This window comes from Clostridium sp. UBA6640 (genome assembly GCF_002455975.1).
In the GTDB taxonomy this organism is placed as follows: Bacteria; Bacillota; Clostridia; order Clostridiales; family Clostridiaceae; genus Clostridium_J.
The window spans coordinates 49,236-106,906 of sequence record NZ_DKLM01000015.1 but is presented as its reverse complement, the minus strand read 5'-3'; the positions used below and the strand labels follow the sequence as shown (position 1 = coordinate 106,906).

Sequence of the window (57,671 nt, the reverse complement as noted above, 5' to 3'; positions counted from 1 at the left end):
GAAGAAGGTGTTATTGCAGCTAAAAGACATATGCATATAACACCAGAAGATGCAGCCAAGTTTGGGGTAAAAGATCAAGAGGAAGTTAAAATTAAAGTTGGCGGAGAAAGAGGATTAATCTTTGAAAATGTTGCTGTTAGAGTAAGTAGCAAATTCAGAACGGCTATACATCTTGACTATGACGAGGCAAATGCTTGTGGTTTCACAAAAGAACTTCGTGCAACAATAGTTAAGTAGAAAGGATTAATTTATGAAAGGCTTAAACGAAGCAGATAATCTAATTAAAGCCGTTGAAAAGACCATTAAAAAGCCAGCAAAGGTAAAAAAAGATGATGAACTTTATGTTGGTGTAGACTTAGGTACAGCTTACATTGTAATAGTTGTACTGGACAAAGAAAGAAATCCTGTTGCATGTGAAATGGAGTTTGCACAGGTAGTTAGAGACGGTCTTGTGGTTGACTTTATTGGAGCTACTAATATAGTTAGAAAATTAAAGAAAAAAATAGAAGATAAACTAGGAATTGAACTTACAAAAGCTGCTATAGCTGTTCCACCAGGAACCAGTGAAAGAGACATTAAAACTCATAGTTATGTAGTTGAAGGTGCTAGTATGGACGTTGTATCTGTAGAAGATGAACCTACAGCAGCAAATGCGGTATTACAAATAGAAAATGGAGTTGTAGTTGATGTTGGTGGTGGAACAACTGGACTTTCCATATTTGAAAATGGAAAAGTTATATACACTGCTGATGAACCTACAGGTGGAACTCAATTATCTTTAGTTATATCAGGAGCTTATAGAATTCCATTTGAGGAAGCTGAAAATAGAAAAAAGGATCCTGAAAATTATAGAGATATATTTCCTATGGTAACACCGGTGATTCAAAAGATAGCTTCTATTGTTAACTCTCATATAAGAGGATTTAATGTGGAGAAAATTTATTTAGTTGGTGGAACTTGCTGTTTAAAAGGAATTGAAGATGTTATTCAAAAGGAAACAGGTATAGAAACAGTGAAACCAATTAATCCTTTCTTAGTTACTCCTTTGGGTATTGCAATTAACTGCGTTAAATAAGGGAGGTGTGTTGATGTATAATGAGGAGTTAGTTGAACTTATAACAAAAGAAGTTATGAATAGACTAAAGATATTATTAGAAGAAAATAATAGATCAAAGAAGAAATTATTAATTCTTGAACATTCAAAAGACTTATGCCCTATATTAACTGGAGCTTTAAGTGACAATAATTTCATAATAGATTGTTTAGACAATATGGGTGATATTGAAAATTATGAGGGAATAATATTACAAAATATTTCTAATAGTGAATTAACTAATCTTTCTTTAACCATTCAAGGGTCAATGAAAGAAAAAGTGGCAATTGAAGCAGTTTTAAAAGGTTTAAACCTATATGCTATGGAAAAAGGGGTAGAATATAAAAAATATGCTGCCACTGCTAATAGAGTTTTATTCAATGCATTTAAAGATCATCAAGAAAAACTTAAAAGCTACGGGGTTAATTTTGTAGGACTAAAAGTACTTTTATCTACTTTAAAAGGTGAGAATGTCAATATTTCTCCAAAGAGTGAAAGAAAAGATAAATCAGAAGTTTCAGTTCAAATTAAAGATGAAGCAAATAAATCAATTAAGAAAAAATTAATATCTGAAACAGAGTTAAGAGATTTATATAAAGATGGAGTAAGAGAAGTAGTAATTCCTAAGAAATCTATAGTGACACCGCTAGCTAAAGATTTTGCTAGAATAAACAAATTACTAATAAAATTTGAGAGTTAAAGAAATTTATTAGGAGAGGAAGGGTACTTAATTATGATTATTGGAGAAGTAGTAGGAAATCTATGGGCTACGAGAAAAGATGAAAATCTTAATGGATTTAAATTCTTAGTTGTAAAAAAACTAGATTCTAAAGGTGAAAAAATAGATAACACAATTGTGGCAGTAGATAGCGTTGGTGCAGGAATAGGAGATCAAGTACTTATTGTTTATGGTAGTTCTGCAAGATATGTGGTCGGAGATAAGAAAGCACCAATAGACGCAACAATAGTAGGAATAGTAGATTCAGTAGAACTAGTATAAACTAATTCTACTAACATAAATACACATTACATGGAGTTGATTTTATGAATAGATCTTTAGGATTAATGGAGTTTAGTAGTATTGCAAGAGGAATAGAAGTAGCAGATATTATGTTTAAAGCGTCGAATGTTGAGGTTGTGACATTAAGACATATATGCCCAGGAAAATTTATGATTATACTTTGTGGTGATGTAGAAGAAGTAAAAGAAGCTATTGAAACCTCAAAGGAAATAGTAAGTAAAAATATCGTAGCAAGCTTTGTAATTACTAACGCTCACGAAGAATTAATAAATGGGCTCAAGAAAAGACCTCCTATTGATAATTTTGATGCTGTAGGCGTTATGGAAACTGCTAATGTTACTTCTTCATTAATTTCCTTAGACCTTGCATTAAAATCAGCTTCCATCAAATTAGTAAAATTAGTTATCGGTAATGGTATTGGTGGAAAGTCTTATTTTGTAGTTACAGGTTCTGTGAGTAGTGTAGAAGAAGCTATTAGGGTAGCTGAATCTATAATTGAACCTAAAAAAATAATTCATAAGACAATTATTCCGTCTCCTAGTAAAATTCTTTTAGAAAATCTATAAAAATATATAAGGAAAGAGGATGGCTATATGGATATAAATGAAATTATAATGTACATTATGGTAATATTCATGGTTGTAGGAGCTGTTGATAAAATCCTAGGAAATAAATTTGGATATGGAGAGCAGTTCGAAGAAGGACTTATGGCTATGGGGGCTTTAACTTTAGCAATGGTAGGAATTATATCCTTAGCTCCAGTTTTAGCAAACGTATTAAAGCCAGTAGTTGTTCCACTTTATAAAGCTGTTGGAGCAGATCCGTCAATGTTTGCTACAACATTACTTGCTTGTGATATGGGTGGATACCAATTAGCACAGCAATTAGCAGAAGCAAAAGAAGTTGCACCTTTTGCAGGATTAATATTAGGTTCTATGATGGGACCAACAATAGTATTTACTATACCTGTTGCATTAGGAATTATAAAAAAAGAAGATCATAAATTTTTAGCTAGAGGTGTGCTTGCAGGTATAATAACAATTCCAATAGGATCTTTTGTTGGAGGATTATTATCCGGATTATCTCCACTAGTAGTTCTTATGAACTTAACACCTATAATAATAGTTGCAGTTCTTATTGCTTTAGGATTAAAGTTAATACCAGAAAAAATGATAAAAGGTTTTACATACTTTGGAAAGTTTGTAACAGCTGTTATTACTGTAGGACTAGCTGCTATAATAATTGAAACAATCACTGGTATAGTTGTAATTCCAGGAATGGCTCCACTTTCAGAAGGAATAGGAGTAGTTGGAGATATTGCGATAGTTCTTGCAGGAGCGTATCCATTAGTACACTTTATAACTAAAGTATTTAAAAAGCCATTAATGAAATTAGGTTCATTATTAGGCATAGGAGAAGTAGCAGCTGCTGGTATGATAGCTTCATTAGCTAATAGTATTCCTATGTTTGGTATGATGAAAGATATGGATAATAGAGGGAAGATAATAAACGTTGCTTTTGCTGTAAGTGCTGCCTTTGTATTTGGGGATCATTTAGGCTTTGCAGCAGGTGTTAATAAAGATATGATTGCACCTATGATAGTTGCTAAATTAATAGGTGGTGCTTCAGCAGTAGCTTTAGCATGTTTTATGACACCAAAAAATGAAGTAAGTAAATAAGATATTTTAAAGGAGATGTTATATTATGGAGAACATAAATGAAAAAGCAATTGAGGAGATAATAAGAAGAATAATAACAGAGAAACTAGGTCAAATGACACCTGAATTTGAAAAGCATGTAGATCCAAGTGGCATAATGTCAATAAAAACTAGTACTGTAAAACCAGAAAAATTCGATACTGGTAAAGAAGGTGACAAGGTTTACTTAAAAGATGTAGTAACACTTGAAGAAAGTCCAAGATTAGGTTGTGGTGTTATGGAAATGGATCAAACTAGTTTTGCTTGGACATTAAAATATGATGAAGTAGATTATATAATTGATGGAACTTTAGAAATAGATATAGATGGAAGAAAAGTTGTAGGTAATAAAGGTGATTTAATTTTCATTCCTAGAAATTCTTCAATTAATTTCACAGTTCCAAATCATGCTAGATTTGTATATGTAACTTATCCAGCAAATTGGGCAGAGCTTGAGTAAAATAAAACTTATTTTAAATAATATAAAAATGCCTATAGACATAGTCTATAGGCATTTTTACATCTATAGGAAATTTTAAAAACTAGATATAAAAGCAATTTGTAACTTTTATCTTAACGCTTATTACTAATGAATATAATTTTGTTGTAGTTTTTTATTAGTTGTTCTCCTATGGTCATCTTAAGTTATCATCGTATCTTCTAATATTTCACTATGCTTACGAATAAGCTCGCTTTAAGCTTCTGCTACAATATTTTCTAATTCTTTATTTTTAGAGATATTTTTTTCAAGTTCCTCATTATATTGTTCACTTAAAATTTCTTCATTACAGCAACTTGCAAAGTTATTATTAGTTTTTATAGGATATTTTAAAATATGATTTTCATTATTAGAAGATTCATATTTTCTGATATCAGGTATCATTGTGTGTTCTTTTGCTTTCTTAAAAACATTACTTTCAACATTAATTTTTGAAGTATTATCAGGACTATTAACATCCATTTGTTCTTGAAGTTTATTATCACAACATTGAAGATCCTCTTCATCAAAAGATTTAATTATTATATCTTTACCATTATTAAATTTTTTATCAATGCAATCACAAAGCTTTTTATTATGCATTTCAGAAAGTTTATCTGAAACTACTTTTGCTACTGCTGCCACACCAATAACTGTAAGTGCGGTTTTCATAACCTTTTCAAATTTGTTATTCATTATTTTCACTCCTTTAAAAGTCATTACACTATGTTATTAGTAGTTTGTATACTTTTCTATTTTTTTATGTAATAAAATATTTTTATATACCTACTTTATTTATAATTATCCTATAGAATATTATTGTTAGCTTACTTTTTTTATATTTATCAATAGTATTACCCAAATATATAATTTTAATGTTGAATAATTAATTTTCTATTATGGAAATAAAATATATTAAATTTTTTCTTTCTGTATTATCTAAATACTCTAATGTGAGTTTTGTGTCTTTAAGAGTTTTTGATACCATAAGATGACAAAGAGCTATGCCACTATCAATTTTATTAATATAACCAAGAATTTTTGCTATTTTACTTCGTTTAACTCTGTACTATATTGTCCTTTTTAAAAAAAATCAAGGCTGACTATTAATAGTAGATGATGCTAGAAGTTTTAGCTTATATTTTCTAATAGAGCATCGTTTATAAATTGCATAGAGCAAATTATTATAAGTCACAGTACTACTCTCCTTCTATAAGCTTTAGTTTTTTCATAATATCTTCTAAATGAAGAATATAACTTTGAGTATTACTTATGTTATTGCTGTATTTAAAACTATTTTGAAGTATATCATTAAAGTATATAAGCTCTAGTTCATTTAGAGATTTTTTAAATCTAGCCTTACTTTCTTCATCTAAAGAATTATATCTAAGTACAATTTCATCATTAAATTCACTAATATTATTATTTAATCTTTCAGCTTTTTTTATATAGTTTTTCCTTCCGAACAAGAAGAATACTATACAAATCAAAATATAGAATATTGTTATATACATAAAAAGTTCCTTTCATTAGGTGTTTATAAGAAGAAAATGAAAATTAGCTATTACGTAGCTCCTAATATTCTCTACTTAAATATATTTTTTATCATAATTAATCATGTTGTATATTAATAAATATACAATACTTAGAATAAATTTTATCATAATCCTTAAGAAGTATAAAGCTATATTACTTACAAATATTACAAAGCAAATAAACGTTTATAGGAATTTTACAATGAATTTATAAAAATTGCCTTTATAAAAGAATAAATTAGATTAAAATTTATTATCACAAACAAATCATCTACTATTATATCTATAGGTAGAATTGAGCAAAGAATAGTAATAATTTTATAATAAAACTTTTTAGGTAAAGATTTTATGAATCTAGTGAAATAGGAACTAATAATTAATAATTTATTAACAATATATTTTAAAAAAGGATATTATACTCATATATAGAAATATTTATAATAAGAGAGTACTTGGAGGTGTTTATATGAGTAAACTATATTATTGTGTTGATTGTAAGAGATTAGTCGAAAATTCAGAAAAGTGTGATTATTGCAATAGCAGTTTTTTGAAAGCAATAACAAATGGAGCACCAGTAAATGTAATAGGAACTAAACAAAAAGGAAAAGTATTAAAAGTAGAAGATAGTACTGTAAAATTAATTGTTATAGATGAAGCTAAGAATAAACTTATAAAAGAGTATAAAGCAGAGCAATTAAGAAAGGTACTATAATAAGGCATTTTGCATATAATATAAAAAAAGAAGTATTTGTAGCTTGCATTTAACTTATGCATAGACTGTAACAGCTATGACAATTTGTTAAATTAAGAGCTATGAATACTTTTTTTATTATGTCTTGAGTCATAGAATGATATCTATAATTTAAAAATGAGAATTGCTATAAGATTTGATAAATTCTTACTAAAGTATTAGAATGATTTAGGGGCTAGTACAAAGGAGGGGTGATATGAAAAAAATTAATGGAATAATTTATGCCATGCTTTCTTCAGTAGGTTTTGGCCTTATGCCTATATTTACAAAGATAGCTTATAACAATGGCTTAAATCCTATAACAGTAGTTACTCTTAGATTTTTAGTAGCTAGTATTTTATTATTGGGGTATTTTATTATTTGTAAAGTGAATTTTAAGATTAGTAAAAAACAGCTTATAATACTTATGGCCATTGGCGTAACAGGGTATTCTACCACAGCCTTAACTTTATTTTTATCATATAATTATATTACAGTAGGTTTAGCTACTACTATGCATTTTATATATCCGGCTTTAGTCACTTTGTTATCTCTTATAATTTATAAAGAAAAGTTAAATAAGCATAAAATAATATCCTTGTTATTATCTTTAATGGGAATATATATTTTAGTAGGCGTGGATATAGGTGGGATAAGCCTTAAAGGAAGTTCCTTGGCATTATTTTCAGGATTAAGCTATGCAGCTTGTGTTGTTAGTATGGCAAGCAAAGCTTTAGAGGACCTGGATAATAAAGTTATAACCTTTTATCTTGCATTATTTTCAGCTATCGCAATGCTTTTATATGGAGGATTAAAGGGAGAACTTATAACAACTCTAAACATATATTCTACCTTAGCGGTATTAGGAGTGTCTGTAATCTCTACAATAGCGGCTATCATATTATTTCTTCATGGTGTTAAGATAATAGGAACTTCAAATGCAGCTATATTGAGTACTTTTGAACCTATTGTTGGAGTAATTATGGGAATCATAATATTTAAGGAAACTTTAACTATACAACTTTTTGTTGGAGGAATATTTATAATAGCATCAGTTATAATACTTTCGCGTTCGGTAAAGGATAACTCAATGGAAGGAAAAGAAGAAAGTTTAGAAGACGCCAGCATAACAAAATCATATATTGAGAATTAGTTAAATAACAACTAATTCTCAAGTTGAGAGCAAAATAGATGTTTATATTGGAGTATTATAAACATCTGTTTTATTTTGTCATGAAATTGTCATAGTTTTTGTTTACAGTAAAGTAAAGAGCATTTTTATTGCAACAGCTAAAGACATGGTTACAAATATAGGTTTTATTATTTTAGAGCCCTTATTAATGGCAAGCCTTGTACCTGCCTCAGCACCAAGTACCATAAATATTGCAACCACTAATCCAATTTTATAATCAATAGAATTATTTATAGCGAAGGTAATAAGTGCAGAAATATTACTTACAAAGTTTAAGCATTTACTATTAGCAGAGGCATGTAAAAAATCGAATTTATAAATTTTTATCATTCCAAATACTAAAAAAGAACCGGTGCCTGGACCAAAAAATCCATCATAAAAGCCAAGTGAAAATGCAAAGCACATACCGATTATTATATTTTTCTTTGTAAGTCCGGAAAAATTATCCTCACTGCCTATATCTTTTGAAAATAATGTATATATTCCTATACCTAAAACGAAAACTAATACTAAAGGATAAAGAAATTCTTGATCAATTAGTAATACTGTTCTAACACCTAATACAGAACCTACCAAAGTAAAAGGTACAAGGAATTTTAATAATTTAAAATTGACGAATCCAGATTTACTGAATTTATAAGCACTAGTAAAAGAACCGGTAGTAGCAGTAAATTTATTAGTTCCAAGGCTAAGATGAGGAGATACTCCTGCCATTAAGTATGCAGGAAGACTTATAAGTCCACCACCGCCTGCTATAGCATCAATAAATGCAGCGGCAAAACAAGCAATAGATAAGAAAATTAATTCAGCTAACATATTAACACCCCTAAAAATATATAGTCCATGTATATTATAAAGCTTATCTATAGTAAATAGAAGGGGAGTTATATATAATTGTCTTATTTCATAAAATTAAAAACAGTATCTTTTTCATTAATATCATATAAAAATTTAAGTTATAAGTGATAAAGTGTCACTAAGATTTATAAGGAGAGATAAAATGAGCAATAATAAAAACAAAATAGGTTTTAAGGAAATATTCATAACTGCAATAACAGATTTATTAGCCATGCTAGGAATTTCAGCTTTTGGTACTGTTATATTAGACTTTATACTAAGATTATTTGGGTATTTTATTGCAGAAAAAATTCAAACTATATTGGTATTATACTTAATTACATATATAATATATAATGTTGTAATGACATTAAAAAAGGATGGAATGACTTTTGGACAAAAAGTTTCAAAATTAAAATTAGTAAAATGTGAAGAAGAGAATAAAGATCTACAACCAGTTGTTGATATTGAAGACTAATTTTTAAATTGTCCACTAGAATTTCCTAATTTTTAAAGCCGTGTATTAAAGAATAGGAGAAGATATTAGAGAGAAAGAGAAAAGAATATGAATTTTTAATAGAAACTACAGAATTTCCAGGTAAAGGTGTTGCCTTCTATGAGGGAGAAAAAGTAGCTATAAAAAATACATTACCGGGACAAAAGGTAAGAGCAAAAGTTACTAAAAAAAATTCCAATGGAGTAGAAGCTAAATTAATGGAAGTTTTAGAGGATGTGGATTATAAAATAACTCCTCATTGTGAAATATCTAATCAATGTGGTGGATGTAGTCATGCGTTTTTATCTTATGAAAAACAGTTAGAACTTAAAAGTGAGCAGATATTAAAGCTTCTAGATAACGCAGGCATAACTGGATATGAATTTTTAGGGATTGAAGGAAGTCCAAAGGAACTAGAATATAGAAATAAGATGGAATTTACCTTTGGAGATATGGAAAAAGGCGGAGAACTTACTTTAGGAATGCATGTGAAAAATCAAAGTTTTAGCATAATAACAGTAGATAAATGCAAAATTGTTGATGAAGATTTTAGAGCTATATTATATACAACTCTAGAGCATTTTAGAAAAACAGATCTTCCATATTATAAAGTTTTAAAACACGAGGGATATCTAAGAAATCTAGTGATAAGAAAGGCAATAAATACAGAAGAAATTCTTGTAAACATAGTAACTACAACTCAGAGAGAATATGATTTTACACCTTACATAGAAGAATTAAATTCTTTAGAACTTAAAGGAAAGATCACAGGAATAATACATACATTAAACGATTCTCTATCTGATGTAGTTCAAGCAGATAAAGTAGAGATGCTTTATGGAAGGGCATATATAATAGAAAATTTATTAGGATTAAACTTTAAGATAAATCCATTTGCCTTTTTCCAAACTAATACAAAAGGTGCTGAAAAACTTTATAGCATAGTAAGAGATTTCTTAGGAGACTCAGATTCAAAAGTAGTATTTGACCTATACTGTGGAACTGGTACTATAGGGCAAATTGTAGCTCCAAATGCTAAAAAGGTAATAGGAATAGAACTTATAGAAGAGGCAGTGGAAGCAGCAAAAGAAAATGCTAAATTAAATAATTTAAACAACTGTGAATTTATAGCTGGAGACGTAGCAAAAGTAATACAAAATATAACTATAAAACCAGATATAATAATTCTAGACCCACCAAGAGCAGGAGTACATCCAGTAGCACTAGACTATGTAATAAAGTTCAATGCAAAGGAAATAATATATGTATCCTGTAATCCAAAAACTTTAGCAACAGACCTGCAAGTGCTAACAGCAAATGGCTATAAAGTGGAAAAGGTTAAACTAAAAGATATGTTCCCGCACACACCGCATTGTGAAGCAGTGGTGAAGTTAACAAAGTAATTGTAACTAAATAATAAATCTCTGTTTTTATAAAAAAGATTTAATTTTAAAGCTCACAGGCTGTGCCTGTGGGCTTTTTGCATATTCAAAAAAGAATAGAAAAATGTTGAGAAAAGGAAGAAGAAAAGAATCTGAAAAAAAGCAAAAGATCAGGGCGTGTCTGAAAACTAAGTAGTGTATGAGACCTAAATTTCAGCTATAATATAAAAAACTTCGAGGTTAAAACTATGAAACAAAAGCGTTATGAAATATCAGATGACAGTAGAATCAAATAAAGAATTTATTTCCTGTGGCAAGGACAGGAAGACCTCCAAAAGATAATAGGGCCATGTTTAATGTCACACTATGGATTGCAAGAAGTAGTGCAGCATGGCGTGGTTTGCCAGAACGTTTTAGCTTATGGAAAACAGTATACAGTCGTTTGTGGAAGTGGCGTGATGACGGCACTCTATTAGTAAGCTTTAAAGAGCTAATCTCAGATGCAGATTATGAAGATTTAAAGCTTGAGGGACGGTTCATATTTAAAGTGCGATTGATAATTACTATATAATCTTTTTTATATAGTAACAATTATGAACCGTCCCTTAATTAAGAAGGGGGATTATGGAAAGCGCCGCAGAATTGATTGAATAAAAAAAGAAATAATTCTATTGAGTTCATTAAAATGTTAAAACAAGAAATAAGTAAGGTATAAATTCCTAATTGCTATATAAATAGTGATTAGGGATTTTTAACAGACTAAATAATTTGGGTTAATTGTTCAGCCATATTTTACAATATATTATATTGAATGGATTTTTTTTTACTAATATTAATTTAAAATTTAATTTAATGAGTTAAAAATTTTAAATATTAAAAAAAATACTTTGCTTTTATTGGGGGTTGTGTTACAATTTACAAGAAAAAGAATTAATTTAGGTTATATTGTAGTTTTTACCTATTAATTAATATAATTTACATGTTTTTTATTGACTCAAGTATTAAATAGAAACAAATTAACTTTGATTATTAATTCTTTAATTAATATAAAATTTTTATTAACCGAACTAAGGGGGACATAATTATGAAATCTAAAAAATTAAAATTATCATTGTTATTGAGTGCTTATGCATTGTGTTCAATGTTATTAACAAAGCCTGTTAATGCAGAGGTTGGAGTTGTTCAGGGGGCTACACCTATTAATCAAGGTATGGCTATTCATGCAGACGACTTTACAATATACAATGATAAAATTGCTGCATCTTTTGCAGTAGGAACAAATAACTACTGGAACATGACAAATGGAAGTATCCTTGATGTTGCTATTATGAAAGATGGCAAATTTGGTGTTGATTTAGTAAATGATATTGAATTTCTAAACAATTACTGGACAGCTACAGGAGCATTTAACGGTGAAAATCTACAGAAAAGTCCAAAGGAAAATATTACATACAAAATAGAAGAGAATAAGGTTGTTGTTACTGCTAAAACAAGATATTGGACAGCAGGACATAAATTACCTTTAAATGTCACAATCGAGTATACATTAGAAGATGGTAAAAATTATATTGGTTTAAAAACAACTGTTGAAAATCCAGAAGGAAATGATGTTTATGAAAACATGTATGGTGGATATTCAATTAGTACTTTAGCTGCTAGCACTTTTGGACCTTTTGGATATTATCCGGACAAAAAAATAACTGGTATCGGAATTGGTGCTGATAAAGACGTTAATGAAAGATTTGGAAATTACGTTGTAACTTATGATAAAGATTATGCTGTTTCCGTTCAATTAGATGGGGCAAATACATATAAAGGGTCAAGTGGATATAAGGATGTCTATGCAAATAATACAATTGAACCAGGAAAGAGCTGTATTTATACAGGTGAAATTTTAGTCTCAGATAAAGGTGAAACAACGCCTATTATTGAACGTTTCATGGAAAAAGATAAAACAATTCAATCAGCGAATGTAAACGGTGTAGTTAAGGATTCAAAGGGGAATTCTGTAAAAGATGCATTTGTAGTAATTAGTAAAAAAGGTTCTTATAAGGAAACTGAAAAATCTCATGGTAAAGAACAACTTAAAAAAGATATTATGCAGCCATTTGCTTGGAAAATAACAGATGAAAATGGTCACTTTGAATTTGATTTACCAAAAGATGAATATGAGATTCATATTGAAGCTAAGGGATATACACCGTCAGATATTCAGAAGTTAAACCTAACAAAAGATTCAACCTTAGATTTTATGGTTAAAGATGGAGCTCAAGCTTCTCTTAAAGCTGTTGATGAAAATGGAAATCCAGTTGATTTCAAGGTAACTGTATCAGGAATTACATCAACATTTAAAACACTTGGGGGAAATGTATTCTTTACAGATCCAAAAACACATGAAGCTAAATTTGCGGTATCGGCTCCTGAAAACCCTGTAACGTTTACAATTACACGTGCCAGTGATTATGAATCACTTCCAGTTACAATAACAAAAACAATAAAGCCGGGTGAAACGCTTAATGAAGAAGTTGTACTTCCTACATTAATAAAAACAAATTCAAGAAATTGGTATAGTATGGACAACCATCAACATGCAGACTTTGGTGATGGTGCAACACCAGTTGAAGAACTATTTAAAGCTCAAATTGCAGCAGGTTTAAATTATAACCTTGTTTCTGATCATGATGCAGTAGTAAATGATCCTCTTATGGCTAAATTAGCTAAAAAAGGTAAGAGACCATTTATTCCAAGTATTGAAGTTTCTCCAGGTTGGGGTCATTGGGGTATTTTAGGTGTTGATTATAAAAAGGATCCGATTTCTCCAGACCTAACTCCAGCAGAGATAATTAAAGCTGCACATGATATGGGTGCTCTTGTAGTTGTTAATCATCCATATACAGAATATGGTTTCTTCTATAATAGAGATAGCGTTAAAGGTGGATATGATGAGGGTTCTGAAGATTTCGATTTACTTGAATTACAATCTACAATTGATTTAACTGATAGTACTAACATAGATAAAAGAGCATTAGATTCTGCAATGGAATATTGGAATAAAGGTATTAAAAAATATTTAAGCGCAGGTTCAGACCAACACGATGTAACTTCAGGATTGTACCCAGGAATTATCAGATTATATGCTTATATTGAGGGGGAAAATACAACTGAGAAGTATCTTCAAACAATAAAAGATGGTCATAGTTATGTAACAATGGGACCTATATTTACACCAGAAGCAAACACAATGTTTGGTACAACACAAAAAGTTAATGCAGGTGAAAAATACACACTAAATACAGAAATCCAAGCTGTTAATGGATTAAATCATATTGATGTTTACAGCGAAGGTAAGATTATTGCATCAAAAGACTTTGATAATACACAAGATGCTGTTAATTATACACTAGATGTAAAGCCAACAAAAAATACATGGTATAGTTTTGTTGCAACTGATGGAAAAGGTCACTACGCAGTTACAAATCCTATTTGGGTAGACATTGCAGATGGTACTGAAAAATCAGGATCAAATGAAGGAACAGAAGCCACTACAGTTGGAGATACTGCTACACGTACATACGTAATATTAATAGCAGGTTCTATATTATTACTAGGCGCAGGTGTATTTGTATTTAAAAAGCGTCATAAGTAAATTTAAGTTATCATTTAAAAAGTTATTATTAGTAAAAGTCTTAAGCCTAGGAATTATAGTCCTAGGCTTAGGATGCATTTTTGGTCATTAATTAATATATGGTTACAGCCAAGAAATTCTTACGAGGAAGCCACTGATAATATAGAGTATTCATCTGAATTAGATTTTTACGATAAAAGTACAGTTATTTATAAGGTGAATCCTGAGAAGGGAGATAACTTTGGAACTCTTACAATGCCAATTCTAAAGCAAAAGTTTCCCATTATACAGGGAACTGGTGATAAGGGGTTAAAAAAAGGTATAGGCCACTTCCTTGAAAGTGCACTACCTGGCGAAGAAGACAACTGTGTTTTTTCAGGACATCAAGATACTGTATTTAGCCAAATGGGCGAACTCAAAATGGAAATCCATTGATTGTGCAAACGTCAGCTAGAATATTTATTTATGAGGTGAGTGAAACTCGAATAGTTAAAAAAGATGATAAAACGGTAATTGTGCCTGTAGATAATGCGAAACTTACTATGACAACTTGTTATCCATTTTATTTTATTGGAGATGATTCAGAGCGTTATATAGTTTTCGCAAGCTTAGTGAAAAATAAAAAAACGGCATCTTAGGATGCTGCTTTTTTTTATGGATAAGTTCAGAACAATTTATAGTGAACCGGTGTAGTTTGGGGACGGTTCATATTTAAAGTATGATTGATAATTACTATGCAATCTTTTTATATGGTATAATTATGAACCGTCCCTTCATACTGTAACTTAGAAAGGTATTTCTCGAAATACCTACTAAAAGTTTATTGGTTTTCAGTTGAAGCAAGTTTATAATTATAATCGAATGCAATTTAAAGACTTCAAGCTATAAAAGCTAGAAGTCCTTTTTGAATATAAAAATATAATTAACGACGTAGGACATTGATATGCAGGCAATTAGTTACCAACTATAAACTCCACAGCCTTCAAAGTTTTTTCATCTAAATCTTCTGGGTACCAGTGGCCGATTCCTTTATTAATATGGTACTCATGGGCAAGTCCAACTTCCTTAAATAATTTTAAAAGATGTTGAACAGTTGGGTTAGTGTCCTCATCGCCTTCAAGAATAACTATTTTTGTTTTTCTTTCTGCTAATTTCTTCGTGTCTTCAAGTCCGATGCTATCTAAGTGATCACCAGGACATAGTCCAATAACACCTTTTATTGGGATAGTGTCTTCAAAAGCAATATTAATAGAAGTAGTTGCACCACCAGAGAAACCTCCAATTAGTACACAAGTTTCATCAATGGAATAGTCTAATAATAATTGTTCATAGCAATCTTTTAGTTCTTTTCTTGATAGAGCTGGATCACTAAGCCAGCCAAAGCTGTTATGGAAATAGATTTGTGATGATTGAGGATATGCAACTATGTATCCTTTTTCCAAAAGTGCATCAGGCTTCCAATACCAGCTAGTATTTTTTATGTTGCAACGAAATCCATCACCATGTAGACAAAAGAATAATGGATGTTTTTTTGTTGGATCATAAGATTTTGGAAGGTGAACTTCATATTCTAGCTTAGAATTTTCTTTAACTTGTTGAAGCAGCTTTGCATTTAAATTATTAAGAGACTCATATTCAGGGTGGTTTCTTAATAAATCAAAGTTTGACCAGTGTAGGGGAAATGGATAACCTTTTTCAAGTGATTTTTTTATAAGATTAATACAGCTCTCACTATTATTGGTTCGAGTATATATCCTAGATTCATCCATCATAAGTTCAAATAGATTTTCTTCATATTCATCTTTTGGCAGAAGTTCATTTGCATGAAGGAGTATATTTAAAACTTCATCATACTTTTTTTCAGAGAAGGGTATTGAATAGTATTCTTCAAATTCATAAAAATTTCTATAATTCATAAGCATCCCCTTTAATTAATATTTATTCAAATTATTACCAATGGGTTGATTATAACAGATAAAGGCTTACAAGTATATGGAAAGATTAGTTATAAGTATTTTTTATTTATGAAGTTAATAATGGCATAATAATTTATAAGACAAGGGTTATAAAGAGAAGAGGTGAAATGAAGTGAATCTTAGAAATAATAAATCTCTGCTTTTTATAAAAAAGGTTTGATTTTAAAGCTCACAGGCTATGCCTGTGGGCTTTTTGCTTATTCAAAAAAGAATAGAAAAAGGTTGAGAAAAGGAAGAAGAAAAGAGTATGAAAAAAGCAAGAGATTATTACAATTTAAAAAAGTTGTGCTTCAATAAAATGGGATAAATATAATGAAAAAAGTAAAAATCGGATGGCTGGAAAGAAATAGAAACAGTAAGTTTTCCAAACTATAAAACAAATGAGGATAACATAATTGAAAATGTTGATGATGGAATCTTAGAGGTGAATAATGAAGCAATTAATGATATACAAAAATTAAATTATAAGGATCACATTTTTACAATACTTATAAAATGTAACTCTATTTTTATGCAAGATAGTAGAACTATTAAAAATATAAATTGTAAAAATCTTATGCTTAATATGCAATATCATGGAGAGCGCAACAATGTGTATCATTTATGAACTATACAGTCTAAGAGATATGGGGTTATTGAAAAATGATATAAATTAATTTATAAATAATAGCTTCTATAAGATATATACTGGTTGATGGCTAATTTGTAAAATGGAAAACTTACGTTTTAAAGTTTAATAATATTTCTAAACAAAAAAAGGATTGCATACCATATTTCCTATTTTTGAAAAATTACTTTAAATATGTGAAAGAATATAATAAAATTGATAATATAATAAATATTAAAAGTAATGTAAAAATATAGAGTATGATAAGAGGAATAATGGCAGAAGGAAATATGACAAGGTGATTTATGAAAATATATGCTGTGAAAGTTTCTGATATTAGTGAAGAAAAATCAAATGGAGGGATAATATGGCTGGAATTATAACACATTTGGCGATTGCAAATAAAATAGTAAATGAATTACCTCACGAAATAATTACAAATAAGGGAATGTTTTATACAGGTTCAATAGCTCCAGATTTAATTCGTATGAGAGAAGGGGCTATAAGAGCAGATAAAAAACACTCACATATGAGAGATAATATTGCAGATGTAGATTTTAACAAGAAAGAGAATATTACAATATTTCATAATAGAGTTATTAGCTTTATAAATGATAATATATCTAAAGAAAACAATAAAATTGACTTGTATAGGGGATATGTAGTGCATTTGCTTTCAGATGAAATGTTTCTTATCACAGTTAGACCAAATTTTGTAACAAAAATGAAAACTTTAGGCATAGAGCCAACTGATATATTATTTCGAGATAAGATCTTATATGATTTAGATAGTCATGATTTTAAGCTTGTAAAAGATAATAGTGAAATGAAAGATATATTCAATTTATTAAAAAATGTTGAACCTCATTGCGTCAATGGGTACATTACGGATAAAGAAATAATGTTAGGCATAAATTGGGTATTAGAAAAAAATCTAAATCAAAAACATGAAGCGTCAGAACCCATATATATTTCATATGAGGAAATATTAACATATATTGATGAAACTGCTCATAATGTTATAAGTAAATTATCAGATGGTGTAATATTTCCAAAAATATTTTGAATTTAGAATAGAAGGCATCGTATGAAGATATCAATACTTAATCATATGCCTAAATAAAGAGTATGCTTTTAAGAAAAGGATTATTAAAAGAATTTATTAAGGAGTTTTATTTAAAAGCTTGAGGGACGGTTCATATTTATGTGGACTATTGGATTATATTGGGTATAATCTTTTGTTCTGCTGCTCTTTTGTATCATCCATAATTTCTTTGGAAATAGAATTATGGAAAGATAATCTTAAAAAAATTTATGAAGGTGTAACAAAATATGAGACATTTATGAATGGAGAATTAAATATGGTATATAACAAGTATTGGGAGTTTGAAGGTAAAATTACTACTCTTTATAACCAAAAAAGATATAGAGATGCAATAAATTTATTAGAACATGCATCAGAATATCTCCCTAAACAGGAGTTTGATAAGCATTCATTTGAGATAATGCTTTCAAAAGCTGGATTTTATTGTAATGAAAAAATGCATGAGGAATGTATTAATGTGATATCATATCTTATTAATGAAGGATTTGCCTGTGATGATGATATTTTTGGTGCAATTAATTTAAAAGAAGATATTAGATATATTGAACTTAAGAATAAAAATGATTTACTGTTACAAAAAGCTAAGGAAAAGAGTAAGCTTAAATATGCTGTCCATCTACCTAGTAATTATGGTGAAGAAAAAAGATATCCATTGTTTATTGGGTTGCATGGTGATCCTGGAAATATCGATGAATTTAGTGAATATTGGAAAGCTGATGAATTTTTAAGAAAAGATTTTATTTTTGTATATATTCAATCTTCACAATTATATCGTCATAATGGTTTTACTTGGACAACCAATTCTCTTATTTCAAGGAATGATATTAAAGAATGTTATAATTTAATACTTCAAGAATATTCTATTGATGAGAAGTGTGTAGTAATTGGAGGATTCTCAGGAGGAGCAATAACAGCGTTAGATATTACATTTGCTAATATTATTCCTATAAAAGGATTTATTGCTATAGGTCCAGATTTTCCAAAATCATTTACAAAAGACAATGTTAATCTTGCTGCAAATAGAGGTGTTAGAGGAATATTTATGGAAGGAGAAGTTATAATACCATTGGAAGAACAAGAAGAAATGATTAAAGTCTTTAAAGAAGTTAATTTTCCTTATGAATTTTATATTAACAAAGGTATAGGACATGCTATTCCACAGGATCTTCCTGACAAATTGAATAAAGCATTAGAGTTCATATATTTAAGGGACGGTTCATTTTAATTCTTATACTTAAGCATATAGTGCAAGTCCAAATATATTGAGCGAAAATTGCTAATGATACATTGGAAAAAGTGTAATTTATCTTAGAGGGTAAAAATTTGTCCTACCACAAACTATAGGTTTTATGTTTTTAGCCCATTAGTACGATTTTTTAAAACTGCACTAATATATGCTTAGCCCATGATATTGTACAACATATTGAGGAGAGGTTAAAAATGAAGTTTACTGTTGAAAATAAAATTTTTCTAGATGGTATAAAAACTGTTCAAAGAGTTTCCTTTGGAAATGTAGGAATTACAGCATTAGATGGTATTTTAATAAGAGCTTATAAAAAAGAAATTATCTTAATTGGCGGCGATAAAAACTTATGTATTGAAACAAGGATAAAAGCAGATGTACGTGAAGAAGGCAGCATAGTGGTTGATTCAAAAATATTTGGTGATATAATCAGAAAACTTCCTAATGCCTTAGTTGAAATAAATAAAATAGATGATAAGTATATACAAATATTATGTGAAAAAGACGTAGCAAATCTTGTATATAAGAGTGAGGAAGTTTTTCCAGAGATACCATCCATTAAAGAAAATATCATGATTTCTTTACCACAGAAAATAATGAAAAACATGATTAAAGGCACCATCTTTGCTTCAAGTCAAGATGGTATTAAACCGATATTTTCAGGTGTATTATTTGATTTCAAAGATAATAAACTTAATATGGTAGCTCTAGACGGATACAGAGCAGCATTATTGCACCATTTTATTGAAAATGATGCAGTAATAAGTGCAATTATTCCTGCAAAGACTTTAAATGAAATAGAAAAAATCCTAGAGTGGGAACAGGGAGAAATAGAAATTACATTTACTACTAATCATATATTATTTACATTGGGCAAAACTAAAATTATATCGAGATTACTAGAAGGGGATTTTGGGAGATATGAGTCATATATTCCTGAAGAATATAAATTAAAAATTATAGTTAAAAGAAAAGATTTTATTAATAGCTTGGAAAGAGCTTCAATTATTAGCAGGGAAGGCAATAAGAGCTTGGTTGTACTAGATGTACATGAAGATAATATGACTATTACCGCTAATTCCCAGTTAGGTACCAGTAGAAGTGAATTAAATATAGTATCTAATCATATTCCAATGACTATTAAATTTAATTCTAGGTATCTTATTGATGCAATTAATACTTTGGAAGAGGATGAGATTGTTATAGAATTTACAAATAAATACTCAGTATGTGTTATTAAAAATAAAAGTTCAGATAATTACATTCATATAATATCGCCAGTTCGAATGTAATTTATGATAAGATCTTTGATTTACTAATACTATTTTGTATAAGCAATTTTAGATTAATTAGCTTGGAAGCATTCCATAGAATTAACACCTAAATATAATTATTGTGCTTCAAAATCGGTGCAGAGTAAGGAAATGCTATATAGTATAAAATAAACACTATTTCTAACAAAAATGCAGTAGATATAATAATTTTTTATATATGACAATCAATATTTTAGGTTTGCAAAAAGACTTACTAATAGTAGGTCTTATTTTTATGCGTAAAATTAATCATAATTAGAGTTATTTTATAAAATTCAAAAAGATAAGGCTATTAATCAAGCTTTCTATCTTAGTTATCAGCATTTTATTTAGTATTTATTTTTCAACAATTATGTATTTCCTATTACTAAAGCAAATGTTAGCTTTAGTAATTTTAAATTTATATAAAATCATAATAGTAAAGTGCAAAATGCTTACTGTTATTTATGCCTAGAGGGGTTTGTAGGCATGCATATATCCATTATGCTGAGAGTAATAGCTTTGCTAGGTGAAATATCTAAAAATTTGACACGTATACCAGTAGATAAAATACAATTTGATTTTGCTCAACGACTAACATAAATAAAAACTTGATGAAAATTTTTATAAAAGAGGTGTTGACAGATTTAGTTATTAGGAATATTATAAAAGTATACCTATACGGGGTGGGGGTATATAGGTGAAGAGGTGAATAAGGAAAAAGAATAAGCAGTAAAATCTCTAAAAATAGCTGGGTTCAAATTGAAGTTATCATTAAAATAATAGAGGAAGAGCGATATTGTGTAGATGTGTTAAATCAAATAGTTGCTTCACAATAACTTTTAAAAAAGCTAATTTAATGATTTTAAGATAGCATATTGAGCAATGTGCTATGTAAGCTTTTCAGCATTATAAGGCAGGTGAGAAAATAGATGAAGTTATAGAGTTTTTATCAAAAGTGATTGGTAAATAAGATACTTTATTACTAAATTAAGGAGGGAAAACATATGGCAAATAAAGTATTAAAAATAGAAGGAATGACCTGTGCATCTTGTGCAAAGGCTGTAGAAAGAGCCACTAAAAGGCTAAAAGGTGTAACAGAATCAAATGTTAATTTTGCTACAGAAAAGCTAAATATAAGCTTTGATGAAACAAAGGTTTCTGTAGCAGATATTCAAGAAACTGTTAAGAAAGCAGGATATAATGCAATTACTGATTCCACAAATAGAATCTTAAAAATAGAAGGGATGACCTGTGCATCTTGTGCAAAAGCAGTAGAACGGGCAACTAGAAAGCTTGATGGAGTTACAGAAGCAAATGTTAATTATGCAACTGAGAAATTAAGTATAAGCTATGAGTCCTCAAAGATAAAGGTTTCAGATATAAAGAAAGCAATAGAAAAAGCAGGTTATAAAGCAAGAGAAGAAGAAACAACAGTAGATACAGATAAAGAGAGAAAAGAAAAGGAAATGAAACTTTTATGGAGAAAGTTCATTATATCTACAATATTTGCAGTGCCATTATTATATGTATCTATGGGACATATGGTAGGACTTCCTCTTCCAGATTTCATTAATCCCAATATTAATCCAGTAGCATTTGCTTTAACTCAATTATTGCTTACATTACCTGTAATAATTGCTGGAAATAGATTTTATACAGTTGGATTTAAGGCTTTGATTAAAAGAAGCCCTAATATGGATTCACTTATTGCAATAGGTACATCTGTAGCAGTTCTTTATGGTGTATTTGCTACAGTTAAAATTTTTGGTGGACACCATGAGTATGCTCATGACTTATACTTTGAATCAGCAGCTGTAATTATTACTTTAATAACTCTTGGTAAATATTTAGAGGCAGTTTCCAAAGGAAAGACTTCAGAAGCTATAAAGAAGCTAATGGGACTTGCTCCTAAAACAGCTATAGTCATAAGAAACGGAAAAGAAGTAGAAATTACTATTGACGAAGTAGAAGTAGGCGATGTAATAGTAGTTAAACCAGGAGAAAAGATGCCAGTAGATGGAGAAGTTGTGGAGGGTACTACTTCTGTAGATGAGTCAATGCTAACGGGGGAAAGTATTCCAGTAGAAAAGAATGTTGGTGATAAGATTATTGGTGCAAGTATAAATAAGAACGGTGCTATAAAATATAAGGCTACTAAAGTTGGTAAAGATACAGCTTTAGCACAAATTATAAAGCTTGTAGAAGATGCTCAGGGATCTAAAGCACCAATTGCAAAACTTGCAGATATTATTTCAGGGTACTTTGTTCCAATAGTTATCGCCTTAGCAGTTATTTCAGGTCTAGCATGGTATTTCATTGGTGGAGAATCAGAAATATTTTCACTTACAATATTTATTTCTGTATTAGTTATCGCCTGTCCTTGTGCTTTAGGCTTAGCAACACCAACAGCTATTATGGTTGGTACCGGTAAAGGTGCTGAACATGGTGTTTTAATAAAGAGTGGTACTGCACTAGAAACTGCTCATAAAATAAAGACAATAGTATTTGATAAAACAGGTACTATTACAGAAGGTAAGCCAAAGGTTACAGACGTAGTTGTTACAAATGGCATAAAAGAAAATGATTTATTACAATTAGCTGCATCAGCAGAAAAAGGATCGGAGCACCCACTTGGTGAAGCAATCGTAAAAGGTGCTGAGGAAAAGGGATTAGAGTTTAAGAAACTTGATTTCTTTAAAGCTATCCCAGGTCATGGAATTGAAGTTAAAATAGATGGCAAAGGTATCTTACTTGGAAATAGAAAACTTATGGTAGAAAGTAAAATATCTTTAGAAAATCTAGAAGCAACTTCTCATAAATTAGCAGGAGAAGGAAAAACTCCAATGTATATAGCTATAAATAACAATATGGCTGGAATCATTGCTGTTGCTGATACAGTTAAGGAAAATAGTAAAAAAGCAATAGAAAAGCTTCATGAAATGGGAATTGAAGTAGCGATGATAACTGGTGATAATAAAAGAACTGCTGAAGCTATAGCTAAACAAGTTGGAATAGATAGAATTCTAGCAGAAGTTTTACCACAAGATAAGGCAAATGAGGTTAAAGAGCTTCAAGCTGAAGGTAAAAAGGTTGCAATGGTTGGTGATGGTATAAATGATGCTCCTGCACTAGCACAAGCAGATATAGGTATAGCAATAGGTTCTGGAACAGACGTTGCTATGGAATCTGCAGATATAGTTCTTATGAGAAGCGATTTAATGGATGTTCCTACAGCTATACAACTAAGTAAAAATACTATTAAAAATATTAAAGAAAATCTATTCTGGGCATTTGGATACAATACACTAGGAATACCAATAGCCATGGGAGTTCTTCATATCTTTGGAGGTCCACTCCTAAATCCTATGATAGCGGGAGCAGCAATGAGTCTTAGTTCAGTATCAGTATTAACAAATGCTCTAAGATTAAAAGGATTTAAGCCTGTTAAATAATGAGTTAAAAATAATCTATAAATATCATAATAGATTAAATAAAAAATTATATTTGAAAGGGGAAATATAAAATGAAAAAGAAAATATTAGTTGAAGGTATGAAGTGCGAAAATTGTGCTAAACATGTAAAAGAAGCATTAATTAATATAGAGGATGTAAGTAGTGTAGATGTAAATTTATCAGATAAATATGTTGTACTTGATACAAAGATTGATGTAAGTGATGAAGTTATAAAACATGCTATTAATACTGAAAAGTACAACGTAATTGGAATAGAAACATTATAACCAAATAGAAGGCTTTGATAATTAAACTTTAAAATATACCCTATATAAAAAACATTTAAAAAAGTCTATATTGAACTAAGAAGATGATTTCTATATTATGCAGAAATCATCTTTTTTATTATACATAAAACACCTTATAAATATAAACTATGTAAAAAGCAATATATTACAAGATATTACACAAAATCTGTGTATAATAGTAATTATGAATAATAAAGACGTGGGTGAGAGAGTTTTATGAAAATTTATGCTGTAAAAATTTTAGATATTAGTGAGTCAGAATTAAATAATTTAACTAGATACATCGATGCAGAGAAAAAATATAAGATAAATAAGTTTATAAATAAAAAAGATAAAATCAGATCTTTAATTTCAGAGATTTTAATTAGGAATATAATTTTTGAAAACTTAAATATAAACAATAAAGATATAGTATTTGAAAAAAATGAACAGGGAAAACCAAATTTAAAAGGCTATTTGAATTTTAACTTTAATCTTTCCCATTCAGGTGATTTTGTAGTATGCGCTGTTGATGATAAGCCTATAGGAATTGATATTGAAAAAATAGAATGTATTGATTATAAGGGAATAGCTCAAAGTTTCTTTTCTAAAGACGAATATGATTTTATATCAAAAGGAGATTTACAAGCTCAAGTAGATAAATTTTATGAAATATGGACATTGAAAGAAAGTTATATTAAAGGGGATGGAAGAGGCTTAACAATACCTTTAAAATCATTTTCTATTAACATAGATGAATACGACAATATTGAGTTGATTACAAAAAATGAACTAAAAAAATGTAATTTTAAAAAATTTTATATTGAATCAGAATATAAAATAGCGGTATGTTCACTAAATGAAAAAATTCCAAATGACATAATAAGAATAAATCAAAATTGTTTAATTGATAACTATTGTAGAATTATTTAATAATTGTAAGGGACGGTTCATTTTAATTATTAATTTTATATATAGTAATCTCGAGATTATCTATCGCAAATTTATTTTTCAATTAGTGATGCGAATAAAGTTAATTTTATTATATTAAAACACAGTTTTAAATTATATTTTAATGAAATAATTACAATAAGGTGCATTGGGTTGATTTATGTTACATTTAATCTTATAGTTATAAAGTGTAATATATTACTATAACTATAAGCTTGTGGGGGGATTTTAATATGAAAGAGATGTATAAAATAAGTATAAAAAATGGTGATATGCACCTGTTTAAAAAAGGATCTTTCTTTAATGAGGATTGTGGAAAATTACACAAAACTTTTACAGGTAAACTTAAAACTAGCAAATTATTTTCTACTAACTATACGTTAGAAGATATATCATCCTCATTTTCTTCTGGAAAAAAGTATAGAGTAATAAAATCAAATGGTGAACAAGGAGTCATGACAAAAGGTTCATTTAGTGATTACTATGAATATATAAGTTCTAAATAAATTTAACTTTATAAACAATAGTTGATTTAAGGGACGGTTCATGATTTATTTTATATTTTAAAATAACTATTTATGGTAAAAATATGTCATTTAAAAATACACACTAAAAATTCTAAGAAATTAGTGTGTATTTTAATTTTTTTATAATTTAGGCAATTTGCTCCCAATAATTTGTTTCACCTCGGCAGGTAGATTATCCAGTTCTTCTTTTGTTAGTTCTGCAGTTTCTATCATTGGATGAATAATCATTTTAACATCTGCAGGTTTAATTCTATTACCATTTTGCTCCATTAGTTTATATGATCCTTGGATTGTAACTGGTACAATTGGCACCTTTGCTTTAGTGGCTAATTTAAAGCTTCCCGCTTTAAATTCTCCTATTATATCACTCTTACTTCTTGTGCCTTCTGGGAAAATAACAAGGGAATGCCCTTCTTTTAGTATTTGGACACCTTCTATGATTGCTTGTGCTGACTTCCTCAAGTTGCTTCTATCCATAAATACACAGTTCATGTATTTCATCCATGTACGAATCAGTGGAACTTTTTCCATTTCAACTTTAGCAATGTACCCTTTAGGTTTATCAACATAACTCATAAATAGTGCAATGTCAAAGTTACTTTGATGATTACTCATAAAAACTACAGGTATATGCTCAGGTATGTTTTCTTGTCCAATTACTGTGACCTTAGCACCGCTCATCTTTACATGAGACATTGCCCACTTAGATGTAACTTTGTGAACATAATCTATTTTATCTTCTATTTTACCTTGCTTTTCTAAAGATTTTACTTTATACATTTGAGGAACTTTTCCAAATAAACTTGTTGCAAAATGCGTGTACCAAGCGATTGTTCTTAGCATAATAAGCCTCCATATTTAATTTAATATATTTTTATTATAGTACAAAGTTACCTATAGTGAAAGACAGTGAAACTTAGAGGTAGTTTTTATATTAGGGACGGTTCATTAAAGATATCAATATTTATAAGTTATCATTGAAAAATATGGTTAGGGTTTTGAGTAATGGCAATAATTATAAAAAACTATGATAATTGGAGGGGTTAAAATGGNNTACAGATTGAAGAAAATTTTAAGATTTATGCCTATTGCTTAATGGATACCCATACTCATTTTTTAATAGATATTAATGGCGGAGATTTAAGTAAAATGATGAAAAAGTTTAATTTGAGATATGGAGGGTATCTTAGAAAGGGCAAAAATCATAAAGGGCCAGTATTTAGAGATAGATATAAAAGTAAGCCAATAAATAGTGATGCATACTTAATAGAAGTTTCCAAATATATACATAGAAATCCAGTAGATATAAAAGAATACAAAGAAAAGCCAGAAGAATATACATATTCAAGTTTATCATTATATCTAGGATTAGAAAAAAATAAATTTAATCTTTGTAATGAAGAATACATAATGAGTTTTTTTGGTAGGAGAAAAAGAAGAGCAAGAGAGAACTACTATAAAACCATGTTTAATGTAGAAAAGGAAAAACTTAAAGAAACAGAATTTGAAAATGATAAATCAGAATATAGAAGTGAAAAAGTTATTTTACTTAGAAATTGTTCAGAAGAGGAAATAAGTAATTTTGTCTGTGAGAAGACAGGAACTGAACATATAGAGTTAAAATTAAAACATGGAAGAAAAAGTAGGGAGGCAAAGGCTATATACGTAGTGTTTTTAACTCAGTTTAGTGGTAAGAGCCAAAAAGAAATATGTAAAACATTAGAGAATATAACACAATCTAATGTATCTATGCTTTGCAGATACGGAGTAGACCTAATAATTAAAAATAAATTTTATCAAACTATGTTAGATGAATTAGTAGAAGCTAATCTTCAAAGAACAGCATGCTAATATAAAAAATATCTTTATATATAAATATTATACTTATAAAGAGAAAAAGGACAAGCTTAGAAATATTTATGATGAAAATTAAAATAGCAATAAATCTGCATATACTTAATTAGAATAAACAAGCATATTTAATATTTATTTTTCGTTTCATTTCATTTAAGGGACGGTTCATAATTATATTTAAAATGAATTATAGTATTGTATAGAATATGAGAATAAAAATGAACCGTCCCTTAAACATGGGAAAAAGTCTACCTACATTAAAGGTAAGTAGACTTTTCATATGAATTTAAATATAAATTTTATTTTACTTTAAGATGATGAGCTAAATAAGTAGTTATTTCTTTATTGTTTGCAGAGCTAGCTGGTGTGAAAGCATAACTAACTACAGACAATTTATCATTTTGTGGCATGTGTATTTGAATTTGCTTATAATATACTTCATCTTTTAAAGCATCTATGGATCCAGTTTCATTAAGTATATCTAGCCATTTTTTATCAAGCATATTGCTATCTACTAAAGATTTGATTGATTCAGGTGAAAGCTTTACGTCTAATTCAAATAAAGCACCTTGTCCACTTGGAAGATTTATAACTTCAGAATTAGTTATGTTAAAAATAAATCCTTCTTGAGTATTTCCAATCTCTTTCTTTACAAGTTCAGCATATTTACTCATGTCTTTTAAGCCTTCTTTAGGTATGTCTGCTATGTTAATATTAGCATTAGAAACAAAATTTTCAGTACTTTCAGAAGTGTTTAAAAATATTACTATAGGAGCCATTGTTGTTTCGTCAACTTCCCAATTTGCAGGAATTGATGCAGTGAAATTCTTTCCATCGTAATCTTTAGTTTCAAAGCTAGCTTTCATAGGCTCTACAGGTTCTGCTTTTTCTTTAGAAGAACAACCTCCAAAAGCAAATACAGCTAAAATAGCTGTTAATAAAAGTAATTTTTTTGATTTTCTCATAAAAACAATCCTTCCTTTTTAATGTAAAATTATGTTGTAAAGTATAACAATATGTAATATTAGCATGAAATTGTAAAAAAGTAAATGGAATTTTATAGAAAACATAAAAAATATAAAATTAATTCTAAAAATTAATTTAAATTAATATATCATATAAAATATTTATAATTATGAAATTTATTTTAAGTTTAACGTTCTAAAGACTTAATTTACGGATAAAAATTTTATATATTTATATATAGTAAAAATGATTAAATTTTTTATATTTAAAGATATTAGCTATGAGAATATGCTCTGAAAAACTTTTAGTAATGTGAAAGCGTAACAGATTCTTTTTAAAAAAGATATAGTTTCATTAGTGAAGTTATATCTAAGGGACGGTTCATAATTATGTTCTAAGTTGTATTTATATTATTTATAGAATATAAAAATAAAAATGAACCGTCCCTTAAAGAGAAATAGAAATATAGAAATAAAAATGAACCGTCCCTTAAGGATATTAATGGAGCTGTTTTTCTATTAGATTTTATTGCTCCTATTAGATGATATCCCTTCGCTAAAGAGGCTTCTATTGATTTATTATTTGTGTACAAACAATCCATAAGGCGCATACTTTTTCACAATTATGTGAAGTCTTAAAAGAAGTTATGAAGTCTTTTGCAGATACTACACTTTTGCAATCTCAGGTAAAGTTTTAATGCAGGTAGATTTATTAGTTCATTTACAATATTGGATAAATGATTAAACTGTGGTTTAGACATTTCACAATTTACATCATTTAAGCAGCCGTAAAGCCTATTAGCTAAGCACTTGGCATACGTATTTGTGTGTAACTTTTATATAATATGGTGAGGAAAAATATTCTGTATTTACTTTTTGGTAACATTACTAATTTAGATTTTTATTTTGCAGAACTAAAGTAATAAGATAATTTTTGTAGGAAACTTAAAATTTAATTTAATACAACTAATATTAATTAAAATGGCTATTCCAAAAGGAATAGCCATAATTTTTTTATTTATATGAGTAACTTATAAGAAAAAATTTGGTACATATTATAAAAAAGCTACTATGAATTGCAATTTTCTGGATTAGGTGGATTATAATTTAGAAGGGTAAAGAAACCAGAAACTCTAGCAACTTTAATAATATCATTACATAATTGAATTATGATAATATTAATTATTGCATCAGTACAATCATAGCTAACTAGTTTTTCACGAATGATATCACATACATTATTTACTTCAATTTCATTATATCTATACATACAATATTATTTACGCATACGAAATCATGACAGCATAGGGAAGCATATTTAGGGAATTCACTTATCACTCTTATATAGTCTGTACTAGAAATAAAGGTATTTATTTAAAATTAAATACATCTCATAATTTGTTCATAGAGCACAGTAAGAGTTACAAAGTAGCCACAGACTGTATTACTAGTAGTACATGTCCTACAATGCACTATAAGCAACTAAGATTGTAGATTATTCTTGCTGTATTAAATACTGTAATATCTAATGCATCAAGAGTATTTATAAAAAACAAAAATTTATTATATTATTAGGAATTGAAGGACATGCAGAACCATATAGTAATACAGTAGTAACAGTCATACCATCAGCTACTAAATCATCTATTTTTTATCTCTTCGCTTTTTTCTAGTGTTGGATTTGATAATACTTCTTTTGTCATTGGCTTTTTATTATTACATGAGCAATTATTTCCTCTTTTGTTAATGTAGTTACTTAAATATATATTAATTGTTTCTTCTATATTCTTTATAATTAAATTTTCTTTTATAGGCTAATTGAAAGTTTTTACTTTCTAATAACTATAGTATGTAGTTTAAAAAATCAGGCTACAGCTTTTGAGAAATTTGGGGTATAACTTTCAGGGTTTCTGGTATATGATGCAAAAAATGTAATAATCAATTCTGGGATTATGATTATATTTTAAAGTTTTCTATATAAAATTAATAATAATGGTTGCAAAGAATGCTTCCAAATAATGTGAAGAAAATTTATAAGTGCTATAATTATATAAATAAACCATCCTTTAAAAAGCAACTGATAATGCTTTGAATATTTTATGTCATATATATTGGATTTTATAGGAAATATTATCATAAGCTTCTAAAGCTTCTAATAGTAGCTTTTAAAAGATGTACAAATTTATTTTTGTGAAATTTTCCTACTAAATGTTTGGAGGGAATGTTTTGAAGAGTAAGGATAAAATATTACAGACTGTTTCAGCATTGCAAAAGAAAATGCCAAAGGGAGTATCTGCTTTTGATGTAAGTGAAGTATTAAATTTAGATAGGGCAAATGTTAGCAGATATCTTAATAAACTTTATTCAGAAAAGAAACTTGAAAAAATTCAGGGACGTCCTGTACTGTATAAAACCCTAGAAGAAAATATTGCTATTTTCCAGGAAGATCAGAGTAGCAATAGTTTGGATAGCATTATAGGTGCACAAGATAGTTTACAAATAGCTATTCAGCAAGCTAAGGCAGCTATACTTTATCCACCAAGGGGGCTACATACCCTTCTCCTTGGAGAAACAGGAGTTGGAAAATCCCTTTTTGCGGAGCTTATGCATAAATTTTCTGTGGAGTCAGGAATGCTTCCTTTTGAAGCACCCTTTATACATTTTAATTGCGCAGATTATGCAGATAATCCTCAACTTTTAATAGCTTATATCTTTGGAGTAAAAAAGGGTGCTTATACTGGTGCAGATAAAGATAGAGAAGGATTACTAAAAAAAGCTGATGGTGGAGTTATATTTCTAGATGAGGTACATAGACTGCCGCCACATGGACAGGAAATACTTTTTACATTTATAGATAAAGGACACTTTAGGCCGTTAGGAGAAACGGAAAGAATAGAAAGGGTATCAGTACAGATAATAGCTGCTACTACGGAAAACCCTCAATCTCATCTTTTAAAGACATTTACTAGAAGGATTCCAATGATAATTACTTTGCCATCATTAATGAATAGAGGAATGAGGGAAAGATATAAGCTTATTGAGTTATTTATAAAGGATGAATCAAAAAGATTGGGAAAGAGTATATATATTAATCGTAATTCTTTGGAGTCTTTTTTATTATATGATTGCCCCAATAATATAGGACAGTTGAAAAGTGATATACAATTAGCCTGTGCAAAGGCGTTTTTAAATTATAAATCGCAAAGAAAAAATTATATGATAATTATTCAAGAGGATCTACCTAGTTATGTAAAAAAAGGAATCCTAAAAATAAAAGATAATAGAGAAAAAATAGATAATATTTTAAAGAATACTGGGGATATACTTAAATTTTATTATAAGGAAGAGGAATTAAGAAAATTAGAGGAGAGCCATGAAGAAAAGGGAGATTTCTATGATGATATAGAAAGAAAGCTAGAAAATTTAAAGGCATCTGGTATTCAAGAGAGTGAGATTAATCAAATTCTTAATATTGATATAGAAAGCCATTTTAAAAAACATATTGGATATATAACATCTAAGGTTAAGAGAGAGGAAATAATAAATATAGTTGGAGAAAAGATAGTTAATACAGTAGATTATATATTAACTTTCGCTCAAAATAAACTTTATAGAGAATATGATGATAATTTATATTTTGCTCTTACACTACATTTAAATGGTAGTATAAGAAGAATTAAAAATGGAAGGAAAATATATAATCCAAAATTAAATTTTATAAGATCTAAATATGATGAAGAATTTTTAGTTGCGATGGAAATAGCAAAGGTTATCGATAAATCCTTTTATATTGAAATACCTCTTGACGAAATAGGTTATATTGCTATGTTTTTAGCATCAAATTCTTTTGAACTAGAAAGTGAAGAAAAAGATAAAGTTGGGATACTTGTAATATTTCATGGAAACAGTACTGCTAGCAGTATGGTACAGGTTGCTAATGATTTGGTAGGAGTAAATCATGCAGTTGCTCTAGATATGCCTCTAGCTATGAATGCAGAAGAAGCATATCAGTTAGCAAAGAAGAAGGCAGAAAATATAAATAAAGGTAAGGGAGTTCTGCTTTTAGTAGATATGGGGTCATTAGTAAACTTTGGAGATATGATATATGAAGAAACTGGAATAATCGCTAAAACTATTGATAGAGCTAGTACTCCTATGGTTATTGAAGCTTTAAGAAAAGCAGTTCTAGGCAGAGACTTAATAGAAGTATATCAAAGTTGTAAAGAAAATAATTCTTTTACAAGAGAACCAATCAGAAAAACTAATATAGAAAAGAAGAATATTATTATTACTGCTTGTTTTACTGGAGATGGGGCAGCGGAGAGATTAAAGAGGGTTATTTGTGAAAAGCTACCAAATCTTGAGAAGATAGAGATAATTCCAATGAATATCATAAATAGAAGAGAATTTTTAAGTTCAGTAGACTATTATAAGGAAAATTATAAAATTTTAGCTATAGTTGGAACAGTAAAAATTCATATAGATGATATACCGTTTATATCTGCAAAAGATTTATTGATTGAAGGCGGGATAAATACCCTTAAAGAAATAGTTGAAGTAAATGATACTTATAATAAAATTAGCTCATCACTTAAAGAACACTTGAATTTTGATGGTTGTGAACGAACTGTTGAAGATGTTAAGCAAACGGTTGAACAAATAAAAATACAGTTAGAAAAAACTTTTAGCGATGAAGTAGAAGTGGGAATAATAATTCACATATGTTTTCTAATAGATAAGCTAAAAAATGGTGGTAATGAATCAATATTTAAAGATTTGGAAGGTTTTATCGATGAATATAGTAGAGAAATTGTAGAGATAAAACAATGTCTAAAAAAACTTGAAGAGCAATATAATGTAGAAATTACAAATAATGAAGTAGCTTATATTTGTCGTATGTTTATGTTTAATGAATTAGATTAAATATTTGAATATCTTTGAAGAATATTTGGGTACTATACTAAGCCAATTTATATTATGTCAATAAATTTTATTATTACATTGTAATTATAGTGTAATCTGTGTATTCTATAAAAATAGTGTGTATATCAGTGTACACACTATTTTTGCGTATAGATATATTTATTAAAATATGAGCATTTTTATTGTTAGAATAATATTAATAATCCTCAAACTGTTGAGATAACAAAAGTTAAGGGCTTATAATAAAATATAAATTTTGAAAAAATTTCTTGATTTATATGAATTGTTTAAAGCTAGTTCCTTTTTAATATTAACCGTAGATAGAACTGTGAAAATTTTTGTTTATCGTAATAAAGCCTTTAGCAGGGCCATTCCTTATTAAAAAAGTAAAAAGATATAGAATAATTATATATAAATGAGAATTTTGGCATAGTATTTGCTTTAATTATTAGTGTAAAGGAGGTAAATTATGAAGAAATTAAATGTAACAGTAAAAAGTAAATCAGGACTTCACGCACGACCAGCAGCTACATTAGTTAATCTAACACAACAATTCGAATCTAATATTACCATTGAAAAGGACGGAAGATCAGCAAATGCAAAAAGCATAATAGGAATTTTGAGCATTGGAGCAGCTATGGGTGATGTCGTATCTGTTTTAATAGATGGGGAAGATGAAACAGAAGCATTTAGTGAACTAGAGGAATTATTTAATAAGACTTTACCTAATGAATAAAAATCAATGTCCTATTACAAAAGGAGGATCATATGGATTATTATATTGGAATTGATGGAGGAGGTACAAAAACTATTTGCCTTTTGGGAAATTGTAATAATGAAGTCATAGATAGCTTTAAGTCTGGTCCTACAAATTATCACAGCGTAGGAATAAAACAGACACAAGAAGTATTTAGCTCCATGTTTAACTACTTTTATGACAAGCATAAGATTACTAAAGATGATATTAGTGCCATATGTTTAGGCGGAGCCGGTATCGATTGTAGTGATGATGAAAATATTGTAAAAGATATTTTAAAGGATTTAGGTTACAAGAATAAGTTACTTATATTCAATGATTCAATAACTACATTAGTTGGGGCAAATGGTGACATGAAAGATGCTATTTTAATTAGTGGCACTGGATCTATATCATATGGTATTGATATCTATGGTAATGCTGTTAGAGTAGGAGGATGGGGACATATAATTGATGACGATGGAAGCGGATATGCCATTGGGAGAGATGCTCTTAAGAAAATAATGGAGAGTTATGACGGAAGAAGTGAAACAACTATACTATGGGAGAAGGTAAGTAAAAATCTTGGAATTTCAGACTATGAAGAACTTATATCATTTATTTATAATTCAAAAAAGCAACATATTGCAAACCTTGCACCTCTTGTATTAGAAAGTTATTATTCTGATAAAGTCTCTAAAGACATTGTAGACAAAGCTGTAGAAGATCTATTTAAGATAGTCAGAACTCTTTCGGTTAAGATGAAAATTCAGAATTTTCAATTAAGCTTTGGTGGCAGTATACTTTTAAAATCATCTCTTATAAATAGTTTGTTAAAGAAAAAGATAAATGATGAATTTCCTAAGATAATAATTCATGCTCCACATAAGGATTCAGCCCACGGTGCACTAAATCTAGCCTTAAAAAGTAATGGATATTAAAAAAGGAGAGAAAGTTATGAAGAAAATAATGTTGGTTTGTTGTGCAGGAATGTCTACTAGTTTACTAGTAAAAAAGATGCAAGATGCTGCAGCTAAAGAAAACCTAGAAGCAGAAATATTTGCAATAGGAGAAGCAGATGTAAAAAATCATGAAGATGTAGATGTGGTTTTACTTGGCCCACAGGTTAGATACCTACTTGGCAAAATGGAAAAGTTAATGAATCCAAAGGGAATACCAGTAAGTGTAATTGATAGTATCTTATATGGAACTATGAATGGAGAGGCAGTATTAAAACAAGCTATTGATATGATTAAGTAAATAGAACTCTTTTATAAATATTAGGGGGGTAAAAAATGAAAAAATTTATGGATTTTATGGAAAAATATTTTGTGCCTGTGGCAGGGAGAATAGGTGCGCAAAGACATCTTGTAGCAATAAGAGATGGATTCGTAACTTTAATGCCATTGATTATAGCAGGTTCATTAGGCACATTAATTAATGTGTTTCCAGTTCAAGGATATCAAGACTTGATGATCAATATATTTGGTGAATCATGGAGAAGCTTTGGAAATAATATTTGGTCTGGATCTTTTGCTATAATGTCATTTCTTGTAGTGTTTACTATAGCTTATAATCTTGCAAAGTCCTATGAATCTGATGGACTTACAGCAGGTGTTGTAGCTTTTGCAGCACTATTATCCATAACAAAACCTACAGCAGATGGTTCAGGAATACCTTATAGTGCATCTGGAGGATTAGGATTATTCTTAGCAATAATTGTAGCACTTATATCTACAGAGATACTTGTGAGGCTAAGAAGAAATAAGTCACTTGTAATTAAAATGCCAGATAATGTACCACCAGCAGTTTCTAAATCCTTTGCAGCATTATTGCCAGTTATGATAACAATAGCTATATTTTCAGTAATTAGGATCTTATTTGCTGTAATTGGGGTAGATGATATTCATAAACTAATTTATGATGCACTACAAGCACCTTTAGGATCAGTAGCCAATACACTTTGGTCAGCAATATTAATTGTACTTTTAAATCACTTATTTTGGTTCTTTGGATTACATGGTTCCAATATATTGGAACCGGTTATGCAAGCAGTTTATCTTCCAGCACTTGAGAAAAATGCAGCAGCAGCTGCAGCTGGTGTAGCTAATGCAGCTATACCAAATATAGTTACAAAACCATTCTTCGATGCTTTTGTCTATATGGGAGGTTCAGGTGCAACAATTTGTTTAATAATTGCTATTTATATAGCTTCAAAACGTAAGCATCATAGAAATATGGCTAACCTTTCATTAGGACCAGGATTATTTAATATAAATGAATCTATGATATATGGTATGCCTATCGTATTAAATCCAGCATTTATAATACCATTTATTCTAACACCATTAGTATTAACGATAATAAGCTATGTTGCTACTGCTACAGGATTAGTCCCTCGTACTATTGCTATGATACCATGGACAACACCACCTATAATTAGTGGATGGATTGCAACTGGAGGATCAATTGCGGGTTCCATATTACAAATAGTAAATCTTACTATCGGTGTATTTATGTATATTCCTTTTATTGTTTTAGCAGAAAAAATTGAGGATAAAAAATCTAAAAATATTGTGAAAGAAATAGATAATAGCATAAAAAGTTAAGGTTTAAAGTTATGCATGGAATTTACAATATTCATTGTGGATTCCATGCATAATTCAACAAAAGAGGTTTTCCTATTTAAAGGAAAAGTATTACATAATTTTACGATTGGAGGGGAGTGCATGGAAGGTATTAAAATTGCTGTAATTGGTGGAGGGAGCAGCTATACTCCAGAACTTATTCATGGAATAATACAAAGAACTGAGGAATTCCCTGTAAGAGAGCTAGCACTAGTAGATGTAGAAGAGGGACAATGGAAACTTAATATAATAAGTAAACTCTCTTTAAGAATGTTAAATAAACATAATATCAAAACAAAAATAACTTCAACTTTGAATAGAAAAGAAGCCATAAAAGATGCAGATTTTGTTGTTACTCAATTTAGGGTAGGAGGGCTAAAAGCAAGGCTAAAGGATGAGACAATACCATTAAAGTATAATCTCATTGGCCAAGAAACTACTGGAGTAGGAGGATTTATTAAAGCACTTAGAACAATACCAGTGATACTTGATATATGTAAGGATATTATTGAATTAGCTCCAGAAGCATTTTTAATTAATTTCACAAATCCAGCAGGAATTATTACTGAAACTGTTTTAAATTATACAAAAGTTAAGGCTATTGGAGTATGTAATGTTCCAATAACAATGAAAAACAATATTGGAAAATTACTTGAGGTAGAGTCAAATAGGATAAGACTAGATTTTATAGGTCTTAACCATATGGTATACGGACAATCTGTTTATCTTGACGGTGAAGATATAACAAGTGAGATAATTGAGAGACTTTCTAAGGGTGCTTCTATAAATATGAATAATATTCCTGATCTAAAATGGGATAAAGAGTTTCTAAAATCTTTAAATATGATTCCTTGTCCTTATCATAGGTATTTTTATATGAAAAATGAAATTTTAAAAGAAGAATTAGAAAATATAAAAAGAGGAGAAGGAACTAGAGCAAAACAAGTAATGGAGATAGAAAATAAATTATTTAAAATATACGATGACGAAAACCTTGATGAAAAACCATCAGAGTTAGATAAAAGAGGAGGAGCATATTATTCAGAAGCTGCAGTTTCTCTTATGAGTGCTATATACAATGATAAAAATGAAATTCATACTGTAAATGTAAAAAATAATGGAACTATATTAGATTTACCTAATAATTCTGTTATAGAAACAAATACAATTGTAAATAAAAATGGTGCTACACCCATATCAGTAGGGAATTTACCGAATTCTATAAGAGGGCTTATACAACAGGTTAAAGCCTATGAAACTCTTACAATAGAAGCAGCGGTAAATGGAGATTATAATCAAGCTTTTTTAGCATTAATCAATAATCCATTATGTGGTTCAATAAACACTACTAAAGAATTATTGAAAGATATACTTGATGAAAACAAAGAATATTTACCTCAATTTAAGTAGGGAGGAATTTATAATGGAAAATATAATATTTAAATTAATATCCTGTAGCGGAGAAGCTAAAAGTTTTTCTATGGAATCTATAGCTTACGCAAAAACAGGAAATTTTGAAGAGGCTGAAAAATGTCTTCAATTAGCAGAAAAAAGTCTTGAAGGGGCTCACAAAGAACAAACAAAACTTATTCAATCAGAAGCAAGAAATGAGAAAATTGAAATTACATTGCTTATGGTTCATGCTCAAGATCATTTAATGAATGCCATAACCGTAAGGGATTTAGCTATAGAATTTATAGATATGTATAAAAAGATATCAAATAATAATTAAATTTTAAGGTGAAAATGGAGGTAATTAAATGCGGAAATTAGGAATATCAATATATCCTCCACAAGGGGAAATAAAAAAATATAAGGACTATTTGGAAATGGCTGCAATGCATGGATTTACTAGAGTGTTTACTTGTCTTATATCCTTAGGAGAAAATATAGATAATAATTTAAATCAGTTTAAAGAAATAACTAGTACTGCAAAAGATTTGGGAATGGAAGTAATTGCAGATGTAGATCCTTCAATTTTTAAAAAGCTAAACTTAAGTTATAAAGATCTTCAATTTTTCTCTCAAATAAATTTAAGCGGAATAAGATTAGACTTAGGATTTTCAGGAATGGAAGAAAGTATAATGAGTTTTAATCCATACGGGCTTAAAATTGAAATAAATATGAGCAATGGAACTAAATATCTTGATAATATTTTAAGTTATTGTCCTAATAAAGATAATATAATAGGATGTCATAACTTTTATCCTCATAGATATACAGGTATATCAAGAAAACACTTCTTAGACACATCGAGAGAGTTTAAAGAAAAAGGCATAAGGACAGCTGCTTTTATTAGTTCACCTAGTGGAACTTTTGGTCCATGGCCAACTTCTCATGGACTTTGTACTTTAGAAGAACATAGATTTTTACCAATTGATGTTCAAGCAAAAGATTTATTTAATACAGAATTAATTGATGATGTTATAATAGCAAATTGTTTTGCATCAGAAGAAGAACTTTATAGGCTTAGTAGACTAAATAAGAATATCCTTGAACTTAAGGTCAAACTTTTAGAGGATTTACCAGAGGCGGAGAAAAAGATAGTTTTAGAAGAAAGTCATTTTAATAGAGGAGATATATCTGAATATATGATTAGATCAACGGAAAGTCGTGTAAAATATAAAAATCATAAATTTGAATTATTTAATGCAAAACCTATAAAAAGAGGGGATGTATTAATTGAAAGTTCTCTTTATGAAAGATATAGTGGAGAGCTTCAAATTGCACTAAAGGATATGGGGAACAGTGGGAAAACTAATGTAGTAGGTAGAATTGATGAAGATGAAATTTATTTATTAGATTATATTAAACCATGGCAGAAATTTAGGTTTGAATTATAGATTTTAAAATAAACTTGAAAATGTACAAGTTATTTTAATCAACAATTTATTATGGATAATAGATAGCAAAGAATTTTAAGTTTGAAATTTTCATGCATGTTCTCTAAAAATGAGATTTCGTGAAAAATATAAAGGTAGGTAAATATATGGCTGTAAAATGTATTAAGAATGGTAAGATAATCCTAAAAGATAGAGTTTTACAGGGTAAATCAATTATATATGATGAAAAAATAATTCAAATTGTAGAAAATAATGTTCTTAGTAAAGATATAGAAACTATTGACGTAGAAGGAAATTATATATCACCTGGATTTATAGATATCCATGTTCATGGATCAAAAGGTTTTGATGTTATGGACGGCAGGATTGAAGGTATAGAAGCTATTAGTAAAAGCCTTTGTAATCATGGGGTTACAGGTTTCTTACCTACAACTATGACAATGCCAGTGGAGGATATTCATAAAGCTTTAGATGTGATAAAAGATTCTATGGATATTGAATTTAACGGTTCAAAAATTCTTGGTGTTCATTTAGAGGGTCCTTTTATTAGTTCTAAGTATAAAGGAGCACAAAATGAAAAGTATATTTTAACACCAATAATAGAAATTATAAAACCTTATCTTGATATAATTAAGATAATTACTATTGCCCCTGAAATGGATGAAAATCATACTTTTATTAAATCTATGAATGTGAATAAAAATATGATATTATCAATAGGACATACAAATTCTACTTATGAAGAAGCAATGAGTGCTATAGAAGATGGCATAAAAAGTGCAACTCATTGTTTTAATGCTATGACTCCACTTCATCATAGAAATCCTGGAGCAATTGGAGCAATTTTAAACAGTGATATTTATTGTGAGCTTATTGCAGATACAATTCATGTACATCCTGCATTATTTAATATTTTAGAAAAAACTAAAGGTGAAGATAGAATAATTTTAATAAGTGATGCTATGAGAGCAGCTTGTATGAAATCTGGAGATTACGATTTAGGTGGACAAAAAGTACTTGTATCGCATGGAAAAGCAACACTTGAAGATGGCACATTAGCTGGAAGTCTTCTCACTTTAGATAAAGCAGTGAAAAACATGAGAGCCCATACTAAATTAAAACTTGAAAAAATAATTAAGATGGTTACAATAAATCCTGCTAAAGCTATTGGGATAGATAGTATGAGTGGAAGCATAGAAGTAGGAAAATATGCTGATTTTACAGTATTCAATGAAAATATGGATATTTTATATACCATAGTAGAAGGAAACTTGTGTTTTAGGAAGGAATTTTAGGTTATGCAAATTATTAAAGTAAAAGATTATAAGGAACTAAGCAGAAAGGCAGCAAGTATATTGGCGAGTCAACTTATATTAAAACCTAAAAGTATTATAGGTCTTGCAACGGGATCTACACCTATAGGTACTTATGAAGAATTGATTCGTTTATACAATGAAGGATTTATAAGCTTTTCAGACGTAATTACTTTTAATTTAGATGAATATTGTGGGTTAGAATCTAATGATACAAATAGTTATTATAACTTTATGAAAACTAAACTATTTAATCATATAGATATAAAAAAGGAAAATATCAACATTCCTGATGGACTAGCAGAGGACATCCAAAATGAGTGTGAGTGCTATGAGGAAAAAATTGAAAAGTCTGGAGGTATAGATGTACAATTACTTGGTATAGGACGAAATGGTCATATTGGTTTTAATGAACCAAGTTCTAAATTTGAATCAAAAACATTTTTGGTAAATTTGGATGAAGACACAATTGAGGCTAATTCAAGGTTTTTTGACAATATAGAAGACGTACCTAGACAAGCAGTAAGTATGGGAATAAGGACTATTATGAGTTCAAAAAAAATTCTTTTACTTGCTAATGGTGAGGAAAAAGCAGAAATAGTATATAAGGCAATTTATGGTGATATAATTCCAGAGGTACCTGCATCAATACTTCAATTACATCCAGATGTTACTATAATCGTAGATGAAAAAGCAGGTAGCTATTTAAAGTAGTATAAGATAACTAGTCATATATAGGAAAATGGCTAGTTATTTTCTAAAGATTCATAATTAAAAGCTATGAATAGGTACTAGGGAGGTCGTTATATGAAAGGCATAGGTGCGTCTACAGGTATTGCGATTGGAAAGATATTGGTTAAGCATAATAAGATTGAAATAAAGAAATATAACATTGAAGATACTTCTGAAGAAATGAAAAGATTAAAAAAGGCTTTAGATATATCTATTAATCAAATAAAGGACCTTATTATATTTACAGAAGACACACTTGGAAAAGAGGAAGCGAAGGTTTTTGAAGCTCACATTCATATGTTAAAAGATGAAGAATTTATTTTTCTTATTGAAAATAAAATTAAAGAGTTTAAGTTTAATGTTGAATGGGCAGTTAAGGAAGCCACTGATTTTTACGTAGATATGTTTAATTCTTTAGATAATAGTTATATGCGTGAAAGAAGTGAGGATCTTATAGATGTCTCAAATAGGATAATAAATAACTTACTAAATTTAAGTGCCATAGATTATAGCAATTTAACTGACTCCTTTATATTAGTAGCTCATGATTTAACGCCATCTGAAACAGCTCAGCTTCCTAAGAATAAAATACTTGGCTTTATAACAGAAATAGGAGGACCGACATCTCACGTTGCTATTATGGCTAAAAATCTTGGCATTCCGGCAATTGTAGGTGCTGGAAAAATATTAGATTTATTTAATGAAAAGTCTTTATTAGCTATGGATGGAGGTACAGGTGAATTTATTATTGAACCAGATTGGCTGATAATAAATCAGTTCAATGAGAAGAAAGCCTATTTAGAAAGTGAAAAAGAGTTTAATAAATCTTTATTAGGTATGAAATCTCTTTCAAAGGATGGTAAAAATTTCGAAATAGTATGCAACATTGGTTCACAGGAAGAATTACAGCAGGTAATAGATAATGATGGTGAAGGAATAGGGCTTTTTAGAAGCGAATTTATATATATGGGAAGAAATGAGGCACCTAGTGAAGAAGAGCAATTAAGCTGTTATAAAGAAGTGATTCAAGGAATGGACGGAAAACCTGTAACAATCAGAACATTAGATGTAGGAGGAGATAAGGAGCTTACTTATTTAAATATTAAAAAGGAGCAAAATCCTTTTCTTGGTTTTAGAGCAACAAGATATTGCTTAAAAGAAAAAGAACTATTTAAGGTTCAGCTAAGAGCTATTTTAAGGGCAAGTGTCTTTGGAAATGTGAAAATAATGTTTCCTATGATATCTAGTGTTCAAGAAGTTAGAGAGGCAAAGGAAGTTCTTGAAGAATGTAAAAGGGAATTGAAATCTAGTGAAATACCTTATGATGAGCATATAAAAGTTGGCATAATGATTGAAATACCTTCAGCAGCAATTATTTCTGATATTCTTGCAAAAGAAGTAGATTTTTTTAGCATAGGTACTAACGACCTTATCCAGTATACTATTGCTGTAGATAGATTGAATGAAAAAGTATCAAATTTATATACTCCATACCATCCATCGATACTTAGGCTTATTGATACTGTAATTAAAAATGGACATAAGGAAGGTATATCAGTAGGAATCTGCGGAGAAGCAGCTAGTAATATAAAGCTTCTTCCTGTATTTATGGGTATGGAACTTGATGAATTTAGTGTAAGTTCAACTTTAGTTTTAAAATTAAGAAGGCATATGAAAAAAATTACAATTAAAGAGGCAAAAGAACTTAGTGATAAAGTCCTCAAGCTAGAAGATTCAGAAAGCATTGAAAAGTTTTTAGAAGATATCGATAGTTATTATCAGAAAATTAAGAATTAAGGAATTAAAAAGGAGATGTATCGGAATGATTTTGATACATCTCCTTTTTGATTTCTACTCTTATAAGGGTTTAGTTAGTGATAAAATAAATTAGAGCTATTTGTTTATAAACCAATATCACAGAAGAATATAGGTATTATAATATAAAAGTTATGAAAATTACAAAAATAAGTTATATAATTAGAAGTGTTTGGATAACTTAGGAGAAAAGAGTACAAATTATTTATTAGGATTATATTATATATTTAGAGTTAGGAGAGATTTTATTGAAAAGAACTTTAATTATAATTTTAATGGCAATATTAATCTTTACTGGTTGTAACATTAAAACTTCAGAAGAGAAAATTTCAGATAGTGGAATTAAAGAAAATACTACAAAGGAAGCAGTTAAATTAGAGGAATCTTTAGATGAGAAGATAGAGAAAAAAATTTCTTCAATGACTCTTGAAGAAAAGGTAGGACAATTACTTATGCCTTCTATAGATACTGTAAATACTAATGGAGAAACGATTGATTTTACGATAGTTACTCCAGAAGTAGAAGAAGTATTTAATAAATACAAATTAGGAGGAATCATCTTATTTAAAAATAACATGATAGATAAAGAGCAAACTAAAAAGCTTACAGAAGATTTACAAAAGACTTCAAGGGATATTGGAGTCTTTATAGGGACAGATGAAGAGGGCGGAACTGTAACAAGAATACCTAGAGATGTCGAGGCACCTAGTGCTAGAGCAATAGGAGATAGTAAAGATCCCAATTTATCTTTTGAAATTGCAAGAAGCATAGGAATGGATATGAAAAATTTAGGGTTAAATTTAGATTTTGCTCCTGTAATGGATGTAGATACGAATCCTAAAAATCCTGTTATAGGTATTAGAGCATTTAGTAATAAGCCAGAGATAGTAGCAGAATTTGGAGTCAAATTTATGGAAGGGTTAAAAAGTGAAGGTATAATTAGTGCTGTTAAGCATTTTCCAGGACATGGAGATACTGCAGGAGATTCTCATAAAGATTTAGTAAGTATAAATCATTCTAGAGATAGAATAAATGCTGTAGAATTGTATCCTTTTAAAAAAGCTATAGAAAATAATGTGGATATGGTAATGGTAGGTCATATTCAAGCGAAAGCCCTAGATGATAGTAGAATTTATTCTTCTAAGAAAGATACTGAAGTTTTAGTACCATCCACTTTTTCTAGCAAGATAATAGGAAACATTTTAAGAGAAGAACTAGGATTTAAAGGCGTGGTTATCACTGATGCGCTAAATATGGGAGCTATAACAAATTATTTTACACTAAAGGAAGCTTCAGTTAATGCATTAAAAGCAGGAGCTAATATATTGCTAATGCCAGCACCTCTAGAACCAGGTGGAAATAATGAGCAGTTTGATGAAGTTTTTTATGGAATAATTGAAGAAGTTAAAACGGGAAATCTAAGTGAGAATATAATAAATGACAGCTTAAAAAGAATATTAAATCTAAAATATAATTATGGACTTTTAAAGTTAGAATAACATTATATAATATTTTTAATATAGGCATAAAGATTAATAATTGCGAAAATTATATTAGCTCAATTAGAAATTAAAAAATAGACATATATACCAAAAGGCCTTATAAAGCGAGACTATCCGGAAATGGAAAGTCTCGCTATTATTTTGTAAATTTATTCTATATGCTTACAAAGATGTAAGTTTTAAATAAAAGTTGTAAGCTTAATCTATGGTATGAGAAATTATAGAATGATAAAATTTTACATAAATAATGATTTGATATTTGTAAGGAGAGAGTAGCGTGAAATTTAATTTATTAAATATTAGCTTAAACAATGTAAAGCATAATAAGAAAAATTATTTTACATACATTGTTTCTATAATAATTAATATAAGTATATTTAATGTGTATTTAAATATAGCAAATTCAGAAAAATTAAGAGCACTTATGGGAGAAGATGCTCTAGGAGTTGCTAATCTTTTATTTAATTTATGTTCTTGTGTAATCATTCTTTTTTCAGTAATATTCATGTGGAATTCCACTTCGTTTTTTATAAAAAAAAGAAAAAAAGAAATAGGCATATATGCTTTATTAGGAATGAAAAATAAAGATATAGCAAAGATGATGTTTATAGAAACTCTAATAATAGGGATATTTTCATTAGTTATCTCTATAGTAATAGGAACATTATTATCACAAATATTTGCTAGAGTATTTATGAGTTTTATAAAGGCTACAGGAGATATAGGAATAGTATTCAGTTTTAAGGCACTAAAAAATACCTTAGTTAATTTTAGTATAGTATTTATTATCATTTCTATAAGAGCTTATAGAATAATATATAAGTTTAAACTTATTGATTTATTTAAAGGGGAAGAAATTAATGAAAAAGAGCCTAAAAATAAAACTTTAAAAGGCATATTATCGATATTATTGCTTATCTTAGGATACTTCTTTGGAAGTTTTGCAGGAATAAAAATTTTAGGTGCAGCATCACTTTTTTTAGCTCTAATATCAGTAATAGCAGGAACATATTTATTTTTTAACAGCTTCTTTACTCTCTATGTAAGTTTGATGAGACAAAGGAAGAGTAGCTATAAAAATGTAGAAAAATTACTTGCATTATCCAGTATTAGAAGCAGAATAGGAAGCAATGCTAAATCTTTAGCTGTTATATCCATATTAAATGCATCTATAATAGTTGCTGCTAGTACTACAATGATTATAACTGGATTACTAGAAAAAGATATTTCTAATAATAAATTTTCTTATGTTTATCACTCTAATAAAGAAGCGGATAAAATTGTAGATAAAGTTTTAGAGCAATATAAAGATAATAAGGTAAAAAATAATATTTTTATTCATTCTTTAAAATTTAATGAAAATGAAATATTGAAGGATGGTACAGAAGGTAGAAATATTTATGTTATTAAGGAAGAAGATTATAATAAGCTTTGTGATGCAGCAAATATAGAAGAAAAATTGAAGCTTAAAAATAAAAATAATATAGCAATACTAGATGAAAATAAGATTTTTAATGAAAGAGCATGGAAAATAAATGCAAGTAAAATAAAAAGTGTAAAGGTAAATGAAAATATAAATATGCTCTTTGGAGATAGTGAAGAATCTATGGATTTAGTGGAGTATAGGGAAGAGATTATAAATTCGGAGCTAGGAGGAAAAACTGTAGTTGTAACATCAGAATCTTTTGAAACACTCAAAACTTTTGGAAATCCTCTTAGCCTTAGATTTATCAATGTAGACAATCAAAATAAGAGTAAAGAGCTAACAGAAGACATAAATAATGGTTTACATGGAAAAACAAAAATATCCAGCTATTATCAGTCCTACGAATCGGTGAGTAATATTAGTGGTACTTTTAAATTTATAGCACTTTTTACATCACTTATATTCATAATATCTAGCTTAAGCGTAATTTACTTTAAAATTGTGATGGAATGTGGTGAGGAAATAAAGAGATATTCTATAATTAAAAAGATTGGTTTCTCGCATAAAGATATTAAAAAAAGCATGGGAAAGGAATTGGCTATAATATTTATGGTTCCATTAATTTTATCAATACTTCATGCTCTAGCTGCATTAAGTACAATAATTTTTCTTCAAATTAAAGGAGCTATAATATCAATACTTATATTTATAATAATATATGTAATTTTTTATAGAGTAAGTAATAAATCACATTTTAAATTTATAGTAGAGATGATATAGAAGAAAAGGCACTTTGATTATTGAAGTGCCTTTTGTAGTAAATTAATAAAAATATTAAATAGAATATTTTATATAATTTACTTTAAAATATATTTAGCTTTATACAAGTTTATTTTCATGATTATAATCAAACTCTTTAGGATCTTGATTATAAACTCCTTCTTTGAAATTATCTAATCCCAATCTTTCTATGAAATCACTGATTTTTTCACCAAAATTTGCTGTCTTTTGATAGAAGGTTAAAATCTTTTCTACTAATTCATATGCTTCATTTTCAGTAATATCAATAGCTATTATATCTGCAATTCTAGGATTAAACCCAGAGGAGCCTCCAGCAGTTATTCTAAAGCCTGTAATGTCTGCAATTACACCTACGTCTTTTGAATAAACTCCTCCACAGGCATTTCTACATCCAGCAACTCCTATTTTAGTTCTATTTGGCATAGAAGCACCATGAAATTTATTTAAAATTTTCATGCCTATATTCATAGTATTAGCTTTAGATCTTTTACAAAAACCAGCAGGGCAAATCTCTACATTTTTTACTGAATAAATATTTTTAACAGCAGGCTCCATTTCAAGTTCAGCCCATATATTTTCAAGATCCTCTTCCTTCAAATTTGTTATCATAATTCTTTGGCCAGAGGTCATCTTTAAAACTCCGTTATATTTTTTAGCTACTTCACCTATCTTTATAAGCTTATCAGCACTTATAAATCCACCAGGGATGTGAGGTGTTATAGCAAAAGTTCTCTTGCCATCTCTAACTTTTTGCAAATTACCGTAATGTGCCATAAATAAACACTTCCTATCTATGTAAATTTTATATTTCTTTATTGATAAATATATTTTAATATTTAATAGAGCTTTTGTCAGTAACACAGGTTACAGATAAATTGACTGAAAGGCAAGATATTAAAGATCAAAGTTAAGAATTTTTATATGAATATTTAAAAGATATTTGTGTGATTTAAATTTAAGTATATTCAAAAAATGACAAGTTAACAGGACAATTTACTTTGTATCGCACTTTGCTATCAGATGTAAAATAAACTAACTTCCTTGGCTTGTCATTTTCTCACATGCCTTAAATTAAATTTTCTNNTTAGCTATTTTCTGTAATAATATATAATCTATTATAAATATAATGGTTCCAATTATAATTAGTATTATGTTAGTTAAAAGAAATATACCAGTTATTTGACACATTGCTAAGAGGATTATAGGCAAGACAATAAGGCCAGCCAACTGTTGAGCTTCTTGAAAAGTCTTAGACTTTGCCGATATTAGAATAGTAAAAGTTAATCCAAGAATTGCTACAGCGGGAGTAAGATATAATATAAGAATTACCCATTTTATATTAGGGAAAATAAGCTTATTAAAATATAATAATCCGCCTATATTTACAATTATCCCAAATATTATACTGCATATTAAAGTTATTACATAAGTGGGAATAAAAACTCCTAAAAGCTTAGCTTTAAACAATTCTTCTATTGAAATTGGTGTATATAACAGTGTTTCCATAGTTTTATGCTCTTTTTCTCCTACAAAACTACTAGCACCAAGTAAAGTTGAACACATTATAGGTATTAACAGAAAAAAAGAAGGAAACAAATAATTAGTAAGTATAGTTAATACCATTTGCTCAGTAGTAAGGGTTTTGTAAGTTTGCGGCAATTTACTTATTAAAGAATCAAAATCTTTTAGAGCTTTTGTTGCATCAGGGGAAAAATGAAGAAGCAACAATACTATTGTTGGAAGTATAACCACAAAAATCAATGGAACTATAATCATAGGTAGTAATACTTGTTTTGAAGACGTTATATCTCTTACATCTTTATAAATTAATGCACTACTTATTTTATTCAAATTTATCACCTCTTACATAGCTAAAATATAAATCTTCTAAAGAAGGTTTTTCTCTTCTAACTTCATATATTTTTCCATTGCTACTAAAGATATTGTGTAAAAGCTTAGCTACTTCCTCATCGCTAGATATATGCTTTCTATAGATATTTCTATCAATTTTATTTAATCCAACATTATTAGGAATATTTTCTCCTCTGATTATAATAGAGTCATTAAAATTTCTATCATTGCATAATTCTTCAAAACTACCAAAGCCAAGCAAAGTTCCTTTGCTTATAAGAGCATAAAGTGAACATATATCCTGTGCATACTTCAATTGATGGGTACACATGAATACGGTACTTTTATTTTCAAATGTCATATTTTTGATAAGTTTAGTAACATTTTCAGCACTTTCAGGATCAAGGCCAGAAGTAGGTTCATCAAGAAATAATATTTTAGGATTATGAATAAGAGCTATAGCAAGAGATATTCTTTTTTTCATTCCAGTACTATAAGCTTTTACTTTTCTATGCTTTACGTCTTCTAATTCTAATCTATTCAATAACTCATTGCTTCTCTTTTTTATTTCATTATTGTTAAGGCCATGCATTTTACCAAAGAAAATAAGATTTTCTTCACCACTTAAATTTTCATAGCTACATGCTGTTTCTGTCATCACTCCTGATAAACTATGAATTTTTATTTGATCTTTAGTAACATCATGTTCAAATATTTTTACTTCACCTTCTGAAGGGGTTAGTATTCCATTTAATATCCTTACTGTGGTTGTCTTACCTGAACCATTAGGGCCAAGAAATCCTACAATAGAGCCTTCGGGTACTATAAAATTTATATTATCTAATGCTTTATTAATACCATCATAAGATTTAGTTAAGTTTCTTACTTCAATAGCATTCATTATTATCACCTCTTATATATTAAACTTTAAAGTGATAGAAAAAGTTCACATAAATTAAGAAAAATTTATAAAAGCATAAATAATATAAAAATACTGTAAAAGCTAATTATTTTTAATTAACTTCTACAGTATTCATTACCATAGGGTTATTTAATGAAAAATCTTTTCTATGAGTGAAAAATTAAGAATGAAGAATGAAGAATTATGGTTGAAACTTCGCCGTTAAGACCTTTGAGGTTTTTTGATAATAAATTTTATTTTAAGAAATTCACTAAGGGTGAATTTCTTCCTAAATTTTTCACTTTTAATTATTAATCCTTAATTTCTAAGGAGTTAATCTGTTTTTATAGAAAATTTATTTTCAAGATTATATATTAAATTTTCCCATTGTATCCTTATAATACCTTTGATAGAAAATCTTTAGTTCGTGTATGCTTTGGGTTTTCAAAAACTTCTTTTGGAGTTCCTTTTTCAACAATATTGCCACCGTCAATAAAGAAAATTCTATCTCCAACTTCTTTTGCAAATCTCATTTCATGAGTAACTATTACCATAGTCATTCCTTCACTGGCTAAGTCTTTCATAACATTTAAAACTTCTCCTACCATTTCTGGATCAAGAGCTGAGGTAGGTTCATCAAAGAGCATGACTTCAGGTTCCATGGCTAAAGCTCTAGCTATGGCAATTCTTTGTTTTTGTCCTCCAGATAATGAAGAGGGGTAGGCTTTAGCCTTATCCTTTAAACCTACTTTTTCTAATAAGATCATTGCTTTTTTTTCTGCTTCTTCTTTGCTTAATCCCTGAACATTAATTGGTGATAGTGTTATATTATCTAGCACAGTTTTATGAGGGAAGAGATTAAATTGTTGAAACACCATACCCATTTTTTCTCTTATTTTATCTATATTAATTTTTTTATCCGTTATTTCTGTTGATTTAAATGTTATTGTTCCAGAAGTAGGTGTTTCAAGTAGATTTAAGCATCTTAAAAATGTGCTTTTTCCTGAACCGCTAGGTCCTATAACCACAACTACTTCACCTTTTTCTATAGTCTCATCTATACCTTTAAGGACTTCATGTCGTCCAAAGTGCTTTTCTAATCCTTTAATGGTTATCACTTATCTTCATCCTCCTCTCAATTACTCCTAGTAATTTTGATAAAGTAAATGTTAATACAAAATAAATAATTGCAACAACAATTAATGGTTCAAAAGGTTGAGCAGTGTTTCCTCTTATTGTATCTGCGTTATACATAAGCTCACTGATTCCTATAATAGATACTATTGAAGATTCCTTTATTATTGTTATAAATTCGTTACCTAGTGCAGGTAATATATTCTTTAAAGCTTGAGGCATTATTATTAGTCTCATGGTTAAAGAGTTTGACATACCTAAACTCCTAGCAGCTTCTTTTTGACCCTTATCTACAGCATCTATACCAGCTCGTACAATTTCTGCAACATAGGCAGCGCTATTTAAAGATAAGGTTATTATCGCGGCTACCATATCGGGAAAATGAATACCTAGTGAAGGCAATCCATAATAAACTATGTATAACTGAACTAATATTGGAGTTCCCCTTAAGATTTCTATATAAGAAGATGAAATAAATTTTAAAAAATTATTTTTGCTAAGTTTCATAAGGCTTAATATAGAGCCTAAAATTGTACCAAATACAACAGTAAAGAATGCCAGTATTATGGTAAGCTTTGTTCCTCCGATGAAGAAAGGGTAATATTTACTTAAAAATCCAAAATCCAAAATGTCTTCCTCCTTTCAAAAGTTTTATAGTAGCAATTATTCTACCATTTTATTTGCTTCAACCATAAACTCAGATATTTTTCCTTCTTTTATAAGTCTATTTAAAGTTTTATTTATTTCTTCTATAAAATCTGNNTGCAATAGCTGTACCTAAGTCTTCCTCAGCTTCAAATTCACAAGTTGTCATTGCTAAATCAGGATTTCTCTCAGTATAAAATTCACCAACTGGTAATTCTGTGACAACTGCATCTACTTTATTGTTTTTAAGTTCCATCATTAAATCAGTGACTTTACTTAAACCTTTAAAATCTGCATCTTTTATTTGAGATGTAGAAATTTGTTGTTGTATAGAACCTTTTTGTACACCTACCTTTTTACCAGTTAAACTATCTAAATCTGGGTATTTATCTTTATCTTCTGCTCTAACTATTATTCCATGCTGTGCTTTATAATAAACATCTGAAAAATCCACGCTCTTTTTTCTTTCTTCTGAAGGATTCATGCCAGCAAGAACCATATCTACTTTACCAGTTTTAAGAGCAGCCAATAATCCATCAAAGCTCATATCACTAAGTTGTATTTCAACACCTAAATCCTTTGCAAGTTCTTTTGCTATGAATATGTCAAAACCTACAATTTCATCCTTACCGTTTATTTCTTTATGAAATTCATAAGGTGGGTAATCAGCACTTGTACCAATAACAAGTTTTTTAGATTCTTTAACTTTCTCTAAAATTGATACTGCTCCTGTATCAGATTCTTTTTTGTTACATCCTATTAGACCAAATGTCATTGCACCTACCATAGTTGCTGCTACTAATTTTTTAAATAAATTTTTTTTCATTTCAAATCCCCCTAATCGACTTTTTTAATATTGAGTATAATTATACACACATTTATTATAAATATGCAATAATTTTTTTGAAAAAACTTTTAAAAATAATTTTTTATACGTAAAATGGCGGTTTTAGATGAGGTTACACTATAGAATTGAGAGAAAAATCGTTTTCATAAATAATATTTATGCATATTATTCATAAGCTTATACATTTATTGCATTAAGTAATTTTTGATGTTTTTAAAATAGATGAAATAATAAAATCTTTATTTACATCTATTTGTGATAAGATTGTAAGAAAGTAAATAATAATGGTAGGAGAAAATATGAATAGTGAAAGTTTAGAAGAAATATTACATTCAATTAAAAATAATAAATTATCGTTGATCTTAGCATCAACAAAAGATTGTGGAGTTTGTACTTCTATAGAGCCAAGAGTAGAATATTTAGTGAATAAATATCCTGATATAAATTACAAACACATATTTATTGACTCAATGATAAAGGCAAGTGGAGAATTTACCATATTTACAGTGCCAACTATAATTATGTTTGCACAGGATAAGGAAGTTCATAGAGAAAGCAGATTTATTGACTTTGAGAACCTAGAGTTTGAAATTTCAAGATGGCATAATTATTTATTTAATTAGTATTTTATAAAGTTCTATTTAAATTTAGTTATAAGGAGAAATATAATTGCAAATTTTTTTCACCTCTGGGGAACAGTAGTAGGGTTCACCTAAGAGGCAGTATATTTTGGATCAGAAATCAGTGAATCTAACTAATGCTATGGAGAGATTATGGGAATTAAGTATGAAGCATGAAAAATTTAAGGGGAATTTAATTCTTTAATTGTGAATTGAAAAAGTTGTGTTTTAAAATAGTTTATAGTAGAATATCATATAAATATAAGCAATTAAGTAAAAAATTACTAGAACTATTACGATATTTATTCAAGTTTCATTGTAAAAAAGGCTTTTATAAATGCTAGCTTAAGGGGGGAGAATATTTTGATAAAACCTAAAAGATTAAAAGAGGGCTCTCGTATAGCAATTATATCACCATCTAATGGTTTACCATTTTTGTTTTCAGATATTTACGAGCTTGGATTGAAAAACTTAAGAGAGATATTAGGTTTTGAATTAGTTGAAATGAAAACTGCTAGAATGTCACCAGAAGAGCTTTATAATAATCCAAGATTAAGAGCGGAAGATATAAATAATGCTTTTAAAGATGAGAGTATTGATGGAATTATAACATCTATAGGTGGTTGTGAATCTGTCAGAATTTTAAAATATTTAGATAAAGATTTAATAATAAACAATCCTAAATTTATTATGGGGTTTTCAGATGCCACTACTTTTTTAACTTATTTAAATCAGCTAGGTATGATTACTTTTTATGGGCCTTCAGTTATGGCAGGATTTGCTCAATTAGAGAATCTTCCAAAATCTTATATAAATCATATCAAAGCAATATTGTTTGAGGGAGTAATTCCTTATTCATATAAACCTTATGAAAAATGGGTTGACGGTTACAAAGATTGGAACAATAAAGAAACAATAGGACAATGTACAGAGTTTAATGATAATAAAGATGGGTGGAAATTTCTACAAGGAAAAGAGGATGCTGAAGGCATATTATGGGGAGGATGTATTGAGGTTCTAGAGTTTTTAAAATCAACAGACTATTGGCCAAGTAAAGACTTTTGGCAGGATAAAGTTCTGTTTTTTGAAACTTCAGAGGATAAGCCTTCTCCAAGCCAAGTTGAATCCATGTTAAGAAATTATGGCATTCAAGGGATATTTAATAAAGTAAAGGCTATAATTTTTGGACGACCTAAAGATTATTCAAAGGAAGAAAAAGAAGAACTTAATCAGTCAATATTGAGAGTGGTTAAAGATGAATTTGAAAATAGTTCAATGCCAATAGTTGTAGATGTGGATTTTGGGCATACTGACCCAAAATTAATTTTACCTATAGGAGCTAGAATAAAATTAAATCCTGATACTAGTGAATTAATTTTAATAGAAGACCCTTTTCAACCATAAAAATAATTTTAAAATATATTTAAATAGGAGGAAGTTATGAATAAAGAATTTTTTATAAAAAATAGAAAGAATCTTAATGAAAAATTAGAAGATAATTCAATTTTAGTACTTTTTGCTGGAGATGCTCCATATAAATCTGCGGATGCCCAATATTCATTTGTACAAAATAGGAATTTTTACTATATAGCTGGTTTTCCAAGAGAAAAGGCTATATTTATGTTACTAAAACAAAATGGACAAGTATCAGAAAGTCTTTTTATAGAAAGACAAGATCCTGTTATGGCTAGATGGATTGGAGAAAAGCTATCTATAGAAGAATCTAAGGAACTAACTGGTATAGAAAATATTAAATATCTAGATCAGTTTAATGAATCTTTTGGCAAAATTGCTGGAGATATGGAAGTTGAAAAACTATATTTGGATCTTGAAAGACAAGAATACAATATGAAAGAAAGTGGAAGTTTAACTTTTGCAAAGGATGCTGTTAATAGATATCCATTTTTAAAAATTAAAAATGTATTTAATCATATTGCAGATTTGAGAGTTATAAAGTCTGAAGAAGAAATTGAACTTATCAAAAAAGCTATTAACATAACTAAGGACGGAATATATAACATGATGTCAAATGCTAGAGCAGGCATGATGGAATATGAACTTGAGGCATGGTTTGATTATACTTTAAGAAAAAATGGAATTAAAGAGACAGCTTTTGATACCATAATAGGATCAGGAAAAAATGGTACTGTACTTCATTATGTAGAAAATAACTGTGAAGTTCAAGATGAAACTTTAGTTTTACTTGATTTAGGTGCACAATATAAACTTTATAATGGGGATATTTCTCGTACTTTCCCCGTAAATGGTAAATTTACTGAAAGGCAAAAAGATGTTTATAATGCAGTATTAAGAGCTCAAAAAGCTATTGAAGCAGCAGTAAAACCAGGAGTTATGTGGAGAGATATAAATGAGCTGGCTAAAAAGGAACTTGCTAAAGGATGTAAGGAACTTGGATTGATAAAAGAAGATAGTGAATTATCTAATTACTATTTCCACTCCTTTGGTCACTTTTTAGGTTTAGATACTCATGATGTTGGAACATATAATTTTCCACTTAAGCCAGGTATGATTCTGACCAATGAACCAGGTCTTTATATCTCAGAAGAAGGTATTGGAATTAGAATAGAAGATGACTTGCTCATAACAGAAGATGGCTGCATAAATTTATCTAAAGATATTATAAAGGGAGTAGACGAAATAGAAGAATTTATGGCAAAAAATAAAAGATAACAAGTAGTGATAAAAATAAAATATAAAATCGGCTTACTTATGGTAAGCCGACTTTATATTTATATATTAAGCTATATCTTTCTTTTTAACATAATAATATACTGGAAGTCCCAATAAGGCTATTATACTTCCATAAATTGCAAAAGAAGTGTTGGTTATTAATGTACTTATTATTATATAACCACTTCCAACTATTCCTACAAGAGGGATTACAGGGTAAAGAGGTACACGATAAGGTCTTTCTATATCTTTAAACTTACTTCTTAAAATAAATATTCCTGCAACACCCATGGTAAAGAATATCCATAGCACAAACATTACTAAATCAGTAAGCATATTAAAAGAGCCTGATAAAACATAAAGACAAGATAAAAATCCTTGAAATATAAAAGCATTTGTCGGAGTTCCAAACTTAGTATTTATTTTACCAAAAAATGAACTGAAAGGTGTTAGATTGTCTTGAGCCATAGCAAAAGGAATTCTTACTCCAGTCATCATATATCCATTTAAAGCACCAAATATAGAAACAAATATACCGATAGAAATAAATTTAGCTCCATTACTTCCGAATAAGACCATTGCAGCATCAGAAGCTGGTTTTTCTGAAGCTATAACTGCTTCCATTGGTATTATCTTAATTAATGCTATATTTATAAGGGCATAGACTATAATTGTTATGGATAATCCCAATATTATAGATCTTGGAAGATCTTTTTCGGGGTTTTTTAGTTCTCCTGCCATATTTCCTACACTAATCCATCCATCATAAGCCCAAAGGGTACCTAATATAGCTGCACCAAAACTAGATATGCTACTTGAATTTCCTATATTAAAGCTAAAACTTTGAACTGTTCCTCTCAGAAATCCTAGTACTATAATAATTATAATTGGTAAAAGTTTTGCTACAGTTACTATTCCTTGAATTTTACTCCCTAATTTTGTAGAAATTATATTAACTATTGTAAGAAATATTATGAATCCAATGGCTAGTAGCTTTTGAGAGGTACTGCTTAAATTAATAAAATCTGTAGCTTGGGTTGATAATACAATAGCTAAGGCTGCAACTGCTCCTGGGAGATAAATAACAGTCTGTACCCAGCCAAATAAAAATGCCCATTTTTCTCCATAAAGTTCTTTAAGATACACAAATAACCCACCAGTTTTAGGAATAGCTGCTGCAATTTCTGCAATGGTTAGTCCTGATGCCATGGCTATTATCCCTCCTGATATCCAAGCCAATATACCTAATAATGGCGAACCAGCATTTTCAAAAACTATGGAAGGTTTAAAAAAAATACCTGAACCTATAACCATACCTAATACAATNNTCCAAGTTCTTTTTTTAAGACTTTTTCATTTGATTTTTTCATTAATTTCCATCCTTTCTAAGTATATAACAATATTTTATGTAAATATTATTATATTGATTCTTTTGTACATATTTAAAAGTTTACCCATATATATAAGAGTTTACTATTATATATCTTAAAAAAAATTAGTGAGAGCTGACATGTGTTTTATGTTATTTAAATGTATTTATAGGAAAATTATTATGACTAAAATATTATATCATTAAATTTATTTTAATAAAGAAAACATTATGTAAATTGGAGTAATTATTTATAATTTATCCTATATAGAACAAAATTTATTATGACTATCTAGCAAAAATTTAAATTAAAAATATAATATTGTGACTATTATTTGGGGGTTATAATAATTTTAAGTGATAATAAAATATATTTAAATTTTGATTATTTATAATTAACCTTATTGAAATTTTTATTTTTCATATAATATTGTGAATCTGGTGAATAATTTTACAATGTTAATTTATATTGTCTATTGCTTCTGATTATGGTAGGTTTGTTTTAGGATTAAACATGTTTAAACTAAATTTTTCATTCGTAGAAAAG

50 protein-coding genes and 2 pseudogenes (1 of these 52 only partly in view) are annotated in these 57,671 nt (G+C 28.8%); 39 read left to right on the top strand and 13 right to left on the bottom strand.

The window, feature by feature from the left end:
- The 7 genes in view from eutD to B2W91_RS02005 are tightly spaced (at most 44 nt apart) and all read left to right on the top strand, a layout consistent with a single transcriptional unit that may run on beyond the window.
- Nucleotides 1-237, top strand: partial view of an ethanolamine utilization phosphate acetyltransferase EutD gene (gene eutD, locus B2W91_RS02035; RefSeq protein WP_291578597.1) — the end only. 405 nt of this gene lie to the left of the window's left edge; the window shows 237 of its 642 coding nt (coding positions 406-642); its start codon lies beyond the left edge, outside the window; the stop codon is at nt 235-237.
- 13 nt (nt 238-250) lie between these two features.
- The gene (gene eutJ, locus B2W91_RS02030) at nt 251-1,075 is read left to right on the top strand and encodes an ethanolamine utilization protein EutJ (protein ID WP_291578596.1); all 825 of its coding nucleotides are present in this window, start codon (nt 251-253) and stop codon (nt 1,073-1,075) included.
- A gap of 13 nt (nt 1,076-1,088) precedes the next feature.
- Nucleotides 1,089-1,793 carry a hypothetical protein gene (locus B2W91_RS02025; protein ID WP_291578595.1) on the top strand — a complete coding sequence of 235 codons (705 nt, stop codon included), beginning with the start codon at nt 1,089-1,091 and terminating at the stop codon, nt 1,791-1,793.
- Between the two features lie 33 nt (nt 1,794-1,826).
- On the top strand, nt 1,827-2,093 hold the full coding sequence (locus tag B2W91_RS02020; RefSeq protein WP_291578594.1) for a EutN/CcmL family microcompartment protein: 267 nt from the start codon (nt 1,827-1,829) through the stop codon (nt 2,091-2,093).
- Between the two features lie 44 nt (nt 2,094-2,137).
- On the top strand, nt 2,138-2,680 hold the full coding sequence (locus B2W91_RS02015; RefSeq protein WP_291578593.1) for a BMC domain-containing protein: 543 nt from the start codon (nt 2,138-2,140) through the stop codon (nt 2,678-2,680).
- A gap of 27 nt (nt 2,681-2,707) precedes the next feature.
- On the top strand, nt 2,708-3,793 hold the full coding sequence (gene eutH, locus B2W91_RS02010) for an ethanolamine utilization protein EutH (RefSeq protein WP_291578592.1): 1,086 nt from the start codon (nt 2,708-2,710) through the stop codon (nt 3,791-3,793).
- Between the two features lie 25 nt (nt 3,794-3,818).
- Nucleotides 3,819-4,271 carry a cupin domain-containing protein gene (locus B2W91_RS02005; protein WP_291578591.1) on the top strand — a complete coding sequence of 151 codons (453 nt, stop codon included), beginning with the start codon at nt 3,819-3,821 and terminating at the stop codon, nt 4,269-4,271.
- Between the two features lie 234 nt (nt 4,272-4,505).
- Here the strand turns inward: B2W91_RS02005 and B2W91_RS02000 are convergent, their stop codons facing one another.
- Both B2W91_RS02000 and B2W91_RS01995 read right to left on the bottom strand, forming a co-directional pair.
- Complete coding sequence (locus tag B2W91_RS02000; protein ID WP_291578589.1) at nt 4,506-4,985, bottom strand: hypothetical protein; 480 nt, start codon at nt 4,983-4,985, stop codon at nt 4,506-4,508.
- A gap of 503 nt (nt 4,986-5,488) precedes the next feature.
- Nucleotides 5,489-5,803 carry a hypothetical protein gene (locus tag B2W91_RS01995; RefSeq protein ID WP_291578588.1) on the bottom strand — a complete coding sequence of 105 codons (315 nt, stop codon included), beginning with the start codon at nt 5,801-5,803 and terminating at the stop codon, nt 5,489-5,491.
- Between the two features lie 487 nt (nt 5,804-6,290).
- Here B2W91_RS01995 and B2W91_RS01990 point away from each other — a divergent pair, with 487 nt between their 5' ends.
- Entirely contained in the window at nt 6,291-6,536 is a 246-nt protein-coding gene (locus tag B2W91_RS01990; protein WP_291578587.1) for a hypothetical protein, read from the top strand.
- A gap of 235 nt (nt 6,537-6,771) precedes the next feature.
- A complete protein-coding gene (locus B2W91_RS01985; protein ID WP_291578586.1) occupies nt 6,772-7,707 on the top strand; it encodes a DMT family transporter in 936 nt (311 codons plus the stop codon).
- A gap of 102 nt (nt 7,708-7,809) precedes the next feature.
- Here B2W91_RS01985 and B2W91_RS01980 read toward each other — a convergent pair whose 3' ends face one another.
- A complete protein-coding gene (locus tag B2W91_RS01980) occupies nt 7,810-8,562 on the bottom strand; it encodes a sulfite exporter TauE/SafE family protein (RefSeq protein WP_291578585.1) in 753 nt (250 codons plus the stop codon).
- Nucleotides 8,563-8,746: 184 nt separating this feature from the next.
- Between B2W91_RS01980 and B2W91_RS01975 the strand changes: the two genes are divergently transcribed.
- The 5 genes and pseudogenes from B2W91_RS01975 (at nt 8,747) to B2W91_RS20965 (ending at nt 14,724) form a co-directional block, all read left to right on the top strand.
- Nucleotides 8,747-9,061, top strand: a complete 315-nt coding sequence (locus tag B2W91_RS01975) for an RDD family protein (protein WP_291578583.1) — start codon at nt 8,747-8,749, stop codon at nt 9,059-9,061.
- A gap of 62 nt (nt 9,062-9,123) precedes the next feature.
- Nucleotides 9,124-10,482, top strand: a complete 1,359-nt coding sequence (gene rlmD, locus B2W91_RS01970; RefSeq protein ID WP_291578627.1) for a 23S rRNA (uracil(1939)-C(5))-methyltransferase RlmD — start codon at nt 9,124-9,126, stop codon at nt 10,480-10,482.
- A gap of 271 nt (nt 10,483-10,753) precedes the next feature.
- Entirely contained in the window at nt 10,754-11,032 is a 279-nt protein-coding gene (locus B2W91_RS20970; protein ID WP_414633096.1) for a transposase, read from the top strand.
- Between the two features lie 513 nt (nt 11,033-11,545).
- Nucleotides 11,546-14,107 (top strand): CehA/McbA family metallohydrolase, encoded by a 2,562-nt coding sequence (locus B2W91_RS01965; protein WP_291578582.1) that lies wholly within the window; start codon nt 11,546-11,548, stop codon nt 14,105-14,107.
- A gap of 72 nt (nt 14,108-14,179) precedes the next feature.
- Nucleotides 14,180-14,724 (top strand): annotated as a pseudogene (locus B2W91_RS20965) (class D sortase).
- A gap of 315 nt (nt 14,725-15,039) precedes the next feature.
- Here B2W91_RS20965 and B2W91_RS01950 read toward each other — a convergent pair.
- Entirely contained in the window at nt 15,040-16,002 is a 963-nt protein-coding gene (locus tag B2W91_RS01950) for an alpha/beta hydrolase (RefSeq protein ID WP_291578580.1), read from the bottom strand.
- 1,034 nt (nt 16,003-17,036) lie between these two features.
- On the opposite strand from B2W91_RS01950, the gene B2W91_RS01945 reads away from it, so the two are divergent.
- The 8 genes from B2W91_RS01945 to B2W91_RS01910 all read left to right on the top strand — a co-directional run bounded on the left by B2W91_RS01945 (nt 17,037) and on the right by B2W91_RS01910 (nt 25,508).
- Nucleotides 17,037-17,735: a zinc dependent phospholipase C family protein gene (locus tag B2W91_RS01945; protein ID WP_291578579.1), complete on the top strand. Its 699-nt coding sequence runs from the start codon at nt 17,037-17,039 to the stop codon at nt 17,733-17,735.
- Nucleotides 17,736-17,853: 118 nt separating this feature from the next.
- Entirely contained in the window at nt 17,854-18,999 is a 1,146-nt protein-coding gene (locus B2W91_RS01940; RefSeq protein WP_291578578.1) for an alpha/beta hydrolase, read from the top strand.
- A gap of 215 nt (nt 19,000-19,214) precedes the next feature.
- A complete protein-coding gene (gene dnaN, locus B2W91_RS01935) occupies nt 19,215-20,309 on the top strand; it encodes a DNA polymerase III subunit beta (RefSeq protein WP_291578577.1) in 1,095 nt (364 codons plus the stop codon).
- Between the two features lie 725 nt (nt 20,310-21,034).
- A complete protein-coding gene (locus B2W91_RS20910) occupies nt 21,035-21,148 on the top strand; it encodes a metal-sensing transcriptional repressor (protein WP_349680776.1) in 114 nt (37 codons plus the stop codon).
- Nucleotides 21,149-21,316: 168 nt separating this feature from the next.
- Complete coding sequence (locus B2W91_RS01925; RefSeq protein ID WP_291578576.1) at nt 21,317-23,764, top strand: heavy metal translocating P-type ATPase; 2,448 nt, start codon at nt 21,317-21,319, stop codon at nt 23,762-23,764.
- Between the two features lie 71 nt (nt 23,765-23,835).
- Complete coding sequence (locus tag B2W91_RS01920) at nt 23,836-24,051, top strand: heavy-metal-associated domain-containing protein (protein WP_291578575.1); 216 nt, start codon at nt 23,836-23,838, stop codon at nt 24,049-24,051.
- Nucleotides 24,052-24,288: 237 nt separating this feature from the next.
- On the top strand, nt 24,289-24,984 hold the full coding sequence (locus B2W91_RS01915) for a 4'-phosphopantetheinyl transferase family protein (protein ID WP_291578574.1): 696 nt from the start codon (nt 24,289-24,291) through the stop codon (nt 24,982-24,984).
- A 251-nt stretch (nt 24,985-25,235) separates the two neighbouring features.
- Nucleotides 25,236-25,508 (top strand): hypothetical protein, encoded by a 273-nt coding sequence (locus tag B2W91_RS01910; RefSeq protein ID WP_291578573.1) that lies wholly within the window; start codon nt 25,236-25,238, stop codon nt 25,506-25,508.
- A 141-nt stretch (nt 25,509-25,649) separates the two neighbouring features.
- Here B2W91_RS01910 and B2W91_RS01905 read toward each other — a convergent pair whose 3' ends face one another.
- On the bottom strand, nt 25,650-26,372 hold the full coding sequence (locus B2W91_RS01905) for a lysophospholipid acyltransferase family protein (RefSeq protein WP_291578572.1): 723 nt from the start codon (nt 26,370-26,372) through the stop codon (nt 25,650-25,652).
- Between the two features lie 216 nt (nt 26,373-26,588).
- On the opposite strand from B2W91_RS01905, the gene B2W91_RS01900 reads away from it, so the two are divergent.
- A complete protein-coding gene (locus tag B2W91_RS01900; RefSeq protein ID WP_291578625.1) occupies nt 26,589-27,380 on the top strand; it encodes a transposase in 792 nt (263 codons plus the stop codon).
- Between the two features lie 302 nt (nt 27,381-27,682).
- Here B2W91_RS01900 and B2W91_RS01895 read toward each other — a convergent pair whose 3' ends face one another.
- The gene (locus B2W91_RS01895) at nt 27,683-28,348 is read right to left on the bottom strand and encodes a hypothetical protein (protein WP_291578571.1); all 666 of its coding nucleotides are present in this window, start codon (nt 28,346-28,348) and stop codon (nt 27,683-27,685) included.
- A 2,226-nt stretch (nt 28,349-30,574) separates the two neighbouring features.
- Between B2W91_RS01895 and B2W91_RS01890 the strand changes: the two genes are divergently transcribed.
- The 13 genes from B2W91_RS01890 to B2W91_RS01830 all read left to right on the top strand — a co-directional run bounded on the left by B2W91_RS01890 (nt 30,575) and on the right by B2W91_RS01830 (nt 47,045).
- The gene (locus tag B2W91_RS01890; RefSeq protein ID WP_291578570.1) at nt 30,575-33,271 is read left to right on the top strand and encodes a sigma 54-interacting transcriptional regulator; all 2,697 of its coding nucleotides are present in this window, start codon (nt 30,575-30,577) and stop codon (nt 33,269-33,271) included.
- A gap of 469 nt (nt 33,272-33,740) precedes the next feature.
- Nucleotides 33,741-34,007, top strand: a complete 267-nt coding sequence (locus B2W91_RS01885; protein ID WP_291578568.1) for an HPr family phosphocarrier protein — start codon at nt 33,741-33,743, stop codon at nt 34,005-34,007.
- 32 nt (nt 34,008-34,039) lie between these two features.
- Nucleotides 34,040-34,948 carry an N-acetylglucosamine kinase gene (locus B2W91_RS01880; protein ID WP_291578566.1) on the top strand — a complete coding sequence of 303 codons (909 nt, stop codon included), beginning with the start codon at nt 34,040-34,042 and terminating at the stop codon, nt 34,946-34,948.
- A 16-nt stretch (nt 34,949-34,964) separates the two neighbouring features.
- Nucleotides 34,965-35,267 carry a PTS sugar transporter subunit IIB gene (locus B2W91_RS01875; RefSeq protein ID WP_291578565.1) on the top strand — a complete coding sequence of 101 codons (303 nt, stop codon included), beginning with the start codon at nt 34,965-34,967 and terminating at the stop codon, nt 35,265-35,267.
- A 35-nt stretch (nt 35,268-35,302) separates the two neighbouring features.
- Nucleotides 35,303-36,616 (top strand): PTS sugar transporter subunit IIC, encoded by a 1,314-nt coding sequence (locus B2W91_RS01870; RefSeq protein ID WP_291578564.1) that lies wholly within the window; start codon nt 35,303-35,305, stop codon nt 36,614-36,616.
- A 120-nt stretch (nt 36,617-36,736) separates the two neighbouring features.
- Nucleotides 36,737-38,044, top strand: a complete 1,308-nt coding sequence (locus B2W91_RS01865) for a 6-phospho-beta-glucosidase (protein ID WP_291578563.1) — start codon at nt 36,737-36,739, stop codon at nt 38,042-38,044.
- Nucleotides 38,045-38,057: 13 nt separating this feature from the next.
- The gene (locus B2W91_RS01860) at nt 38,058-38,366 is read left to right on the top strand and encodes a PTS lactose/cellobiose transporter subunit IIA (protein ID WP_291578562.1); all 309 of its coding nucleotides are present in this window, start codon (nt 38,058-38,060) and stop codon (nt 38,364-38,366) included.
- A gap of 28 nt (nt 38,367-38,394) precedes the next feature.
- On the top strand, nt 38,395-39,477 hold the full coding sequence (locus tag B2W91_RS01855; protein WP_291578561.1) for a DUF871 domain-containing protein: 1,083 nt from the start codon (nt 38,395-38,397) through the stop codon (nt 39,475-39,477).
- A gap of 146 nt (nt 39,478-39,623) precedes the next feature.
- On the top strand, nt 39,624-40,772 hold the full coding sequence (gene nagA / locus B2W91_RS01850) for an N-acetylglucosamine-6-phosphate deacetylase (protein ID WP_291578560.1): 1,149 nt from the start codon (nt 39,624-39,626) through the stop codon (nt 40,770-40,772).
- Nucleotides 40,773-40,775: 3 nt separating this feature from the next.
- Nucleotides 40,776-41,504 carry a glucosamine-6-phosphate deaminase gene (nagB, locus tag B2W91_RS01845; RefSeq protein ID WP_291578559.1) on the top strand — a complete coding sequence of 243 codons (729 nt, stop codon included), beginning with the start codon at nt 40,776-40,778 and terminating at the stop codon, nt 41,502-41,504.
- 93 nt (nt 41,505-41,597) lie between these two features.
- Nucleotides 41,598-43,319 carry a phosphoenolpyruvate--protein phosphotransferase gene (gene ptsP / locus B2W91_RS01840; RefSeq protein ID WP_291578558.1) on the top strand — a complete coding sequence of 574 codons (1,722 nt, stop codon included), beginning with the start codon at nt 41,598-41,600 and terminating at the stop codon, nt 43,317-43,319.
- Between the two features lie 266 nt (nt 43,320-43,585).
- On the top strand, nt 43,586-44,836 hold the full coding sequence (locus B2W91_RS01835) for a glycoside hydrolase family 3 protein (RefSeq protein WP_291578557.1): 1,251 nt from the start codon (nt 43,586-43,588) through the stop codon (nt 44,834-44,836).
- A gap of 280 nt (nt 44,837-45,116) precedes the next feature.
- Nucleotides 45,117-47,045 (top strand): ABC transporter permease, encoded by a 1,929-nt coding sequence (locus B2W91_RS01830; RefSeq protein ID WP_291578554.1) that lies wholly within the window; start codon nt 45,117-45,119, stop codon nt 47,043-47,045.
- Between the two features lie 99 nt (nt 47,046-47,144).
- Here the strand turns inward: B2W91_RS01830 and B2W91_RS01825 are convergent, their stop codons facing one another.
- The 6 genes and pseudogenes from B2W91_RS01825 to B2W91_RS01800 all read right to left on the bottom strand — a co-directional run bounded on the left by B2W91_RS01825 (nt 47,145) and on the right by B2W91_RS01800 (nt 52,423).
- Entirely contained in the window at nt 47,145-47,840 is a 696-nt protein-coding gene (locus B2W91_RS01825; protein WP_291578553.1) for an NAD(P)/FAD-dependent oxidoreductase, read from the bottom strand.
- A gap of 297 nt (nt 47,841-48,137) precedes the next feature.
- A complete protein-coding gene (locus B2W91_RS01820; RefSeq protein ID WP_422653265.1) occupies nt 48,138-48,926 on the bottom strand; it encodes an ABC transporter permease subunit in 789 nt (262 codons plus the stop codon).
- On the bottom strand, nt 48,910-49,818 hold the full coding sequence (locus tag B2W91_RS01815; protein ID WP_291578551.1) for an ABC transporter ATP-binding protein: 909 nt from the start codon (nt 49,816-49,818) through the stop codon (nt 48,910-48,912). Before B2W91_RS01815 ends, B2W91_RS01820 begins: the two co-directional genes overlap by 17 nt.
- 395 nt (nt 49,819-50,213) lie before the next feature.
- Nucleotides 50,214-50,936, bottom strand: a complete 723-nt coding sequence (locus B2W91_RS01810; protein ID WP_291578550.1) for an amino acid ABC transporter ATP-binding protein — start codon at nt 50,934-50,936, stop codon at nt 50,214-50,216.
- Complete coding sequence (locus tag B2W91_RS01805; protein ID WP_291578548.1) at nt 50,923-51,579, bottom strand: amino acid ABC transporter permease; 657 nt, start codon at nt 51,577-51,579, stop codon at nt 50,923-50,925. Before B2W91_RS01805 ends, B2W91_RS01810 begins: the two co-directional genes overlap by 14 nt.
- A 36-nt stretch (nt 51,580-51,615) precedes the next feature.
- Nucleotides 51,616-52,423 (bottom strand): annotated as a pseudogene (locus tag B2W91_RS01800) (transporter substrate-binding domain-containing protein).
- A gap of 320 nt (nt 52,424-52,743) precedes the next feature.
- Here B2W91_RS01800 and B2W91_RS01795 point away from each other — a divergent pair.
- From B2W91_RS01795 to B2W91_RS01785, 3 genes are all read left to right on the top strand, one after another.
- The gene (locus B2W91_RS01795; protein WP_291578547.1) at nt 52,744-53,067 is read left to right on the top strand and encodes a thioredoxin family protein; all 324 of its coding nucleotides are present in this window, start codon (nt 52,744-52,746) and stop codon (nt 53,065-53,067) included.
- A 360-nt stretch (nt 53,068-53,427) separates the two neighbouring features.
- On the top strand, nt 53,428-54,468 hold the full coding sequence (locus B2W91_RS01790) for a S66 family peptidase (protein WP_291578546.1): 1,041 nt from the start codon (nt 53,428-53,430) through the stop codon (nt 54,466-54,468).
- Between the two features lie 36 nt (nt 54,469-54,504).
- Nucleotides 54,505-55,755, top strand: coding sequence for an aminopeptidase P family protein (locus B2W91_RS01785; RefSeq protein WP_291578545.1), 1,251 nt, complete (start codon nt 54,505-54,507; stop codon nt 55,753-55,755).
- A 66-nt stretch (nt 55,756-55,821) separates the two neighbouring features.
- Here B2W91_RS01785 and B2W91_RS01780 read toward each other — a convergent pair whose 3' ends face one another.
- Nucleotides 55,822-57,081, bottom strand: a complete 1,260-nt coding sequence (locus B2W91_RS01780) for an APC family permease (RefSeq protein ID WP_414633095.1) — start codon at nt 57,079-57,081, stop codon at nt 55,822-55,824.
- Between the last annotated feature and the right edge of the window lie 590 nt (nt 57,082-57,671).

Bases quoted from the DNA above. Each gene is read 5' to 3' on its own strand.
- B2W91_RS01795 (WP_291578547.1), top strand. From the start codon at position 52,744: ATGAATAGTGAAAGTTTAGAAGAAATATTACATTCAATTAAAAATAAT.
- B2W91_RS01815 (WP_291578551.1), bottom strand. From the start codon at position 49,818: ATGAATGCTATTGAAGTAAGAAACTTAACTAAATCTTATGATGGTATT.
- B2W91_RS01920 (WP_291578575.1), top strand. From the start codon at position 23,836: ATGAAAAAGAAAATATTAGTTGAAGGTATGAAGTGCGAAAATTGTGCT.
- B2W91_RS01875 (WP_291578565.1), top strand. From the start codon at position 34,965: ATGAAGAAAATAATGTTGGTTTGTTGTGCAGGAATGTCTACTAGTTTA.
- B2W91_RS01860 (WP_291578562.1), top strand. From the start codon at position 38,058: ATGGAAAATATAATATTTAAATTAATATCCTGTAGCGGAGAAGCTAAA.
- B2W91_RS02005 (WP_291578591.1), top strand. From the start codon at position 3,819: ATGGAGAACATAAATGAAAAAGCAATTGAGGAGATAATAAGAAGAATA.
- dnaN (WP_291578577.1), top strand. From the start codon at position 19,215: ATGAAGTTTACTGTTGAAAATAAAATTTTTCTAGATGGTATAAAAACT.
- B2W91_RS01895 (WP_291578571.1), bottom strand. From the start codon at position 28,348: ATGAGAAAATCAAAAAAATTACTTTTATTAACAGCTATTTTAGCTGTA.
- B2W91_RS01915 (WP_291578574.1), top strand. From the start codon at position 24,289: ATGAAAATTTATGCTGTAAAAATTTTAGATATTAGTGAGTCAGAATTA.
- B2W91_RS01950 (WP_291578580.1), bottom strand. From the start codon at position 16,002: ATGAATTATAGAAATTTTTATGAATTTGAAGAATACTATTCAATACCC.
- B2W91_RS01945 (WP_291578579.1), top strand. From the start codon at position 17,037: ATGGCTGGAATTATAACACATTTGGCGATTGCAAATAAAATAGTAAAT.
- B2W91_RS01995 (WP_291578588.1), bottom strand. From the start codon at position 5,803: ATGTATATAACAATATTCTATATTTTGATTTGTATAGTATTCTTCTTG.
- B2W91_RS01880 (WP_291578566.1), top strand. From the start codon at position 34,040: ATGGATTATTATATTGGAATTGATGGAGGAGGTACAAAAACTATTTGC.
- B2W91_RS01975 (WP_291578583.1), top strand. From the start codon at position 8,747: ATGAGCAATAATAAAAACAAAATAGGTTTTAAGGAAATATTCATAACT.
- B2W91_RS02000 (WP_291578589.1), bottom strand. From the start codon at position 4,985: ATGAATAACAAATTTGAAAAGGTTATGAAAACCGCACTTACAGTTATT.
- B2W91_RS01785 (WP_291578545.1), top strand. From the start codon at position 54,505: ATGAATAAAGAATTTTTTATAAAAAATAGAAAGAATCTTAATGAAAAA.
- B2W91_RS01965 (WP_291578582.1), top strand. From the start codon at position 11,546: ATGAAATCTAAAAAATTAAAATTATCATTGTTATTGAGTGCTTATGCA.
- B2W91_RS01855 (WP_291578561.1), top strand. From the start codon at position 38,395: ATGCGGAAATTAGGAATATCAATATATCCTCCACAAGGGGAAATAAAA.
- eutJ (WP_291578596.1), top strand. From the start codon at position 251: ATGAAAGGCTTAAACGAAGCAGATAATCTAATTAAAGCCGTTGAAAAG.
- ptsP (WP_291578558.1), top strand. From the start codon at position 41,598: ATGAAAGGCATAGGTGCGTCTACAGGTATTGCGATTGGAAAGATATTG.
- B2W91_RS01825 (WP_291578553.1), bottom strand. From the start codon at position 47,840: ATGGCACATTACGGTAATTTGCAAAAAGTTAGAGATGGCAAGAGAACT.
- B2W91_RS01870 (WP_291578564.1), top strand. From the start codon at position 35,303: ATGAAAAAATTTATGGATTTTATGGAAAAATATTTTGTGCCTGTGGCA.
- eutH (WP_291578592.1), top strand. From the start codon at position 2,708: ATGGATATAAATGAAATTATAATGTACATTATGGTAATATTCATGGTT.
- nagA (WP_291578560.1), top strand. From the start codon at position 39,624: ATGGCTGTAAAATGTATTAAGAATGGTAAGATAATCCTAAAAGATAGA.
- B2W91_RS02025 (WP_291578595.1), top strand. From the start codon at position 1,089: ATGTATAATGAGGAGTTAGTTGAACTTATAACAAAAGAAGTTATGAAT.
- B2W91_RS01865 (WP_291578563.1), top strand. From the start codon at position 36,737: ATGGAAGGTATTAAAATTGCTGTAATTGGTGGAGGGAGCAGCTATACT.
- B2W91_RS01905 (WP_291578572.1), bottom strand. From the start codon at position 26,372: ATGCTAAGAACAATCGCTTGGTACACGCATTTTGCAACAAGTTTATTT.
- B2W91_RS01980 (WP_291578585.1), bottom strand. From the start codon at position 8,562: ATGTTAGCTGAATTAATTTTCTTATCTATTGCTTGTTTTGCCGCTGCA.
- B2W91_RS01990 (WP_291578587.1), top strand. From the start codon at position 6,291: ATGAGTAAACTATATTATTGTGTTGATTGTAAGAGATTAGTCGAAAAT.
- B2W91_RS01910 (WP_291578573.1), top strand. From the start codon at position 25,236: ATGAAAGAGATGTATAAAATAAGTATAAAAAATGGTGATATGCACCTG.
- B2W91_RS02015 (WP_291578593.1), top strand. From the start codon at position 2,138: ATGAATAGATCTTTAGGATTAATGGAGTTTAGTAGTATTGCAAGAGGA.
- B2W91_RS01885 (WP_291578568.1), top strand. From the start codon at position 33,741: ATGAAGAAATTAAATGTAACAGTAAAAAGTAAATCAGGACTTCACGCA.
- B2W91_RS01985 (WP_291578586.1), top strand. From the start codon at position 6,772: ATGAAAAAAATTAATGGAATAATTTATGCCATGCTTTCTTCAGTAGGT.
- B2W91_RS02020 (WP_291578594.1), top strand. From the start codon at position 1,827: ATGATTATTGGAGAAGTAGTAGGAAATCTATGGGCTACGAGAAAAGAT.
- B2W91_RS01925 (WP_291578576.1), top strand. From the start codon at position 21,317: ATGGCAAATAAAGTATTAAAAATAGAAGGAATGACCTGTGCATCTTGT.
- nagB (WP_291578559.1), top strand. From the start codon at position 40,776: ATGCAAATTATTAAAGTAAAAGATTATAAGGAACTAAGCAGAAAGGCA.